General features: G+C 54.8%; 17 protein-coding genes and 1 other RNA gene (2 of these 18 cut by a window edge). 12 read left to right on the top strand and 6 right to left on the bottom strand.

Annotated features, from left to right (window positions below; genetic code table 11):
- Positions 1 to 449, bottom strand: the start of a protein-coding gene (locus tag SH573x_RS02975) for a PSD1 and planctomycete cytochrome C domain-containing protein (RefSeq protein ID WP_479352828.1). It extends 2,500 nt beyond the left edge of the window; only the first 449 of its 2,949 coding nucleotides appear in the window; it begins with the start codon at positions 447 to 449; the stop codon falls past the left edge of the window.
- A 128-nt stretch (positions 450 to 577) separates the two neighbouring features.
- Here SH573x_RS02975 and SH573x_RS02970 point away from each other — a divergent pair, with 128 nt between their 5' ends.
- Both SH573x_RS02970 and SH573x_RS02965 read left to right on the top strand, forming a co-directional pair.
- Entirely contained in the window at positions 578 to 748 is a 171-nt protein-coding gene (locus SH573x_RS02970) for a hypothetical protein (RefSeq protein WP_479352827.1), read from the top strand.
- Positions 729 to 1,469, top strand: a complete 741-nt coding sequence (locus SH573x_RS02965) for a sulfotransferase family 2 domain-containing protein (protein ID WP_479352826.1) — start codon at positions 729 to 731, stop codon at positions 1,467 to 1,469. The genes SH573x_RS02970 and SH573x_RS02965 overlap by 20 nt, the downstream gene beginning before the upstream one ends.
- Before the next feature lie 81 nt (positions 1,470 to 1,550).
- Here the strand turns inward: SH573x_RS02965 and SH573x_RS02960 are convergent, their stop codons facing one another.
- Positions 1,551 to 2,201 carry an ureidoglycolate lyase gene (locus tag SH573x_RS02960; protein WP_479352825.1) on the bottom strand — a complete coding sequence of 217 codons (651 nt, stop codon included), beginning with the start codon at positions 2,199 to 2,201 and terminating at the stop codon, positions 1,551 to 1,553.
- Positions 2,202 to 2,488: 287 nt separating this feature from the next.
- Here SH573x_RS02960 and SH573x_RS02955 point away from each other — a divergent pair, with 287 nt between their 5' ends.
- The 3 genes from SH573x_RS02955 (at position 2,489) to SH573x_RS02945 (ending at position 43,283) form a co-directional block, all read left to right on the top strand.
- Positions 2,489 to 3,349 carry an endonuclease/exonuclease/phosphatase family protein gene (locus tag SH573x_RS02955; RefSeq protein WP_479352824.1) on the top strand — a complete coding sequence of 287 codons (861 nt, stop codon included), beginning with the start codon at positions 2,489 to 2,491 and terminating at the stop codon, positions 3,347 to 3,349.
- 872 nt (positions 3,350 to 4,221) lie between these two features.
- On the top strand, positions 4,222 to 40,551 hold the full coding sequence (locus SH573x_RS02950; protein ID WP_479352823.1) for a CARDB domain-containing protein: 36,330 nt from the start codon (positions 4,222 to 4,224) through the stop codon (positions 40,549 to 40,551).
- Between the two features lie 134 nt (positions 40,552 to 40,685).
- Positions 40,686 to 43,283 (top strand): serine/threonine protein kinase, encoded by a 2,598-nt coding sequence (locus SH573x_RS02945; protein WP_479352822.1) that lies wholly within the window; start codon positions 40,686 to 40,688, stop codon positions 43,281 to 43,283.
- A gap of 64 nt (positions 43,284 to 43,347) precedes the next feature.
- Here SH573x_RS02945 and SH573x_RS02940 read toward each other — a convergent pair whose 3' ends face one another.
- Positions 43,348 to 43,776 carry a rhodanese-like domain-containing protein gene (locus SH573x_RS02940; RefSeq protein WP_479352821.1) on the bottom strand — a complete coding sequence of 143 codons (429 nt, stop codon included), beginning with the start codon at positions 43,774 to 43,776 and terminating at the stop codon, positions 43,348 to 43,350.
- Positions 43,777 to 44,144: 368 nt separating this feature from the next.
- Here SH573x_RS02940 and SH573x_RS02935 point away from each other — a divergent pair, with 368 nt between their 5' ends.
- From SH573x_RS02935 to SH573x_RS02915, 5 genes are all read left to right on the top strand, one after another.
- Positions 44,145 to 44,735, top strand: coding sequence for an RNA polymerase sigma factor (locus SH573x_RS02935; protein ID WP_479352820.1), 591 nt, complete (start codon positions 44,145 to 44,147; stop codon positions 44,733 to 44,735).
- Positions 44,736 to 44,745: 10 nt separating this feature from the next.
- The gene (locus SH573x_RS02930) at positions 44,746 to 47,271 is read left to right on the top strand and encodes a serine/threonine protein kinase (protein WP_479352819.1); all 2,526 of its coding nucleotides are present in this window, start codon (positions 44,746 to 44,748) and stop codon (positions 47,269 to 47,271) included.
- Positions 47,272 to 47,363: 92 nt separating this feature from the next.
- Complete coding sequence (locus SH573x_RS02925; protein ID WP_479352818.1) at positions 47,364 to 48,020, top strand: helix-turn-helix domain-containing protein; 657 nt, start codon at positions 47,364 to 47,366, stop codon at positions 48,018 to 48,020.
- A gap of 499 nt (positions 48,021 to 48,519) precedes the next feature.
- Positions 48,520 to 51,396, top strand: coding sequence for an ELWxxDGT repeat protein (locus SH573x_RS02920; RefSeq protein ID WP_479352817.1), 2,877 nt, complete (start codon positions 48,520 to 48,522; stop codon positions 51,394 to 51,396).
- Between the two features lie 144 nt (positions 51,397 to 51,540).
- A complete protein-coding gene (locus SH573x_RS02915) occupies positions 51,541 to 52,782 on the top strand; it encodes an NAD(P)/FAD-dependent oxidoreductase (protein ID WP_479352816.1) in 1,242 nt (413 codons plus the stop codon).
- 252 nt (positions 52,783 to 53,034) lie between these two features.
- Here the strand turns inward: SH573x_RS02915 and SH573x_RS02910 are convergent, their stop codons facing one another.
- Positions 53,035 to 54,561, bottom strand: coding sequence for a bifunctional aminoglycoside phosphotransferase/ATP-binding protein (locus tag SH573x_RS02910; protein WP_479352814.1), 1,527 nt, complete (start codon positions 54,559 to 54,561; stop codon positions 53,035 to 53,037).
- Between the two features lie 98 nt (positions 54,562 to 54,659).
- On the opposite strand from SH573x_RS02910, the gene SH573x_RS02905 reads away from it, so the two are divergent.
- Both SH573x_RS02905 and ffs read left to right on the top strand, forming a co-directional pair.
- Positions 54,660 to 56,156: a hypothetical protein gene (locus SH573x_RS02905; RefSeq protein ID WP_479352813.1), complete on the top strand. Its 1,497-nt coding sequence runs from the start codon at positions 54,660 to 54,662 to the stop codon at positions 56,154 to 56,156.
- Between the two features lie 66 nt (positions 56,157 to 56,222).
- An RNA gene (ffs, locus tag SH573x_RS02900) (signal recognition particle sRNA small type) lies at positions 56,223 to 56,317 on the top strand.
- A 304-nt stretch (positions 56,318 to 56,621) separates the two neighbouring features.
- Here ffs and SH573x_RS02895 read toward each other — a convergent pair.
- Complete coding sequence (locus tag SH573x_RS02895; RefSeq protein WP_479352811.1) at positions 56,622 to 57,428, bottom strand: alpha/beta fold hydrolase; 807 nt, start codon at positions 57,426 to 57,428, stop codon at positions 56,622 to 56,624.
- 56 nt (positions 57,429 to 57,484) lie between these two features.
- Positions 57,485 to 57,671: the 3' portion of a DUF2752 domain-containing protein gene (locus SH573x_RS02890; protein ID WP_479352809.1), read on the bottom strand. 386 nt of this gene lie beyond the right edge of the window; 187 of the gene's 573 nt are visible here — the last part of the coding sequence; its start codon lies off the right edge, out of view; it ends in the stop codon at positions 57,485 to 57,487.

The raw sequence follows: 57,671 nt of genomic DNA, 5'->3' as shown, positions 1-57,671 counted from the left end.
AGCTGTCCTCGGTTGGCTTGCAGATACCAAGGTCCCAAACGTTCCCAATGACCCGCTCGTCCACTCTTGTAAGCGTGCACAACTTCGCGATCATTGACCGTCACATCGTAGGTCTCTGAGTTGTTGTCTTCCCAGACATACAAGAACAAGGTCAACTCGCCGGCCGGCATATTCTTGATCAATAATCGATTGCCACCCCAACGACTGGAGCGAATCATCTTGGCCCGGGCTGCATCGGTGGGCGGCATGAGCTTGACGCTCTGATTTTCGAATGCTTGATCGTTGCATTCGTAGCGCGAGCTATCCTGGCCGTCCCATTGGTTACCGTCGACCACGACAGGCGGGCCGTTGAGATTAATACCCACGACAAAATGTCGTTCCTCAGCGACGGCCAGTGTGGTCAGCCACAAGAAAAGGATAGGAGTTACGATCGGTTTCAATTTTGACACTCGCAGGCTTGAGATTTTCGAGCCTTTAATATACCTGCAAAACGTGTCATCTGGGCAATGAATTCTCCCTAATTGATTGCACCTAAGGCAGCATTGGGGTTCATGGACACAGGACCGCAGCGTTCAGCATGGAACTATTGGAACTGGTTCCTGAAAATGGCGGAGTTTTGAAAAGAAGTGCCGTAGGAATTGCCGACCGAATTGATATCGCCGCCCCACGACCTGCCACGGAGCAGACCGCCCACACAATTGCCTATTTTTCCAGCGGACACGTGCCCGATGAACATCCACCGGCTTGATCGCACATTAACGTTCATCCACATTCCGAAAACAGCCGGCACGTCTGTGACCAATTATTTTGCCAATCACTTCTCGCCCAGTGACGTTTCGACGCAGTTCTACGGCGATTATGACTCGCTGCCTCGCGACGTAAAGTTTCGCTCCGGACACTTGAGGTTTCGTGAGATTCATGCTCTCTCGCCGAGCCATTATATAACGTTCCTGCGACACCCAGTTGCGCGGACGATCTCGCAGTACAAATCGTGGCATGACCCCAGCAAGTTAGATTCAGCTTGGTTGAACGATCCGAATGTCGCGCACGTGCGTTGGGCTCAGACCGCCACGTTAGAAGAATTCGTAATGAGCGACCATCCACATATTCGAGCCAGCATCGAGAACGTACAAACATCGTTGCTCAGCCACCATCATCCGAGCGATTGGCGCTTCCTCGCCTCAAGTATGCGCAACCTGGAGCGCGAGTTCTGCTTCGTGGGCATTGTCGAGCAATTCAGTGAATCGCTCGACCTGCTGCGGTCCACCTTCGTTGGCTTAGGGGAATACGCCGTACCGAAGGAAAGCGAGAACCGAAGTGCTTACGAGGATCTGCAGCCCACGCCAGCTGCCCTAGTGCGCATCATGGAATTGAACTGGGCAGACATGGCGCTGTATCAATTCGCCCTTCGTCGCTTCCAAGAGCAGCTCGCCAATCTAAAACGCCGCGCTACGCTAGGTGCCGCCTAAATCAACGTGGCATAGGCTTCCAGCGCCTGTGTGTGGCATAGGCTTCCAGCCTGTGTAACTAGCACAGAGTTAAATACTGAGCTAACTCAAATCCGCGCGCATCAAGCACTCAAACTCGCGTACAAAATCGACCGACACGCGAGCATGCACAGCGCCTTGTTTGTCGAAGAATCGCTGCGAGCCTTCGAGTGTGAATACGCCGTCGTGCCAGATGTTGGGATGGATGTACAAGCCCGCCGAACCGTCGAACCAGAAGCACACGAAATCTTTGGGCTGGATATCATCACCTGGCAAAGCCAAGGGCACCACGAACGGTTTGCGATCGAGCGGAAAGAAGAGCTGGCCGCCATCGGGATGATAGTTGCAGTGCCATAACAGAATCTGCTCAGGCTTGGCTACGTAGTTGGCGCGCGCGTTTTCAGGTGCCGTGGCATAACCCAAAATGTAGTGGCCACCTACCGCCTCGTTCATTCCATACAGAATGTCGCCATCCCATTGGCTGCGAAAAGTGCCTTCGGTAGTGCCGCCTTCATCGCCCGAATCCAAATCGACTGGCCGCCAACCTTGAGCCGGCCAACGCACGATCTCGAGCTGAAATTTTTCGGGTTCACTGGTTACCAGTGTGCCGTAGCCCTCTAGAGTCTCTTCAGTGGCCACGACTACTGGCATATCGATGTGCTTCAGCCCAGCTGGAATCTTGGGATTGAGATAGTCGGGTACAGTAGCGGTCATGCTGATTGGCTTGTGAGTGAAGTGATTTAGGGTCCGCATCGAATTGCGGTTTAGTGTAACGACATTACCCAGCGGCGGAATCGGACATTCATCAACAATTAACTTTCAACTTCATGCCTACCAACCGGAGTAACCTCGGCCTTCGTAGTCGTACTCGTACTCCTACTCGTACTCGAATGGCTGCAAATACGACTAGGAGTAGGAGTAGGACGGATGTGACGGGTTGTTACACTAGATGGTTTCCCGAATTGCGCCCCAACTATTTACCCACAACCCTAAGTGCCCTCATGATCATCAGAACTCTATTGTTCAGCATCCTGTGCGTGGCTTGTACTCTATGGAACCATACCCAGGCTGGCGAGCCTTTGGTGGTGATCTCTTACAACATTCGCTATCAGAATAACAACGATGGTGAAGACATCTGGAAGAATCGCCAAGCCACGGTGGCTAAAACACTGCTTCAAGCGGAAGTGTTTGGCTTGCAGGAAGTGTTGCAGAGTCAACTGGCTGACCTGCGCATGCAACTAACGGACTACGAGTTTTATGGCGTGGGGCGCGATGATGGTCAAGACGCAGGCGAAATGGTGCCTATCGGTTACCGACGCGACCAGTTCGACGCGCTAGAGCGTGGCACATTCTGGCTTAGCCCCACGCCCGATGTCGCCGGATCGAAAGGTTGGGATGCCGCCCTGCCCCGCATTGCGAGTTGGTTGAAGTTGCAACGCAAAGGCACTCAAGAAACTTGGCTGATCGTCAACACGCACTTCGATCATCGCGGTCAAACTGCGCGGCTGGAGTCCGGCAAGTTGCTGCGACGCTGGATCAATGACCACGCTCAGACTCAGCCCGTGCTACTGTTGGGTGATTTTAATGCTCGTGCGAGCGCTCCACCTATGGAAGCCCTCTTGAGTAAAGATGACGCTCAGCCGACTCCGCTCCGCTTGGCGCGCCTCGAATCGACCCAGCCCGATACCGGACCTGACAGCACGTGGAATGGATTCAAAGCGATTGAAACTGGGCAACGCATTGATCACGTGCTGCTACTGGGCAAGATCACCGTCGACGCCTTTGAGACACTCGACCCACGTACCCCCAACCAGCGTTTCGCCAGCGATCATTTGCCAATCATGGTTCGCGTTCAGCAGTAACGCATGCGTCACCTCCCCCGGCGCAGCTGGGGGAGGTCGCAGACGAGGGGGCGAAAAATGGGGTCAGGTCTGAGTAAGGAATCGATTTGCCATTTTTATTGTGACCTGACCCCAATTTTTCTCGTTGTCGCCGCTATGCGCTGCGCTCGGGGCCAGGGCAGCTTTGACGAAGTCCCAGATACGCGAGTCAGCGGTGCCATCGCCGCGAGTTACTTCATATCCGGGTAGTCCACGCAAACTAATTGGCGCCCTTGCGCTAACTCCCGGCAAACTCCGCCGCTTAGTTCGATCGTGCCATTCGCCTAGTCATACCCGAATCCTTGTTCTTCTCACTAACGCGGTCGCATCGTGCCGGTACTGTTGCTGCAAGCCGCCGCGCGCCCCTCATCCCCCGTCCCCTTCTCCCCCAATGAGTACATTGAGGGAGAAGGGGAGACCCTTCGATTAGATCCACTGATTATTCATAAAATAATAAGGTCACTATATCATTGGCTGCTCAGCAGGCCCAGCCAACTGCACCACTTCGTTCCATGCACTGGCTATGCTGCGCATTGCCAGTGCCACCCGAAGACCTTGGTAATTCGATAGTCAAAAGCTGGACAATCTCCGAACCCTGGGGGAGGCGAAATTCAATTACTTTACATGTAAAGTATTTTTCTAACTACAGATGGGTGGCTCGCCCATCGCTTGCGACAATCCTAGGACCCCTATGAGGGTTGATTTTGCGATTGTTTTAAGGCCCTGATATCGCCAAGAAGCCAACTTTCCACAACGAAAACGCGTTCTCCACGCGTCACTCGCTTGCAGCCCCCTCTCCAGGGAAATACGCTGAGACAACGCCCAAAAATACTTGCCATCTAAGTTAGACAACTATGACCCAGCGGATCCCCTCCAAGCTCTTGGGCAATCGTCGCAACAAGAAGCTTGTTCGCAGATTACTGCTTGAGAATCTCGAAGCTCGTCGACTACTCGTACGACAAGTCTCTGGTGTTATCCAATCGCCCGATACATGGTCTGGCACCATTCAAGTTGTTAGCGATGTTACGATCAATAACCAGCTCACCATCGAGCCGGGCACGGTAATAAAATCGAACACTGGCCAAGCCATCACGATTGGTAGTAGTGGTAGCCTGTCGGCACTCGGCACGGCTCTGCAACCGATCATCTTCACAAGCACTCAAGACGATACGGTTGGCGAAGATCTAACCGGCGCCACAGTTGGTTCGCCGCAGCGCGGTCACTGGAAACAACTCTATATCGGCACCAGCGATGCCACGCTCGAGCATTTCGAAGTGCGATACGCGGGCAACGATTCGAATCCTGGCAACACTTTCGGTCCCTACCGGACGGCATCGATTGAAATTGCGGCGGCCGCCTCGCCCGTGCTGCGCCATGGCCAGATCGTCGAAGGTGATTGGAGCGGCATCTACATAGGCGGCAATGCGACGCTCGATACAATTCAAATCGAACGTGTAACGCAAATTGCCTTCATTCAGAAACTGAACCTCAGTCCCACGTATCGCCAGCTCTCCGCCAGCGACACTGGCGGCAATCATATTTCAATCGAAGGCGGTACGCTCACCGCCGCGCAGAATTGGGACTTCGGTGGCTTGCCAGCGCATCTCCAGTCCAGTGTAGTCATCGACGAAGCGCTCAATCTTGCGCCCGGATCGATCGTCAAGGTACCAACCGGACGATACATACAAGCCCGGTCCGGCTCGCTGGTCGCTGCAGGCACCGCAGCCTTGCCCGTTGTATTTACCAGCGTCACGGATGACTCGGCAGGCGGTGACTCCAACAGTGACGCCAATGGCAGCACACCAGTTCCCGGTTCTTGGCAATCGCTATTGATCAGTAACTCGAGCTCGACATTAAATCACGTCGAGGTGCGCTACGCAGGCAACTTCTCAAACCCGGGCAATACATACGGCCCATATAAGGTATCGAGTCTGATCGTCAGTGGGTCGCCGCTACTGACCAACGTGCGTGTTCGCGACAGCGAAAATGTCGGCCTGCAATTGGATGGTGGCTCACCGCGACTGGAAGGCATCACGGTTGAGCGCTCTGGACAATATGCGATTCACCAGGCGTTAGTGGCTACGCCACAATATGTTTCTGTATCACTCAGCGGCAATGCCCAGAATCATATTGGATTGCAGGCTGGTACGTTATCGTCGGATCGCAGCTGGAATTTTCTGGGCTTGCCGGTGCACGTGCGTGGCGGCGATCTGCGTATTCCAGCCAATGTGGCTTTATCGTTAGCAGCTGGCACGATTCTCAAATTTGAACCTGGCACTTACTTCGATGCGACTGGCACTCTGGCAGCAGGCGGCACCGCTGCCAATCCAGTTATTTTCACCAGTCAGTTTGACGATACCGCCGGTGGCGACTCGATGGGCGATGGCGCCTCGACCGCCAGTGTCGGAGGCCAATGGGAATCGCTGTACCTGGGTAGTTCGAATAGTGTGCTCGAATATGTCGAAGTGCGCTACGCAGGTAACGTTTCCGATCCGGGAAACCTCTACGAGCCCTACCGGGTTGCGGCTATCCAAGTCACCGGTTCAGCCCGACCGACGCTGCGCAACTCGCGGATCTTTATGGCCGAGAATGTTGGCTTGCATGTTCAGTCAACTTCGGCCCCGCGGTTAGAAACCCTGCGCATTGAACGTTCGGGTCGTGAAGCCATCTATCAGAACTTCCAGGCTGATCCGGTGTATGCAGGAGTTATCTTCAGCGAGAATCGGGGCAATCGCATCACTTGGGAAACAGGCACAATCAGCACTGCACGCAGCCTGGATTTCCAGGGCTTGCCCGTGCACCTGACTGGCGACCTGGTTATCGCTGTCAACGGCACGCTGGACTTGGCACCGGGCACGATTTTTAAAATGCAAACCGGCACCTATGTTAATGCGGTCGGCCGATTGTCTGCCAATGGCACAGCCGAGCGACCTGTGATCTTCACCACTGTCCACGACGACTCGGTGGGCGGTGACTCCAATGCCAATGGTACTGATACAACACCAACTCCAGGTATGTGGGAAGCCGTTTATCTGGATTCATCTACCTCTCTACTCAATCACACTCAAATTCAATACGCCGGTAATGTCGCCGGCCCTGGCAATACGTATGAGCCGTATCGATCCGCAGCGCTGTATGTGCGCAATAACTCGGGGCCCGTCATTCGTAGCACAAGCATTCGCTTTGCTGAAAATGTAGGTCTGACGCTGGAGGGCCAAACGACGCCGGTGCTGGATGGTGTAGTGATCGAAGCGTCTGGTCGCGAAGCTATCACGCAAGCTCTTTCGGCGATCCCTGTGTATGCGGGAATCGAACTGCGCAATAACGCAGCGGATCGTATTACCTTGAGCGGTGGGACGATTACGGGCGCGCGCACGTTCGACTTTAATGGCTGGCCAGCTCATTTGACAAACGATCTGGGCATCGCCGTAGATAGCAGTCTCACACTCGTCGCTGGCACAGTCCTCAAATTCCCAGTCGGCCGGTACATGTACGCTGGTGGAACACTGATCACGCAAGGTACTGCGGCTTCACCCGTAGTTTTGACCAGTCTGGAAGATGATTCGGCTGGCGGCGATTCCAATGGCGACGGCATGGCTACCAATCCCACACCCGGCAGTTGGGAAGCGTTGTATATCGATTCGAGCAGTTCGATACTGGATAACCTGCAGGTGCGATTTGCAGGTAACGTCGCCAGCCCTGGCAATACGTATGAACCCTATCGGATCCCTGCAGTTCAAATTCGTAACTCCAGCCAACCGCTGATTCGCAATATGCGAATTTCCTATAGCGAGAATATAGGCCTGGGACTGGAGAGCGGTACCGCTCCCCGACTGGAGAACTTGCGCGTCGATCATGCAGGTCGCGAATCCATCTGGCAAGCACTAACCTCTGAAGCTGTGTATACCAACCTCCATGTCAGCGACAATGCAGCCGATCGCGTGACCTTGCAAGGCGGTGCGATTGCCAAGGCGCGGACTTTTGACTTTAGCGGAGTACCGGTCTACGTCACCGGCGATTTTTCTGTGAGTTCTACCGGCGATTTGACGCTGGCGCCTGGCACCATTTTGAAGTTTGCCGAAGGCAACTACTTTCATGTCCAAGGTTCACTCACAGCCCAAGGTACAGCTGACCAACCGATCATTTTCACCAGCCTATCCGACGACGGATCGGGCGGAGACTCCAATGGCAACGGCACATTGACTCAAGCCGTACCGGGCCGTTGGGAGAGTTTCTATATCGACTCGTCATCGGTAACGCTCGAGCATGTGCAGGTGAAGTACGCCGGCAACGCCGTCAACGCAGGCAATACTTATGGCCCCTATCGCATCGCAGCCATGCATATTCGCAATGGAACTGCTCCCTCAATCGATCATCTGGCAGTGATTGCCGCCGAAAATGATGGCATATACGTAGGCGATAACTCCACGCTCACCCTGACCAATAGTCGCTTGAGCAACATCGGCGGCACCGCCATCAACGTCGACCACGGCTCGCTGAACATCTCCGGCAGCGTGCTCCAAGATGCAACTCGCGGTATTCGCATCGCTCGAGATCGAACGGCCAGCGGATCCGGCAATATCTTTGTCGGTCTCACGACGGGCGTGCAAAACGAGAATACCAACTTTACTTCAGCTAACTTTCAGTCCAACTGGTGGAATAGCGTCGGTGGCCCCCACGATCCCTCTAATGTGGACGGCCGCGTCAACGATAATCCAGCCGGCACAGCGGTAACCAACTATGTCGACTATGGCAGTTGGCTTACCACTCCACCGCCAATACAAAACGGGGCCGCGATTGCACGTTTGGAATTGTTGCCGACAATCGATGGCTTCCTCGTGCACTTTCGTGATTCAATCAACGCATCCAGCTTTACACCTGCCGACATACAGATCAGCGGGCCGACCGCAGTTCAAGCCCTGGAGATATCGGCCATCGATCGCCTGACCTACAAAGTCAGTATCGGTCAAGATCTGGGAGGCGGCAACTTTCTGCGCCGCTTTGGCAATGGCACTTATCAAGTCAGTATTGGCCCGAACATCAACGCTGCCTCTGGCCCCCTGATGGATCAAGATGCCGACGGTATCGCAGGTGAACCGAGCGAAGATGTTTACCGACAATCGCTGAGCATCGACGCCCTGGGGCCTTATGTTAGCGGTATCAATCCTCCCGCATCAGCCACGCTCAATCAGAGTTTCGCTTCGCTGGATCTAACGTTCAGCGAGCCGGTGGAACTGGGGCGCATTCCGCGCACCGCAGTCACCTTGACGCGACCAGATCAGTCCAGCGCCGATATCCTGGGTGTGATCCAAATTTCAGATACCGTTGTGCGAGTATTGTTTGAAACCCAATTTCAGAACGGCAGTTATACATTCCAGCTGACACCATCCAGTGAGATCACCGACACCGCTGGCAATCTGCAGGATCAAAATCGAGATGGTACCGCCGGCCAGAACCCTGAAGATGTTTTCACTGCCAGTTATGTATTGCAACGTCGCTCGCTGAAAATCGTTTCTCAGATACCAGCTACCAGTACCAACGATGCCATCACCAGCATCGATGTATTCTTCAGCGATCCAATTCAGAGCAATTCTTTTTCACCGACCGATGTGACCCTGGTTGGCCCCACGGGCAACATCGAAATCATCAGCGTAACTTCCATTTCCAGTACGCAGTATCGCATCGCCGTCCAGCGCTCCACGGCCGATGGCGTTTATGCACTATCTATCGGTCCAGCGATTACGGATATTGGTGGCATAGCCATGGATCAGGATGGAGATGGCTTTCCAGGTGAGCTGGATGATCGTTATCAAAGCAGTTTGCAGTTAGGCGGCGCTGGTCCACAAGTGTTGGCGATCACGCCCTCGACCAAAACCCCAGCCCCGCTACCGTACTTCGATGTGACCTTTAGTGAGCCGATTGATTTTGCGACGTTCACGCCAATCGATACGGTGCTGAGCGGTCCCGCTGGCCCGATTGTGGTTTCCGCCATTGAACGACTGAGCGCCACCGTGGCCCGAGTCCAGTTCCAACCGCAAACGCTCGAAGGCAATTACACGCTATCGCTGGGTCCCAATGTGGCCGATGCAGGCGGCACTTTGATGGACCAGGACTTGGACGGCCAGAGTGGTGAACCACTGGACGATGTCTATTCGGCTACGCTGTTTGTCGATGCGACTGGCCCGCGCGTGCTGGCCACCTTGCCCACTGGCGGCATCAACGTGGCTATGTCGACCATCGATATTTTCTTTAGCGAAGCCATAGCGGCCGCTTCGGTCACCGCGGCTAACTTTACGCTCAGCGGTCCCGCTGGCCCGATCACGCTCACCGCGATCAGCCTGGTTGAGCCCACCAAGGTTCGACTGCGCTTTGCCGAACAGACAACTCGTGGCGCTTACACGCTGACCATCTCGGCTCAAGTTCGTGATCTGGTCGGCAATGCCATGGACTCCAATCAGAATGGCAGCTTGGGCGAAGCCGATGATACGTTCGTCGCTACGATCAATATCGCCCTGCCCGACCTGCTGGTCGCGTCCGCGACGGTCCCTGCAACCACGGAGAATGGTGCGCTGGTCACGATCAGCTATACAGTGCGCAATGATCAACCGGGCACAGCCATAGCGTCTTGGACTGATCGCGTAGTGTTCAGCCCCGATCGTTTCTTCGGCAACAACGATGACGTCGTCTTGGCGACGCAAACTATCACGAGCACTCTGGCCGGTGATGGCACTTATACTCAAACCGTAACGGCCAGCATTCCCTATGGCTACACCGGTCAGGCACGAATCTTTATCGCCACCGATGTCGTCAACAACATCCTCGAAATCGACGAACAGAATAATCGACTAGAAAAGATCATTGAAGTAAATTTCCAGCGACCGCCAGCGGACCTGGTTATCGATACCATCACCGTGGCCAGAAGTGCGGGACGTGGCACTGTCTTGCCGCTTTCCTTTCGCGTGCGCAACGACGGTATTGCCACCACCGATGTCGCCACCTGGAATGACCAGGTATTCATCAGTAGCGATCAGACTCTCGACAGCAGCGATCGCAGCTTGGGAGTTATCGAGCGTTCGGGAGCTCTGGCGAGCGGGGCATCTTATACAGTGACTCCCAACCTGATCATTCCGAGCAATCTGCCGCTGGGTAACTATTACATCATCGTCAAGACCGACAGCGGCAACCTGGTTGTCGAACCCACGGCCGAAGAAAACAATGTCACAGCCAGCTCGAGTCTGACCATCACGACTGCGCCTCTGCCGGACCTGGGCATTACGACGGTTGCCCCCATTCAATCCAGTCTGCAATCGGGCGAACCGATCACGATTCAATGGGCAGGAATAAATTCTGGGAACTTGAGTGCTCAGGGGACATGGATCGATCGCATTTATTTGTCGTCAGATAGCACGCTTTCCAGCGGAGATCTGTTACTGGGCGAAGTCTCGCAAACGCGCACCTTGGCACCAGGTGGCACTTACAATGCGACGCTGGCTAGCACACTGCCCGAGGGCATCAGCGGTCAATACTTCTTGATCGCCGTCCCTGACGCGACAGGTACGATTGCCGAAGGTGATGGCGAAAGCTTGGGCACCATGCTCAGTGCGCCACTAACGATTGCCTTGTATCCCTATGCCGATTTAACGGTTACGCAAGTCACTGCTCCAGAATTACTGATTGGAGACCCCGTCGATTTGACTGTGACCTGGCAGGTCGAAAACGTGGGTGCCGGGGCAGGACGTCAGTCGAGCTGGACCGATCGCGTGGTGCTCAGTCACAATACGACGCTCGGCGATAGTGACGATCTGATCATTGGTCAATTCGCGCACGATGGGGCGATGCCCTCTGGAACCAGTTACGAGCGCACCGAGATCATTCCACTGGCGGCTCGCACCAATGGACGATTCAACCTGTTTGTGGTGACCGACGCACTGGACAATGTTTACGAAGCGACTGGCCATCAATCCAATCAAGCTAGTCCGGATCACTTCGTCGATATCACGACCATCGCCTATGCGGACCTGATTGTGGAGACCGTGACCACCAGCGGTAATCCCGTCAGCGGTCAGCCAATCGCGGTCACGTGGAGTGTCAAGAATCAAGGCATTGCGACGACCGACACCTCCGTATGGACCGACTATATTTACGTATCCAGCGACGCCAGTGGCGCTAGCGGCCTGCGTTTAATTGGTTCCAGTACCCATGGCGGCGCTTTGGGTATCGATCAGTCTTATACGCGTACGGCTGACGTTGTCCTGCCTCGAGATTTATCCGGTGTGCATTACATCTTTGTGCGCACCAGCGGACCTTACGAATTCATCTACAACGATAGTGGCAATCAAAACCGTTCCGATGCGATCGATGTTCTCTTTGTGCCGCCACCGCCGGTCGATCTGCGCGTTGACTCGATCTCGCTGGGTGGGCTGACGCAAGCCCTGGACAGCACGCAAGTGGAAGTCAGTTGGACGGTTCGCAACGATGGCCCGCAGGATACTGAAACTGGTTGGACAGATCGATTGATTTTGCAGTCGCTTGCCAATGCCAATGAGGTATACGAGATGGGGTTGTTCACAACAGCCAATCCGCTCGAGGCCGGCAAGACGCTCACCCGCACCGAACTGGTGACCCTACCCAGAACGATGGGCTTGTATCGATTCTCAGTAGTCACCGATTACCGTAGCGAAGTCGTCGAGACCAACGAGAACAACAATTCATTGACGTCGGACAATCTGCAAATCAATCTGCGACCGCGGGCTGACCTGCGCGTGACCAACGTGACTGCACCTGAATTGGTTACCGCTGGAACGATCATCGATGTCGCCTTCACCGTATCGAACGCTGGTACCGCCGATACACCCAGTGGCAGCAGTCGTTGGACAGATCGCGTGTGGCTGAGCAGCAGTGCCAGTGGCCTCAGCGGCGCAATCTTGCTCGGCCAACTTGCCAATCAATCGGCTCTCGGTTTTCCTGGCACGACCACCGGTACACCCACCGAATATCGCACGCAAACCTCCTTTACAATCCCGCGAGCCTTGTCGGGTAATTGGTTCGTCGTTGTTCAGACGGATGCTTTTAATGTCGTCGATGAGTTTCCTTCCGAGGGCAATAACCTGTCGGCATCGGCGCTAGCCATCGATGCCAACCCGGTGCCACCGCCGGACCTGGTGGCCCAGGCGATCTCCGGCCCAGGTGATGTCTTTGATAACTCGAGCGTGAAAGTACGTTATCGCGTCGCCAATCTAGGCGCTGGGCAAACCGACCCTGGATCGTGGACCGACCAGATCTGGTTGACGCTGGGCAAAGATGGTCCCAAGCCCACGCGTGGTGATATCTTCCTGGGTAGCGTGGGCCATGACGGTGTGTTGCAAGTTGGCCAGGCCTATGATGCCGAAGCCACCGTCAACATTCCCAAAGGAGTCACCGGTCAGTATTTCTTGACGGTCTATACCGATGCATCGAATCGCGTGTATGAAGCTGCCTTTGCCACGAACATCAATCCCGATGCACCTAATGATATGGAAGGCAGTAACTTTCGCAGCACGCCCATCAATGTGCTGCTGACACCGCCGGCCGACTTGCAAGTCACGCGAGTAACGGCCGATCCGACTGGCATTGGTGATCGCCAGTTCACCGTTACGTGGCAAGTGACCAATAATGGTGCAGGCACCACCGATCGCGATGTATGGGCGGATGCGATCTATGTCTCGCAGGATGACAAATTGGACGGCTCGGATCAACTGGTATTTGCGTTACCACAGCCGGGACCGCTGACTCCAGGTCAGTCCTACGAGCACTCAGCAACATTTACACTGCCACCCAGCGCCGCCGGCAGTCATATTCTGGTCAGAACCAACGTCGATCCTAGAATCGCGCTGACAGAAGAAGACAAGTTTTTGCAAGAAGTGCGCGGCGTTCTACAGCGAATCGAGTCGGCCACAGGCAAACCGATAGGCGATGTCAAAGTTAGCGACCTCAAGAATTTTTCGGTTCAAGAGCTCCGCGATATTTTGGCTGGTCCCTCCAATACGCTAGCCACCGTGTATGAAGGTCCTTACACCAATAACAATGTGGGTGTTGGTGTTACCAACATCATCTCCGCAGATGCCGACCTGCGCGTAAATCAAGTGACAGCGACGCCCACCAGCCTCTCGGGTGAATCGATCACGGTCAACTGGACCATCGAAAATATTGGCGCCTATGCTACCGCCAACGAAACGAACAGTGTTGAACAGTTGGTCTTCCTTTCCAAAGACCCCGTCTTTGATTACTCGCGAGCGGTGCTCGCCAAACGTGTAACCCACGTGTTCACTCAGCCGCTGGCGCCTGGTCAAACTTATCAGCAGTCGACCCAAGTCAGCTCGCCGCCCGGCAGTAGTGGACGATGGTATGCGCACGTCTTCGTCAATATTCCGCTGACGCGCTATGGACCATTGTTCTCTCCAATTTCGAAAGGCTCGTTCCCCGATTGGATTCAAGGATTTTCCGGTCGCGTATGGGAAAACAATACGCTGACCAATAACCAAGCCACGTCGAATGAAATACAGATTACGTATGCCGAACCCGATCTGCGCATCACCAATTTCTCGGCGGTGCCTGATAATCCCAACAGTGGCAGCGTCTTGAATGTCACGATGACTGTCACCAACGAAGGCACGCGGACGACGCGGGTCGATCACTGGAGCGACGCAGTCTATCTATCTGGCGATCAATCGCTCGACACGTACGACATCTTCTTGGGTAATAGCTCACGCACCGGCCAGTTGGATCCCGGCCAGTCGTATACCTGGACGACTCAAGTTCGCATCCCTGACAACATTGGTGGTCGGTATTACCTGGTAGGTGGCACTGACCGGGTATTAACACCCTGGTCTCCCGGTTATCATCCCCGACCATTGAACTATCCGGCCCAGTCAGGGCCAGCTCGCCTATACGGTGGTGGGGCAGGCAGCGTAGCTGAATTCGCCGACGAAGATGATAACTTGTCTTTCTTTGCGATCGACGTTCAAGCGGTCGATTCACCTGACCTGGTGGTCGACGCCGTTGTGGCCAGTGATCGAGTCGAAGTTGGCCGTCAATTTACCGTCATGTATACCAGTACCAATGACGGCGGCAGTATTCCCACTTCACAAGTGCCTTATTTCGACCGAGTCTATTTATCGCGCGATCCGATTTTGGATGTAGCCAGCGATCATTATGTCGGCGAAATCCGGCACAACGAGCCTATGGCTCAAGACGCAACGCGAACGACCCAACGAGACTTCTGGCTGCCACGTGGGCTGTCGGGCAGTTATTACGTGATCGTGGTGACCGACGTGCCGCGGTCGTCGCGACCACTGGGCGAAGTCATTGAGAGCAACGAAGAGAACAACTTCCAGCGCAGCGCACTGCCAATCCTGATCGTGACTCCGCCACCAACCGACTTGCAAGTGGTCGATGTGGGTGCAGCCGGCAATGTGCAAGTTGGCAGTACTGCCTCGGTCAGCTGGACCGTGGAGAATCGTGGCGAAGTCGCGGCCACAGGTCGCTGGGCCGATGCAGTTTATCTATCGGCCGATGCGGTGTGGGATATCGGCGATCGCTTCCTAGGTCGCATAGAGCCTCCACTTGGTCGCACGTTACAGCCTGGCCAGTCGTATAGCGCGACCTTGAACTTTGAAACACCGATCACGCTGCCGGGCAGTTACCGCGTTTTGGTGCGGACCGATGTTTTCGATGATGTGTTCGAAGGTGAAAACAATCGCAACAACACCACGGTCTCATCCTCAACACTCAGCGTTACTGTACCTGAGTTGCGACTGGATATTCCACTGGACGATCAATTGGCCAGCGGGTCAGTGCGTCTGTACCAAATCGAAACCCAGCCGGGTCAGACTTTGCGCATCGACCTGGACAGTTTGAATGACATTGGTTCGCATGAACTGTTTGCCCGCTTCGAAGCCTTGCCGACGCCCTATCTGTTTGATGCCCGCTACGAAGGTTATTTACGATCTGATCAATCCTTGATCATTCCTGAGACACTGGGTGGTCGCTACTACATCCTGGCTCGGGCTGGTGTGCGCAGTGAAGAACGCACCGATGGTACGCTTCCGGCCAGTGCCCCACTGCCTATTCTGCTAACAGCCACCCGCATTCCCTTTAGCATCACCCATGTAACACCCGATGCGGGAGGCGATGATCGATACGTAACAGTGCGCATTAGTGGCGCAGAATTTCCAGAGCAAGCCACGGTGCGCTTGGTGCGACCTGAACTGGCCGAGTTGGCGCCGGTCAGTTTCCGTCGCGTAAGTGCGGTGGAGTTAATCGCCGTCTTTGATTTGCGCAGTGCACCCCATGGTCTGTACGATGTTCAAGTCTTGCATCCAGATGGACGCCTGGCCGTTGATCCCTATCGCTTCCAGGTCGAAGAGGCAGATCCCTACGAAGTCAACGCGGGGCTGGGCGGTCCCAGTCTGATAGGACTTGGTGAAACAGGCGGCTATGGTATCGCTGTTCAAAACCTGGCCAACGTCGATACTCCTTACACGATCATTGAATATGCCATACCCAACATACGCAACACGGCCGGCATCATTCCCGGTCCCGCTATTGTTATGCAGACTGGCCTGCGCGGTGATGGATCGACCGTAGCTCCGCTGTTTGATTCGGTATCTACTTTTGATTTTTCAAGCGTGGCACCGGAGCTAAACCTTTCGGGCGCACTGACGGGTCGCGCCGTGGCCATCGATCTGCCAGCGCACACGACAACTGAACTGGGCATGGCGGTGACGGTCTATCCAGAGTTGCGCGATCTCTTGGCTGAAGATCCCGACTTTTTGGAATCGCTGCGCCCCGATGAACTGGATGCATTGTCGTTTGATTTCTATGTGGTCGCAGCTGCTACGCCCTTAACGGCCGCTCAATATCGCGACTATCAACTCCAAGAAGCTGCCCGCCTGCGGAACGCGATACTGAGCGATGCCGCTGCGCCGGCAGGTCTGCGCAGCATCGCAGCCAACTCCGACAACTTCGGAACTCTTTATCTGCGAGCCCTAAGTGATATAGGTTTGTTGCGAGCTGAAGACTCACCGCCTTACGCGGACATGGTGTCCGATAACATCAATGCCTTCTTCATCGCAGTCGGTGGGTTGCTGGGCGGTGATGCCGGTGACGGCATTATTGCTGAAGCCGCTCAGAACTTCGGGACCGCCGAAACTACGCTAGGCTCAGCGACTGAACAACTGCGCGGCTACTATGGTCATACGCCCGATGTTTATGGTGGTGGCTTCCCATCATTTGCAGATTACGATTTGCAGCAGGCCCAGGCAACCTCAATGGTCGCGTTCAACATGCGCGCCGGATTTCCGCGTGAATTCGATGGCCAGGCTGCCGATGAAGTGGTCTTCAACCTCGATGACCTCGGCCAGTTCACCACCGACACCGTCACCATTACACCACCGGTAACCACCGAGTCCAGCGGTATGGTGCCGCGCGGCGTCCCGTTACCGTTTACCATTGCCTCGACCTATGACTCGGCAGCCACCAGTCCAGCTCGCGAGATTCGAATTGTCGTACCGCTGGATGACACCCTGGATGAACGCAGTTTTCAACTTTCCGACATCGATCTGGGTGGCATCACCTTACCCATTCCAGCTGGTCGCCCTTCGTTTGTAGGTGAATTCGACTTAAGCGACACCCAAGGATACGTATTGCAAGTGACCGCTGGCGTCGATGCAATCACGCGCAATGCTACCTGGTTGTTGCGGGCAGTCGATGCTCGCGATGGCTTACCACCGCAAGATCCAACCATAGGGCTGTTGCGCGCGGGCCAACAGATCAAAGTAGGTTTCTGGGTCGAAGCAGAAACAGTGGCTGCAGCTGGTACGGGCCAGGACGTCCAAACGGGTGATGCCATCGAGCTGACTGCGCGGGTCATCGTCGATCAACTCGCACCGGTCGATTCAAGGTTGTCACGAGTGACTCTGGATGCTGTGGCACCCACCAGCACATGGAACGTCATACCGCTGGGTAGCGATCGCTATGATCTGCAATGGTCAGCCAACGATGATAGTGGTGGCTCGGGTGTGGGCAGTTATTCGTTGCTGGTCAGTACCGATGGTGGCAATCGCTATCGTACATTGTTATATCAGACTGCGCTCACGGAATACGTGGCAACGGTCGACTCCGATCAGCCGCCTCTGTTCTTGGTGCGAGCGATCGACAAGTCGGGTAACGTGGAAGCTCCGCCAGCCGGTGCACGCGTGCCTCAACTAAAAGCCCCGATCAATCTGGGTTCACCACCAATCGCTACGCAAGTCGCGGCGACTCAGCTACCGAGAGCTACCCAAACAACATCGTCAGCCTCCACACGCGTTTTCGACGAAGCCGATCTGGGTGTGCTTTCGCAACGCAGCGCTACGCGACCAAGTCAATTCACGCGCGTGCTGCGTCCCTTGGCCGCTGAAGCCTTGGTGACGATCCCCGGCAACAGTGGCGCGGCCATCGGCGCGCTGGCCATGGCAGTCAGCCCCGATAATCAGTGGTTGTTTGTGTCCGGCGGCAGCGGTCGCAACGCGCTTTACCGAGTCGCATTGGCGGCCGGTAACAACGCACTTCACAGCCTCGCCACACTCAGTTCACCCATCTATGATCTAGTGTTTGACGAAGCAGGCCAACTGTGGGCGTCCACCGGCGGTGAAGGTTTATTGCAGCTGGATCCAACCAGCGGTGCGATCCTGGCGACTTATGGCGCCGGCGTTTCGCTAGGACTAGTAGCGATTCCTGGTCAGAGTGCCCTGTATGTGGCCACCACCGGTGGCGTATTGAAATTCAATACCGCCTCACGCAGCTTCGAAGCCTTTAGTAGTGAACGCGTTGATTCACTGGCCATCGCGGCCGACGGCACGCTCTACGGTACGCAGTGGCCTGCAGGCGGGCGCGTCGTGCGACTTGACTTCCGCGGTCGCGCCACCGCAGTTGGTGATGTTACCGATGCAGAATCGATCAGCTTTGGTGCTGCAGGTTCGCTTTTGGAGGGGCTGTTGATTGTGGGCCATCAAGATGATGGACGCATCACCCTGCTGGACCCCAAGTCGCTACGCCAGCGCGATATAGCCACCAGCGCATCTGCCCGCATCGAAAACATTGTCAGCCTCAGTGATGGTCGCTTCCTGGCAACCCAAGGCACACAGATCGATCAGTTCTTCAGCGTAGCTGCGCCCAAGCTAGTGCAAACTCGCATTCTCGATGGCAACAACCTGGCATCCCTCTCCTTCGATGTCGCTCTGAAGGCCAACAGCTCTACCGATCCAGTCAGCTCGCTCAATCCATCCAATTATTCGCTGGTGAATCTCGATACCAACGAAGCGATTGCCATCGGTGCGATCAACTATGACGCCATCAATCGCACCTCGCGCCTGCTGTTTGAGCAATTGCCACCTGCGCCGTATCGACTGACCGTCGCAGCGCATGTGCAAAGCGAACAGGGAATTGCTATCGGTGGTAGCGGAGCCTCGATCGATTTCCGTGTGTTCGAAGATGTCACAGCGACATTGCCGGTACGTTTCAGCAATACGCGAATCAATCGCCTCGACGGCACGGTCTTGGTGGACGTAACCGTTACCAATAACGGGAGCTTTGACGTAGCTGGTCCCATTCAACTGGCCTTTGGTCAATTGCCTGACAACCAAGTAGTTGTCGTGGGCAATGTAGCGGATTCAACCAAGACACTTGAGATCTATAGCACCGGCAGTGTGCTAGCGACTGGTCAAACGATTACGCAAACGATTGCAATCGCCGACCCACTCCTGCTGGATCTGAATTTAACACCCAGCGTGCGCGCGGCCTTGCCGCCCAATCGCTTGCCAGATTTCAACACCACACCGGTGGTCTCCGTGGCGCTCGGTGAAGACTACAAGTATGAGGCCGTCGCGCAGGATCCCGATGGAGCCACGATATCCTATGTTTTGGCACAAGCTCCTGAAGGGGCAAGCGTTAATCCCACGACCGGCCAACTGGATTGGACACCGGGACGCTTCACCCAGCCTCAAGTCGATTTCGAGCTGCGGGCTTATGACGGTCGAGGCGCCTATCGACGACAAGTGTGGCGTGTCAACGTAGCCGGTGCCAATCGCGCTCCGATCGTATCACCTATCGACGATCAATTGATCACCGAAGGCAGCACACTCAACTTGCCCGTGAGTGCGTTTGATCCTGACGGCGACACGCTCTTCTACTTCGCTGATAACCTTCCGGCAGGTGCGATCTTTGATGCGACTTCGCGAATGCTGCGTTGGAAACCCGATGCCAATGCAGCCGGTGTGTACGAAGACATCGCCTTGTTTGCCAGCGACGGCTACGCCGATACACCGGTCTATTTCACGATCACAGTAGTTGATCGCAACACGCCCCCGACGGTTGCCCCGCTCAATAACCTCACCACGCGCGAAGGCGATGCAATTTCTTTCCGCATCAACGCCAGCGATGCTGATCGAGATGTGCTGCGCTATACGTCACCGAATTTACCGCCCGGTGCTTTCCTGGATCCCAACACCGGTATCTTCGAATGGACGCCCGGCTTCAATCAACATGGGCAGTTTGCCATACAATTTTTAGTCAGCGACGGTGTGGATACCGTTCGGCAATCCATGACCCTGGAGGTGCAAAACTTAAACGGTCCTGTTCAATTTGCCGAGTTGACTCCCTTTGAGATATTCGAAGGCCAGACGCTCAAGCTGCGCATCGCTGCCGCCGATCCAGAGTATCCAGCCGCCAGCAACAATCCACTGAATACCAGCGAAGACTTCTTTGCGGATCTTGGCTTAGCAATTCCTGGGCTGAACTACACCTTTGTCAATTTACCAGCGGGAGCCAGTTACGATACGGCTACGCAACTGTTCACCTGGACGCCAGGTTTTGTACAGTCGGGCCGATACGATATTTCGTTCGAAGCCAGCGATGATGGCGATGGTACTGGAGTTCCCAGCACCGATACGGTCACCCTGAGCATCACAGTGCGCGATGCCAATGGTCGACCAACGATTGGCAGTCTGATCAATCGCACGGTTGCCGTGGGCGCGACCTTGGATATACCCTTGTCGGCCAGCGATCCCGAAGGTGCAGCTATCGATCTGGGAGTTGTCATTGGTCAAGCCACGAACTTGCCAACTTGGGCACAACTAATCGATAACGGCAATGGTACTGGGATCTTGCGTGTGGCCCCGCAACCCGGTGATCGCGGCGACTACCGCGTCACGGTCTCGGCAACGGAAACGGGTGCCCAGGCGCTTAGCGAAAGTACACAATTCATTCTGCAAGTCACCAGCTCGAATGAACCACCCAAGTTCAATAATCTGTTCGACCGCGTGGCCCTGGTTGATCAAGCCACCCAGTTTACTATCTTGGTCAGCGACGCCGATCAAGATGCGCTGAGCTTTAGCGCTAGCAACTTGCCCGCCGGTGCCACGCTGGTTCAATCGAGCATCTATGGTCAAGCCACTTTCAGTTGGACGCCTACGGAATCGCAATTGGGTAGTCATTCGGTCACCTTCCAGGTGCAGGACAGTGGTAACGGAAATCCAAACGAGCGAATTACCACTTCGCGCACCATTGAGTTCGTCGTTCGCAACACCAACGAACGTCCGACGCTGGACTTGGTTGGTGCTCAGTCGATTGCGGAAGGGCAAACACTTTCACTGCAGATGCAGGGCCACGATGCCGATGGTGACGCGCTTGTCTACCAGGCGGTGCAACTATCGGGCAGCAGTTTGATCAACCTGCCCAGTGGCGTTGAATTTAATGCAGCCACAGGTCTATTGGTTTGGCGTCCCGAATATACGCAAGCGGGCATCTATGTTCTGCGCCTATCGGTGTCCGATGGCGCGGCGACGCGCAGTGAAGATGTCCTGGTGGAAGTGCGCGATACCAACCAGACACCGCTGTTCAGCACCTTGCCCAAGCTCTACGGTCGCGAAGGTGACCCGCTGTTCTTTGTGGTCAATGCCAGTGATGCTGATGGTCAATCGCTCAGTTATGAGCTCGTGAGCGTCGGCGGCGATTGGCAAAGCACTGCATTGCCACCCGGTATGCGATTTGATGCAGCCGCACGAGCTCTGCAATGGCAAGCTAGTTATGAATCAGCGGGCAGTTACACCTTAACGTTTCGCGCGACCGATCCCAGCGCAGCCAGTGACGAGTTGACGGTCGAGGTGCAGATACTGCCCACCAATCGTGCCCCGACTTTGCTCGCCCCGACGCGCCGCACGGCTGCCATCGGTGAAGAGATTGCCATTGCCGTGGCCGCCTCGGATCCTGACGGTGATGCGATTACATTAGCAGCTACCGATCTCCCACTGGGGGCAGTCCTAGGTGCCGATGGCGTGCTGCGCTGGACTCCTCAAGGTTTCCAAGCTGGCCAACATACGATCCGCTTGATCGCCAACGATGGCCAGGCGCAAACGCGACGCAATCTAACATTGACCGCTACCTTTGAGCCAGCTTCACCCAACTTGTCTTTGGTGGTCACGCCCAGTTTCCCGGCCATACCTGGTCAGAATATTCTTATCCAACCCATCGCTCAGAGCGACGTTGGCGTGGGCCCTGCCTCCGTAAAGATCAATAGCACATCGTATAGTCTGGATGAACTTGGCCGAGTCAACTTCGTAGCCTCCGCGCCTGGACTGTATGAAGTTATCGCCGAAGTTACCGATAGCGAAGGTCGAACCACGCAGGTCACGCAAAATATCTTCGTGCGTGATCCACTCGATCGCCAGGCGCCGTTGGTCGAGATCTTGGAGATTACTCCACCGATTATCACCGAGCCGCGGTTGCTGAGCATCAACATCGGCGATGCAACGCTGGCTGATTATGTCATTGAATTGATTCGGCGCGATGATGGTCGAATCTTCCAAATCGGTGCCGGCGTGTTAAACGTTTGCCACCAGGTTACGCTCGATCCAGCCAATTTTGTCAATGGTTTCTATACGCTGCGGGTCACAGCTCGCGATCTAGGTGGACTGGTTGCGGCCGATACTACCGAGATCGAAATCAATTCGACGCTCAAGACCGGTTCGCTCGAACTGAGTACCAGCGACCTGTCGGTTACACTCGATGGCATCTCGGTCGATTTCGTTCGGCAGTTCAGTTCACTGGCGATTGGCTCATCGACGCCTTCGACCAACACGCTTGATATTCAGGGCACTTCGTTTGGCGCGGCTTGGACTCTGCCGCTGATCAACCCCCAAGTCGCGCTCACTCCACATAGCACCGACGAGTCCAGTGGTTTTGCGCAGCCGCTCGTATTGGGCGATCGTTTGATTATCACCTTGCCCGATGGTCGCCGTGTAGGCTTTACCTTCAGCCCGCTGGAGAGCGAGCAAGATGGCGTGGTGGTTTATCATCCCAACTGGGTCGCCGACAGCGGCACGGATTGGACGCTGAAGTCTTTCCAGCGCATCTTGCAGAAGCCCGGCTCCGGTAATGCATTCTATGTAGTCGGCACGGGATTGCCCTACAATTTGTCTCTCGATACTAACTCGCATGCTCCCAACTCTACCCTGACACTGGTAGCGCCCAGTGGTCTGCAGTATGGCTACACGATTGCTGGCGATACAGAGTTCGGTCCACGATTTGAACTGGAGCGGATAGTTTCGGCCGATGGCAATCGCTTGCTGCGATGGACCGACGGCGGCCTGGTAGCAGATGATGGTTCGCGCATCAGCCTGGTGCGCGATGCCGCCGGACGCATCGCTGAACTAGTTGGCCCCAACGGCCAACATTTAATGTATCGGTATGACAACGCCAGCCAATTGACGGCGGCGATTGATGTTCGGAGTGGTACTCGAACCTTTTATAGCTACGATGCGGCAGGGCGAGTGGAAGTCGTAGCCCCATCCGCTGCAAGCGGCGCGATTTATCACTACTCCGACACTACCGGACAGTGGCTCAGTCAGACGGTGCTCGACCAAAACTTGGGCGGCAGTCGCACGTTCTTAAGCGCACCATTGTCGGGCAATTTGATTGCGCAGAGTTCAAAGAGCTTTGCGTTGACCCTGACCGATGGCGAACTGCTCAGTAGCGCAACAGGCCTGGTTACCCTGGGCATCGAAGTAACCAGTGGCAGTTTTGACCCGGCGGCCGTGACAGTGGGTGGAGTGCCCGCAGGATACGTTCATTCTTCGGCCGGTCGCAGTGTGGCCATGTTCACCTTTGCTCGAGGAGGTACTTATGCGCTGACGATTGCCACCGCGGATGGTCAAAGTGCAACTGGTGACTTTGTCGCCAACATTTATCTGGCGGGCGATGTCAACGCTGATCGCATCATCGATGCTCAAGATCAAAACGCACTCGATGCAGCGCTGGGAACTTCATCAGGCGATGCGAATTACAACCTGGCCGCGGACAATAACCGCGATGGACAGGTCGATGGCACCGATCGTGGCGCCCTGCTCTCTTCGTTTGGATTTGTGGCCAATCGCGCTCCAGCCGCCACCAGCCTAACGCCGCTTTCGGGCTTCGTCGGCCAACCGATCATTGTCAATGCGGGCGATTTTGTTTCCGACCCTGAGGCTGATACGATCTTTGTTCAACTTACCAGCGGTGATGCAGTTGTTACTGATTTGGGGGGCGGCTTTGTGGCGATTACGCCCAGTCGCGTAGGAGCGGTGGAACTGAGCCTGGTGGCTGACGACGGTGTGCTTGCGAGTCAACCGCTGGTCTGGAGTCTGGAATCAAAGTCAACGGAATTCCAATCGATCTCTTTCGAGCACGCTGGCGATATCCAGATGGATAGCAGCAGTTTAAAACTGCTCGAAGTTGTCGGTGTTTATAACGATGGATCCTCGCAGAGCGTACCGAGTGAATTGCTGCAGTTCACTTCATCCGATCCGAACATTGTGGCTGTCACCGGCGCGGGCCTGCTATTGCCGCGCGCTAGCTCTGGCTTTGCCAAAATCACCGCCAGCTTGGGCAATCTCAAGACTACTTTCGTCGTTACCATCGGCGTGCAGAGCGAGCGTTTGCTGGAAGTGTATCCGGGAAGTTATGCATTACGTCCCGGTGATACGCGGCAGTTTGTGGTTCGCGAGCGCATTGATGATCACATCATGTCCTTGGCCGATACCGGTTCGGGCACCGAATATGTTATTGGCAATCCAGATATCGCCACCATCGATTCGGAAGGTTTGTTGCGTACGCTCAGCGCTGGCACCACTGATGTTTACGTGATCGTTGGTGACCGCAGCTTTAAAGTGTCAGTACAAGTCGTGGACGCCATGTCCAACGGCAGTGTGGTCGATAACGATGGCGGAGTCATCGTGGGCGATAACATCTACGTCGGCGTGCCTGCGGGTGCTTTTGACCAAGCTACGCAACTATCGGTCTCTGCCAAGCCAGAGTCGTTCCTGCCTTATTCGCTGCCCGATCAGTGGAATTTCGATGGTGCAGTCCAACTGCAGTGGTCAGGCGAGTTGGGCAACTATCCGCTCAGTTTGGACTTCCCTGCCCCATCGGGTCGCAATCCCGGTGACTTGGTTTACTTGTTCCAACCTGTCGATGTCGTGCACGACGATGGCGTGGTCGAGCGCTCGTGGGAAGTGGTTGATTCGATGATGGTCAGCGACGATGGTCGCATGCGGACCACATCGCCACCCAACTTGGGAGTAATGGCTCGGCAACGCAGCGACTTTACCGCCTTGGTGCGCCCCAGTGTGTTCGGAGCGATGGCGTTCGGGTTTCCAACCGTTGGTACCACCATGGTGGCCATCGCCGACTTGCGCTTTCGACAATCGCAACCGCCACTGGTCAGCATCGACCGCGTAACCAATGCGCGCGATGACGGCTCGCGATACTATTCGAGCGCTGGCTTCTTCGGTGATTTTATCGTACCAGCGGTCGCCGACTTCCGGATTGCGTTGAACGTCCACGCGGCTTCACCCTCGGGGCTCAGCCTGGTTGAAACCACCAACGTCGAATTGCGACCGGGCGAGCATCCCGAGTTTGCAGTTCCACTGAAGGCTAGGATTATTACCTCCAAGCCGACACCGCAAGTCTCGGGTGCCCGGATGGGTATTCTGAGAATTCTGGACCAAGATATGCCTGCCATCGAATTGGCTGGTAATTTCTTGCTCGATGACGACAGTGTGCAGATTCCAAATTCCACCGTCGGCACAACCGTCAATGATCTGTACGTCACGATTGAGATCGGCGGTCGCGACGGATTTGTGGTCAATGGCCAAGAACAAATCGCGGGAGGTCGCGACACCAAAATCACAACTGGCCTGCAAATCGTTGAAGGCAAGTTGATTGCCCCGATACCAGCTCACGCCATGGTAGCCGGTAGCACGATCACGGTTACTCGTCGTCAAGAGGTGGCCGCTGACGGACGTATTGTCGTGCAAGAAGTTACTAGCAACCCAGTTCAGCCACTCGTCTTGGGCAGATACACGTTTGTGCCCAATGGCGGCGAAGGCACAGTGGCTATCTACGACATGACGACGCGGCAAACGATTAGTGTCCCTGCCCCTAACGATGCGACCGCCAATGTCGAGAAGTCCGCGCCTCAAGAGATTGCACGTGTACGCCTGGCGAGCAACTTCACCACGACTCAAGTGGCTCCGCGCAAATCGGTCGCCTCGATCGATGGTGGACTGCTGTATGTCACGCTGGAAAACCTGGGAGCGGTCTCCGTTATCGATGCTATCGCCCTACACGAGATCGATAACGATCTGACGGATACGGGTGTAACGCCCATCATGCTGCCCGCGGGAGCTCGGCCGTTTGATATTGCGACCTCGCCGGATGGTCGCATGCTGTATGTGACGGACTACAATCTGGGCAGTTTGTATGGTATCGATATCGATCCGACTAGCGACACTTTTCATACCGTAATTGCGACACTGAATATCAGTCGCGATTCGGCCGGCAATCGACTGGCGCCGATCGGGTTCCGCGGCTTGGTTGTTTCAGGTGATAGCCGCTCGGTTTATGTGGCCGCTCCAGGGCGAGATCTGTTCGGTCGCTTTGGCGCCAATACCGGACACGTATTGGTGGTCGATGTGGTTCCGGTGAAACGCGAGATCCTTGATACAGATGACTCAACTGAGCCCGTTGATACTCCACCATACATGCTGGAGTTCAACCAGTCGCCAAGCACTTTGATCGAAGTCGGTCCTGCCCCTTACGACATTACCCGTACAGCTGATCCATCGACGTATCTGTTGGTTGACCGCCTGGCCGACAACGAAGGTTATGGAACGATTCGGCGCATCAAGACCGATGACAATCGAATCGAGCTGGACTATCGCGCGCTGAACGTGGCGCCTTTCGGCATGCTGCCGTTTGTTGACGAAGGTCGTGGCACTCAAGTATTTGGTGTCAGCAATCTGCAAGATGTGTTGTACATTCCGGCTGATACCTTTAAAGCTCAAATTGGACCGCACCCGGATTACGCCATTGTTACGGCCTTCAATGCCGCCACTACAGATTCTGATCCCAAGAAGTCGCCGGCCCTGGCGCCTTTTATCGTCTACCACCCCGACTACAAAGTAACAGTTCAGTACCAGGTTACACCACCGCCGGGTTCGCCGAATCCTGAAACGCGAACCATTACTGAGCGGGTGTATATCGAAACCTTCTTGGGAGCCGGCGGTAACATCGGTCTGATACGCAATGCCACGGGTTCGTGGGATGAGCCGCTAGAGCAACCACGGTTGGTTGCGGCCACCCGGCCCATCATGTTGGGTTTCCCCGATGGAGCAGCCTATAACTCGTTGACTGGTTTGGTGACCGTGGCCATGCAGTCGCAGAACAGTCAGTTTGTGTACGATGTGGGCGCAATGATTCGCCGCATTGAACTGGAAGCCCTGAAACCACCTCGAGGTCCGCTGGATCCGAATTTCAATCTTTCATCGCTATTGGGTACGATTGATTCGAGGCTAGGTACATCGTTTTTCTCATCAGACATTCCCACCGAACTCAGCGGGTTGTTGCGTGGCTTGCTCTCTACCATTCCTATCGATGTGATCGAACCAGCCACACTGGTTAATGCGGATTTTGGATTCACACCTTCGACGACTGAAGCGGGGGCTATAGCACTGGGAGTGCCGGCCATTGGTCCATTTGGTGAAGTCCCTAATGCGTTTGGACCAATCGCTGCCGGACGATTACCGCGCGGACCTTCTTCGCAAACAGAAGCCGAACCCAAGACGCTGTCGCTGGTCGATACGCCTTACAACCTGGCGACCAGCATGCTGTCATTCCCTTCGGACCCACTGTCAGTCGAAGCCGGTATGTCGGCCGAGGTTGAAGTGCATTCGGGCGCCTTGCAAGAGACCCATGATTTAGTGGCTTATCAATCGCAAGGCGCGCGGCGTTCGATCACCTTGCACTACGATTCCGCTCGAGCGGAACCCAGGCCCCAGGTGTACTTCGGGTTGGTGGGCATCAACGAACAACCCACCATAACCGATACGCGGCTGGTCGTGAGCATGACGGCGCGCTTGGGCGATACTGCGATTCGTTCGCTCGGTTACGCAGAACCGACCGAGTTGGAACGCGTAAGTGGCTTCGAAGGTGGCGAGAACTTTTTCGAGATACCGGCTGCCCCAGGTACCGATGCCTTGGGTGGTTCAGTCTTGATGGACTTTGCGGATGCTGAAACGGGCATCTATGAAAATGATATTCGCTACGGTCTGTTCGATCCCAAGGCAGGCCAGTATGTGCGCGGCAAGTTCTTGAAGGACACAGAACTGTTACCCGTCGTCAATCTGAAAGACAGCCCGTTCGGTGCCGGTTGGGGTGTCGCAGGCCTGTATCAGATCTTCTCCAGTTCGCTGGGAGTCTTGATGGTTGATGGCAATGGTAACGAACAAATTTACCTGGCACCATCGGCACCTGATCAACCGTATACCGCCCTCTCACAAGATTACTCGACGCTGATTCGCCGGACCGATGGCACCTTTGTGCGTTCGATGCTGGATGGCACTGACTACGAATTCGATACCGATGGCATGATGGTCAAAGAGACCGATCGCCATGGGAACGCGACCAGGTATGAGTATTTTGACAAGAAGATCCACAAAATCACCGATCCCGTGGGCTTGGTGACTGAGTTTAAATACGAAGGCGATCGCGTTTCCGAGATTCATGATCCGGCCGGTCGAATCACCAAGTTTGAATACGATCGTGGCAATCTAACACAGATCACCGATCCCGATGGCTCGATTCGCAAATTCCAGTACGATGCCATGACTGGACCTCGCAAAGATCTCGATCCCTGGTCGCATTTGCTGACCGGTGAAGTTCATAAGCGAGGCAATACCAGCGACCCTCTACCTGCAAGCCAGTTCCGTGAATCTTGGAGTTACGACAGTTCCGGCCGAATTATCAGCGGTACGCGTCTGGGTGGAGATACGTTTGTACTATCCAGCGGTCAAACCTCGCTTGCCGGTGATCCTAACAAGAGTTCCAGTGCAGAAGATGCCCAGGAACTGCGAGATCTAATAACGGAGACTCAAGCCGAAGCCGCTCGTCAAAAGGCGGCACGCAATGCCTGTATGGTCGTGCTGGGCGACAGCGATGACGAAGAACAAGACGATACCTTCCAGGCCGAGGCGACCTACACTGACTTCGACGGACACGAAGTTCGGTTCCGCATGAATGGCTTTGGCCAGTACATCTCTTCCGATGACGGCGATCACAAACCTCAATCGTCCTACTTGCGAACCGTCAACGGCGGCATGGTCACGGCCATGGTCGATCCGATGAACAACGTAACCTGCTACCAATACGACCTGTTTGGGAATGTTATCACGCAAGTCGATTTCCCGGACAAGAACAATCCCACGCAGTACGTCAAACAGAGCTTTGAATACGAACCGACAAAAGCCAACCAGATCAAGAAGATCGTTGATGGCGTAGGCCGTACGACCACGCGTGAGCTGAATGCCAAGGGCGACGTCGAGCGGGAGACAATTACCAGTTTCGTACCAGCACCTTTGGGCAGTCCCAGCAGCACATCCACCAAGTACTCTTACTATCCCACTGGCCTGGTGCATACGATGGAAGATGCACGCGGTAATGTGACCACGTACAAATACGATATCTATGATCGACTGGAGACAATTACTTACGCAGATGGTGCCGTCGAAAAGCGCGAGTATCTCGATCTCACTGGCAACGTCACCAAATTCACCGATCCAGATGGCTTCGTCACTGAATACACCTATGACCGTATGAATCGCATGAAGACCACACAGGTCACGATCACTGTCGACAACGTTACGTACAAGGAGAAGTTTGAGTATGACGCGGCCGGAAACCAAATCGAGCATACCGATCGCAATGAAGTTCGCAGCACGACAACCTATGACAATCGCAGCCGTCCACTCAAGGTAACCAGCGCCGCCGATTCACTCAAAGCGACATCGCAATATGCGTACGAATACGGTGATATGACTACATCGTACGCGGTGTTTGCTGATCCGCGTTACGAATACTTCTACGAGAAAGATGCCTTGGGCTACGTCAGCGTTCGAGTATTCGATCAGTACCAGAACTTGCGATTTACCTATGACACATTAGGCCGAGTTACGGAAAACATCTACAACGACGCCAATCAGTTGACCACGACCAAACTGCCTAACGGCGCTTCGATCGTGCGAACCTTGGACGGTCGCGGACGCGTCATCGAACGTACCGGCCCAACTGTAGAGAAGGTGCAATACACCTACGATGCCGCCAACCGCATCAAAACGCAGAAGATGATCAACCCGGACACGGGCGATCAACTGATCGAGTACGAATACAATATCTTTGATGTTGCTGGCAAGGTAACAGATGCCGAAGGAATCGTAACCCGCTACTACTTTGATGCCGCTGGTAATAACATCAAGTTAATCGAAGCCGACGGCACATCCCAATCGCGGGTCACTGACTACGATTTTGACAATCGCAATCGCTCATTCCGCACAACTGTAGCCAATCTGGCCGTTACGACTACCGTCTATTATCCCAGCGGCCGTGTCCACGAAGTCATCCTGCCGGGTACCGATGCACCGAAGACCATCTATACCTATGACGAGATTGGTCGCACGATCAAAGTCGAAGATGCTGAAGGCTTTGTTACTCACAACATCTACGATGGAGTCGGCAACCTGGTGGGAATCGTCGATGCACGCGGTAGTGGTCGCGAAGACGAACAATATCTACAGACGCTTGAGTATAACGATCTCAACCAACTGATCGCTTCCTCCGATCAACTGAAGAACACGACCAGGTACGTGTACGACCTCAACGGCAATCAAAAGAAGATTATCGATCCGCGCCCGACAGTCAATGGAGTAGCGCATCCTGAAACGCTGTACGATTACGATGCCGCAGGGCGAGTGATCACAGTCACCAGTCCCACTGGGCGGACTACAAAATACGAATACAATTTGCTTGATCAAATCGAAGTCACTCGCGCGCAGCGCTTGACCGCTGGTGGCAGCATTGTGACCGATGTATCCACTACCCACTATGACAAGAGCGGGCGTTTGGAGTACGCCATTGATGCCAATGGCTATCGTACCGAATACAAATACGACCCTGCGGGTAACTTGATCAAGGTAGTCGATGAACGCGGCGATGCGTATCGCACCGAATACAAACACGATCGCAAGAATCGCGTGGTCAAGTCCACAATTGGCGCGGGCGCAACTGCGCCGTCGATTACCACAACCAAGTATCATCCTCTGGGTATGATCGAACAGGTCATCGACCCGATCGGCCAGGTGACAGCCTTCAACTTCAACAGTCTCGGCTTTATCGAACAATCGATTCTCGCCGATGGCTCGGCCAGCCCCGCCATCACCAAGACCAAATACGACTTGCGCGGCAACATGCTCGAGCAATCCAGCCCGCGAGGCGATTTCTACACCACCACATACGCCTATGATCGTTTAGATCGCATGAAGTCGCAGTCGGGTCCCTCAGGCACTCCGGAAGATCCCAAGCCTTTTACGATTGAGTACACCTACGATGCCATCGGTAACACCACCGAAATTACCGACCCACGCGGCCATGATTGGAAGACTACGTACACCTATGATTTGGCTGGCCGCCGCGAGTCTGCTACCGATCAGGCCGACAATGAAACTCGGTACGAATACGATGCCGCCAACAACCTGATCAAGCAGACCAGTCCAGCCGTCAGCGATGCCGGGCCGCAAGTTCTGTTAATGACGTACGATGTGCTTGGCCATCAGTCCAGCGTCACCGATGCGCTCGGACAAGTTACCTGCACTCAAATGGATGATCGCGGACAGGTGATCGCGCTGGTTAGTCCCAGAGCAGAGCTAACTAGCTGCACCAGTGCCATCAATGCGACCAACTATGTCACGCGAACTTTCTACGATGGCGAAGGCCAGAAGATTGCGGAAGTCGATGCTGAAGGCCATCGCACCGAGTGGGAATATGACCCGGTCGGTAACATTAAACGCCTCGTCGATCCACGCACGTTTAGTGCTGCTTCGCCGGGCGTCTTTGAAACAGTGTATGAATACGACCAATTGGGGCACGTCCGAACGATAACTGAGTCGATTGGTCTCAGCGGTAATGATCAGGCAGCCGTTCATCGCTACCAGTACGATGCGGTAGGTCTGCTGCGCACGTACACAGATCCGCGCGGTTCGGGATATACCACCAAGTTTGAATACGACGCGCTTCAGCGGCTTGAAACCACGCGACAAACTTTCCCCGGTGACTCGGGCTCCACTACGCTCACCACACGCACCGTTTACGACGCGATGGGGAACTTAATCTCCAAGACCGACCCGCGCGGCGACTTCTACACGACAACCTATACCTATGATGCGCTCAATCGCCGTATCGATACGATCGAGCCCACTGGTTCGCCTGCGGACCCAGGACCGCTAGCCAAATGGACGACGGTGCGCGATGAAGTTGGAAACGTCATCGAAATGCGCGATCCTCGAGGCGATTTCTATACCACCACTTGGGAATTCGACGCGCTCAGCCGAGTCAAAAACATTACGGTGCCCACCGGCTCAGTCGATAATCCCGGCCAGCCGGCGGTAACCGATTACGACTACTATCCTGGTGGCACGGTGAGCATGGTGACCCTGCCCACAGTCGGTCAGAGTGGCCAACGTCCCACCTTGATTAACACCTACAATGTTTTAGGCTTGACCACTTCGACCGTGGATCAAATCGGGGCTACAACTCAATACAGCTACGATAAAGCTGGCAACGTCGTGACGATCACCGAATTGCCGCTGAGCGGTGAACAGCAGCGAACGACCCTGCTGGAATACGACCAACTCGATCGCTTGATTACACAAACGGATGCCGAGAACTTTGTGACGCGCACGCATTACGATGCGGTGGGCAACAAAGTGCGCGTCGAAGGTCCCTTCTTCAATGATGACGGAATTCAGACTACAAGTTGGACCTACGATGGGCGATCCAACGTGCGCAGTATCACTGATGCCGAAGGTCATACCACGCATATGCAGTATGACGCGGCTGGCAATCGTATCAAACTGCAAGATCCTCGTGGCACCTGGGCCGATATCACCTATGCCTATGATGGGGCTAACCGCCTGACACGTATCGATCAACCTACCGGAACAGAAGCGAATGCCGGCTCGATAGCCACCACGCGGATGGAGTACGATGGCGCGGGCTTCTTAGTTAAACAAATCGATGCTCGCGGCGACGCCTTTGCGACCACCATCGAACGCAATTTCCGAGGCCAAGAAGTCGCACGCCATGTGGCTGGTGGCACACCCACCAACATCGAAATGCTCACATGGAGCACGCGTTACGATGCAGTCGGCTACGTTATCGAAGAGATCGATGGCCGCGGGCCACAATACAAAACCCAATACGAACGCGATTCGGCCGGACGCCCTCTGTCAATCACGCGTCCTGTTCTCAGCTCTACGGCTGATACGCTCACCGAAACGTATCGCTATGACGCATCCGGAAATCTGTTGCGATCCGTAGGCATCGGCGGGAATGATTACGTAACCACCTTCGACTATGATGCTCGCGGTCGGATGACACGCCGCACAGACCCGATCAATGACTCGCAGACGATGACGTACGATCGCTTTGATAATGTGCTGGAGAAGACCGATTATTTGGGAACCAGCAAGTTTGAATACGACCGCCTCAATCGCTTGCGAAAAACAACCGATGCCCTCAACAACGAGATTCGCTATGTATACGCGCCGGGCGGACTCAGTCTGCAAACGACCTCCAGTCGCGAGCACACCACGACGACGAATATGGATCGCTTGGGACGCACGGTCGAAACGATCGATCCTCTGGGCCAGAAAGAGTTAACCGCCTTCGATTCAGCCGGCAACGCGGTCCGCTTTACGGACAAAGCCGGCACGGTCAGCACGGTGACCTACGATGCTCGTAATTTAGTTGTCGAGGAGATCGCCGCAGTAGGCACACCTGTCCAAACGCGAATGCTGCATCGGTATGACGAACTGGGTCGCGAAATCGCCACGGTTGATCCTCGGGGCGATTTCTATACGACTACTTTCGAGTATGACAACCTCGGGCGCATTATTCAGCAGCGCACACCGGCTGGCAGTGAGACCATTCCTGGCATCGGTACGCCTGGTCAAGGGCAATGGCTGGTGGAGAGTTGGACGTATGATGCGCTCGGCAACGCCCTCTCGCACACGCCAGCTCGAGGTGATTTCTATCGCACCGAATACACGGTCGACGGTCTTGGTCACATTTTGACCGCATCAAAACAAGTCGGCACACCCGACAACCCCGAGCGGGTCACGATAACTCATCGCTACGACGACGCCGGCAACAAGATCTACACTCGCGATGAATTGGGATTTGAAACCGAGCGCACCTTCGACAAAGTAGGTCGCCTCAAGTCCGAAACGGTTCTGGGCACCGGTGCGGGCACTGGTACGGTCTCTTGGAACTATGTTGATACGCCCACGGGTTTCCGAGTCGAGAGTTTCAACCGCGACAACCAACTGGAACAGGCTGTCGACCACGATGCGCTGGGCCGAGTTGTCTTCATCGATAGCCTTACCGGCAACGACATCACCAAAGAATACGAAAAGAATCTACTCTCCAAGGTCACCGAGGGCACCAAGTCGGTCAGCTACACCTACGATGAATTGGATCGAGTCAAGACGCAAATCGACGAGCAGGCCCATACCGTTGGATATACCTATGACGCCGTGGGCAATTTGAAGACTGTGCGCGATAAGGATAACTTCACGACCAGCTATGAGTACGATCAACTGAACCGTCAACGCGTGGTCCAAGATCCACTCAACGGGCGCACCCAAACCGATTATGATGCCGCGGGCAATGTCATCAAGATCACTTCGCCTGGCGGCACAGATACCAGTCTGCAAGTCGACGCCCGAGGATTGACTCTCACCGAAACCACAGTCAATGGTACTCGTACTTTCCAATACGATCCCAACGGCAACCTGGTGCAGTCGATCGATCGCAACGGACGCGAGATTCGGCGCAGCTACGATGGTAACAATCTGCAGACCGCTGAGACCTGGCTGGACGGCGATCAAACTGTACATACCATCACAATGGACTATGACGCTGGCGGACGAAAACGCACCAGCACCGATGGCCAGATCACCAATTCGTGGGACTACTTTGATAACGCAGCCTATTGGCTTGAAAGTACCGGTGTTGCCTTCAGTTCCGTATCGAACGCGACACTCGATTACCAACGTCGTTCTTCCGGCGAAAAAGCTGTCATGTCAGTGGCCTTGGCCGGATCGCCTAACGTCTTGGTCAACACGTACAGCTACAACTCCGCTAATCTGCGTTTGGAATCGATTCAGCAAAGCGGTTCTTTTGCCAGTGCCAAGTCGGTTAACCTGGCGTATCAACCCAACATGCTGGCCTTGCAATCGGTCGTCCGACGCGATGGAACGCAGGTTGTCAGCACGACGAGTTATGAACTCGATGCACGCAGCCAGGTCAATGTCATCAGACACCAAGGCGGCAATCAAGTCGTTAACGAGTACACCCTAACCTACAACAACAACGGCCTGATCGATTCAGTCGCTGATCGATATGATCGTGCCGTCTATGCGTACGATCAGCTCAAGCAGCTGGCGGCAGTCGCTCACAGTGATACCGACCTGGTCAATGAAGTCTACGCCTGGGACTTGGATGGAAATCGTATTCAGTCGACACAACATGGCACCTCGATTGAAACCGACACGGGCAATCGCGTGATGTCCGACGGCATCTACGATTACGACTACGACGAAGAAGGCAACCGCATTCTGGCGACTGAAAAGTCTACGGGCAATCAGGCGCGTTACACCTGGGATCATCGCAATCGCCTGACCGAAGTCAGTTTTCGCACTTCAACGGGCGTCGAATATGGCTATGTCCGGTATCAATACGATGCGGAAAACCGCCGCGTGGCCCGCATCTCCGATGGCGACCTGACCGATAACGTGCCGGCAACTCTGACTCGCTACATCTTCGAAGCGGATGATGTAGTATTGCAGTTAGTCGATACCAACGCTCTGGATGCCATCGACGATGCACGACCAGCGACTGCGTATTTGATGGGCACTGGCATCGATCAGGTCTTTGCGCAGGACTTCGGCCAAGGTAATTTCCAGTGGTTGCTGGCGGATGCTGGCGGATCAATTACCGACATCATCGACCGCGACGGCGATTTGCTCGATCATATCCAGTACGATGCTTTTGGTCGCATTCTGAAACGCATCGATCCACAAGTTGCCGTGGCATATATGTTCCAAAGCCGGCCGATGGATCCGCTGACGGGTACTTACTATTTCCGTGCCCGCGAATATGACCCGGCCTTGGGATTGTTCTTGTCGCTCGATCCGCTCAACTATGGTGGTGGCGATACGAACCAGTATCGCTTGTCGGTTGGCAACCCGGTAAACTTCCGCGATCCGACCGGCATGAGTATCTTCAGCAATCCGTTCCAGCGTGGCTTGGCTGCAATGGGCGAGTCGCTGGCCCAAGGTGACCAAGCTGCCCGCAATGCATTTGCATCGACATTCATCTTAGGGACATTCGACAGTTCGATACAAACGGCCACAGCGCTCGCTAGTGGTGCACCTCAATTTTTGTTGACCAAGATCCCATACGTCGGTCAGTTCATCGGTCTCGGCATGGCCTTCGCCAACGCTTATACAGAAGCGGCCAAGGGCGAATATTGGAATGCCGTTAAAGGTTTCATTCCCATGTTCTTGGGTATGCGCGGTTTTGGTGCCCAGGTCGCCTCCAGTTATGCAGTCAACACAATTGATGCTGGAATCGCCATTCGCACCGGTGACCCCAATCTAATAGCCGGCGCTCTGCAAGGTTTTGCGTTTGATGTTCTGGATGCGAGAAGCAAGAAGCTGACCTTCCGAGATACCTACTCCAAATATGGTGGCGATGCCGCCGGTGGCATCAGCGCCATGGCCCAGAATCTTTCCACTGGGCTGAACTTTGCCAAAAACGAATTTGCTGGACTAAAGTCGGATATCAAGCAGGCCATTGGATACGCGCGTTATGCGAAGCGACAGCAGCAGGACCTGGCTGCGGGCCGAGTGCCGCTGTTCGATTTAAACTTCGCCAGTTTCCCTAAGTATCAATCGGCCTCTTTTAATGCCGGTACCCGCGTGCGCGCGGCAGCCCTCAACATCGTGGCCAAGGCACAAGGACGTGAGCACACGATTGCGACCACCGCGGATTTGAGAGCCAATGTGCGACACGCCATCGCCCTGATGTATCCGCTGAGTGAACGACACCGAGCGCGCAACGAAACGGCCAAACGTGGCAAGAAAGGTCCCAGTCACCTCACCGAAGAGATCATTCGCACTCAGCAAGACCTGCTCTTTGGTGGGTCGATGTTTTATGACAGCGCTCCCCGACTACCAGGCGGCCAGGCGCGGGCGGCAGGTATCGAGTACATCAGCATGTCGCAGGCCCGCGCAGAGCGACTTCAGGATGTCGCCCGCTTGAAGCACAACGCAAATACCAATCCCAATTACCGGAGGGGTGTTGAGCAAATCGTCGATCGTTTGATCGCCAACGAAAATATGACTTTCTCCAGTCGTGGTCGCGCCGCCCTGGTCGAGAGTTTTGCCGTCATGAACCAAGGCGTGCTGATTCCCGATCCAACTGGTCGGGCTTCGACGATTTGGAAATCGATTCATGCCGGGAAGATTGATGAACAAATGCTGGACGTGGCCAAGCGGGTGGAAGCATTCGAATACGGGCAGCAATACAATACATTTGCGGCTACCAAGGAAGCCCTGATCAACACGCATAACGAACTCAAGGCCAAGGGTGTCAACTCCGCTTCCTCAATGAAGGAACTGGAGCATCGTTACGACGTATTGCTATCGCACGCCAAGAGCTTCGTCTCGCGAACGCAAGCCGAAGTGGTACTGAGTAAATTCAGTCCACATTTGGAGAAGCTCGTCCGCCAAAGAAATCCGCACATATCCAGTGCCGAAATGGGATATATGCACGAGCAACTAGCGGCGCTGAATAACCTGGTCAACAAACATCAGTACTCGATGCCCGGACCATGGGATCACTTGACCAAACGCCTGGGCGAAGTGCGCACCAGCCAAGATCCGGCTGCTGAGTTCTTGTCGATCTTGGATACTCCATTCGTCAATAAACAAACGCTTACCGACCTGGCTTCGATTCTACAAGGCAACCACAACGGTCAGATACCACTGAGCACCATTGGTCGCGGGCAAATGTCGGCCATCCTGCTGCGCGGAACAGCGGGCGCTACGCTCTCGCAAATCAACACGCGCGCGGAGTTCGTGCACGCTGCCTTCAGTGGTGACGTAGTCCAAATGCGCCAACAACTCAGCCGCCCCGACCATGCCTGGCGAACGCTGTCCGACATCTACAAGAGTCCGATGCAGGATCTATCGGACTTTGACTTGAACATTGTAGTGCGCGGGGGCAAGCAATCCCTAGTGCGCGCTCATAGCAAGAATCTGGTCAAGTTCTACGAAGGGCATAAGGGCAAGGAGATCCCAGGTGGTGAGTTTATTCAGTCGGTGATCAGTAATGCCCCGGAAGGCAGTGAACTAAAGGCAACCGCCAATAACAGAGCCATCGACGATCCCTTTGAGATCTACATCCAAGATCGCATGGAGTTCATGAACTACGTCGGTACCAACAGCCTAATGAACTCGCGGGTACTCAAAGGCGCGGTCGGTGTGGCCATGATGCCCGATGGCACTATCCGAACCATCGTCAGCCCGTCGGTACTATTCGATTCGTCACCCATCAATTCGATCGTCTTTGGGCCGATGAACGTGCCCACGCTCAATAGAAAAACCGGCTCTGCCCTCCATACCGATCGAGCACCACTCGATCCGAACTCAATGCCTGCCCTGCAACTTGCAGATGCGCGCACCATACTCAATGCCGTTCGTGGTAACTGGATGAAGTCGCTGTCGATAACCTGGCTGCCCGATGTCGATCTCGTGATCGAAGACTTGCCCAATAACCAGCTGGCCGAAGCCGTGTGGACGGAGATGGATGCCAGCGGCAGGCCTACGCGTGGCCAGATCATTCTGGATGACAACGCCGCCGGTTGGGGATGGTTTGTCGATCCGACGCCTCACGCAGCAGAAGAGTTTCAAGAGGACAATCGAGCCTTTACATCGTCAGTAGCCAGTGGTCACTACGATGTGCTGACGGTACTTGGCCATGAATATGGTCACCTGCTTGGCTTTACTCAGAGCGATCCGAACTTCGCTGCCCTGACCCAGTGGGATCATGTCGGCAATCGCTTTGTGACCATCGATGGCCAGTCCTTCCGACTGGATGGCACCGGGGACGAACTGAATCCGCAGGTTTATCCACAAGCCTTGATGTCGGCTACGCTGCCCGTGGGCGTGCGCAAACTGCCAACGGCGATCGATACGTTGATCTTAGGTAAGGTTCTGGCGGGCCTAAGCGATGATCCGATTCTGCTGCAGCCGCTGGGGAATCTGGATGGACAAATACTCAGCAAGTTCCAGCCGCTGGCCGAAAACGTCGCCGCTGATTTGCGCGAGCCACTGCGTAGTGGACTAACCAATACTAACTTCAGCCTCACCGATCCCCAGTCCAGCTTGTTCGGTTGGCACACGGTAGGCGCTGTCGGTTTCGAGAGCGGCGCGGCCACCATCAGCGAAACGGTCGGCATGCTGAGCGATCTATCGCAGACATTCGTCGTGCCCAGTGGCATGCGACGCTTGTCATTTACCCTGACCGGCATATCGCTAGAGTTTGATGCTAGTGGCCAGGCGCCCAACGATGCCATCGAAGTATCGTTGCTGAAGGCCCAAACTACCCAGCAACTGGTCGGGGCCATATCCAACTTGACCGGCAGCGATGCGCTGTTGAATATCCAAGCCGACGGCACAGTTTATTTTGCACCCGAAGTTACTGTCGGCGGTATCCAATCAGGTGATCGACTCGATCTGACTCAGCCAATCGACGTGTCGATTATGATTCCAGAGTCGGCCGTTGATTTGGCCGCTACTTTATACTTCGACTTGATTGGCTTTGGCACAGACACCAGTCGCTTCACCATTGAAGAGTTACAAGTCGAAGGTGAAGCCGCCGTAAGCTGGCACAATCAAACGTTGGCCGAAGACTCCAATGGCGATGGCCTGGTAACACCTATCGATGCTTTGCTGATCATCAACGAATTGAACTTACATGAAGTGGGCAGCAACCTGGGCGAGCTGCCGCCAATAACCGATGCCGTTGGACCGCCGCCCTACTTCGACGTGCGCGAAGATGGTTTCGTGACACCGATCGACGCTCTCCTGGTGATCAACTACATCAACACCCATAGCGCAGGCGGCGGTGGCGGTGGCGAATCCGAGTTATCTTGGTTCAACGCAGACCGCCCAACCGATGCGAATGATGACGGTAGCGTCAGCGGCATCGATGCGCTGCTGTTGATCAATGAGATCAATAGTCGTCAAATCAGCGATCCCATCAGTGGCCGCCTACCAGCGATCACCGGTACGGTCCATCCGGCGCCGTACTTCGATGTTAACGGAGATAACTTGCTCACACCGATGGACGCCTTGCAGATCATCAACGACATCAACCAATCCAGCTCGACCTCCGGCGAAGGCGAAGAGGCTGAATCGCTCTTGGATTTGCTAAGTCGCGATCAAAGAGCGCATTGATATCCAGAACGAACGGTATCGCAGGTTGACGCATAGGCAATCGTTACATCAAAGCTGTGCCACAGGCACAGCACTCCAAGGCGAAAAATCTGGCATAATTGGTGCTTCAACCAAACTCTTAAAGAGATCGCTACATGCCCGGGCCGAACGAAGAGACTCTGGATTTAGGTAACACTCAGCCCACATCCCACAGCGTTTTAGCGCCTAAGCAGGCTAGCTTTGGTGATTATGAGATCGTGGCCGAACTGGCCCGAGGTGGCATGGGTGTCGTTTACAAGGCGCGGCAAGTCAGTCTCAATCGCACCGTTGCCCTCAAGATGATTCTCAGTGGCAAGCTAGCGGGCGAAGAGGACATCAAACGATTCTATGTTGAAGCAGAAGCAGCTGCGGGTTTGGAACATCCGAACATTGTGCCGATTTATGAAATTGGACAAGTGGACGGCCAGCACTTCTTTTCGATGGGCTTTGTCGATGGCGGCAGTCTTGATCAACTGCTTGCTGACAACACTTTGCCGCCCAAACAAGCTGCTCAGTTGATGGTTCGCGTGGCAGATGCCATTCAGTATGCACATGATCGTGGCATCATTCATCGCGACTTGAAACCTGCCAATATCTTGTTGGCTCAAGCACAAACGAGCCCGCGGTCCGGCTCAAGTGCCCAGTCGCAAGTAGCCTCGGATCATTCCACGGCCCGCGGTCCCAGCGGCTTGATTGTCGCGGCTGGCGGCGAGTGGATTCCCAAAGTCTCGGACTTCGGCCTGGCCAAACAGTTGGGTTCGAGTTCGGAACTGACTGGCACAGGTCAGATTCTGGGTACTCCCAGTTACATGCCTCCGGAACAAGCCAGCGGGAGCAGCGGTACGATCGGTGCTTCAGCTGACATCTATTCGTTAGGTGCCATTCTCTATCGCACGTTGACTGGCAGACCGCCATTTCAATCGTCTTCTCCGATGGAGACGATCCTGCAGGTGATTCACCAAGATCCTGTTCCAGTACGGCAGTTGAATCCTAGCGTGCCTGCCGACCTGGAGACCATTTGCAGTAAGTGTTTACAGAAAGATCCCAACAAGCGATATGCGACCTCCAGTGAGTTTGCAGCTGACCTGGAACGTTGGCTGCGTGGTGACCCAATCCTGGCACGACCCACGGCACTGGGCGAACGTGTTTGGCGCTGGATTCGTAAGCACCCGGCTATCAGCACCTCAGCCGTCGTAGTCGCGTTGGCGATAGCGTCGATTGTTAGCATTCTGATTACCAGTAATAGCTACTTAAAAGAGCAACGCGATCTGGCACTCGCCGCCCAAGTTGATGCCGATACTCAGCGCAAGCTGGCCCAGTCGCGACTCGCTCGGGCAGTTGAGGCCATCGATAAAGTTATGGCCCGAGTGGCCAGTCAAAGTTGGGCCATGAACCCAGCGTTGCAGGTCGAGCGTCAGCAGATCATGGATGACGCCATCGCGTTTTATAACGGGCTGATCGCCGATTCGAGCGATTCGCCAATCGTGCGCTGGGAAGCGGCTAAAGCTCACGAACAGGTGGCTGGAGCCATGTTCATCTTGAATGATTTGACGAGAGCCAAAGACGCATGCAATAAGGCTATTGAACTGTGCGAGGGCTTGAGCCAAGAAGAGCCGGACAACCTTAAATACGTGGCGTGCAAGGCCGCAGTCCTATCGTTACAAGGAACCATCCAAGCATTCAGTGGCAAAACGGCTGATGGCTTTCAGCAGATTGGCAAGTCAGTTGAGTTATGCCGCCAGGTAAGCGATCAAGCGCCCGACAATCGCGACTTTAAAATCTTGACCGTCGAAGGCCTGAGCAATTACGCCTACTTCTTACTCTCCGGTCCACCTCAAATTAAAGCGACCGGTCAGCAGTTGATACCAGAGATAATGCAGCGAGCTCGACAACTGAACACGCATCCCGAAGCGCCTATGGTCGAGCGCCTGGTGCTGGCCTTTGCCCTCAATGTAAATGCCGCCTACGCCTTGAACAATTCCCAAGTGGCCGCAGCAACTGAGAACTACACAGAAGCCGTCGCGTTGCTGGACCAAATCAAAGATCAAACCGCTCCGGATGCACGACGTGCCTACCACTATTTGCATGTACGCGCCATCAGTCTGATCAATCTGGGACTTTGCCACGTGTTACAAGGCCAGGCATCAGCCACTAAAGGCATTGAGTTAATCGATCAAGGGATCGCTGAACTAAATGTGCTGATCACCTTGCATCCGAGTGCATATGTCTACAAGATGCAGTTGCTGCAAGCGCTGCGTGCCAAGACAACCGGATATACGGCCCTGGGTGATGAAGAGGCCGTCAAGCAGAACGACCGCCTGTCCGCAGTCGAGTTGGACAAATTACTGAAAGAGCATCCCGAACAGGGTTGGTTACAATCGCTGCAATTCGGCCAGCGCAGCCTGGCCTTGGTGCAGCGCGTTCGCGAAGGCAAACTCGACGGCTTCGAGCAAGAGGCAGAGGCCATGATCAAGCTGTCGCCGGAGACAAATCGCTCCAGCGATATAATCTATAACGCCGCCTGTGCCTACAGTCAGGCCACCCTCTACGCGCCCGCTGAGAAGGAACGCTTTACCCAGCGAGCTATCGACATCTTAACTCAGTTAGGTGAACAAGGTTATTTCAAGTCGCCCTCGCAACAAGCTCACGCACGCAGCGACTCCGATCTAAAGCCTATCGCGAGTTCCATCAACTGGGAAACCATTTTCCAGTGAGCAGATGACAGTCGCAGCGGAAGTCGTCACGAGTTTCGAAATGCTTGACGCACTCCGCTACGATTTATTTGCCACTGGGTTCTGCTTCGCGTTTGACCTCTGTTTCGAAGCCGGCCTTGGCTATCGCTTCAAAGCCGGGCTTTAGCGGGCGGACATCGTAACCCAATTCCTTGAGGATCTTGCCGGCTTTCAGCGATCGCCCACCGACGGCACAGTAGGTGTAGACGATCTTGTCTTTCGGCATTTTGGTTTTCAGTTTCTCTTGGTCGACCTGGCCTTGAAGATCAGCGATCGGAAAGTGAATAGCGCCTTTGACGTGGCCCTCTTTCCATTCATCTTCACTGCGAACATCGACGATGACGGCCTTCTTCTCAGCGACCTTGGCTTTAACCGTATCGAGGTCATCCTTGGTATGGGTGATATCCACTGCACTGGCTATCGAACTAAATACGAGCATGCCAACAGCCAAGCTTACCAGGCTTAAACGTAACATCAGATTCTCCGTGAGGTAGGCGAAGTATGGACCTCAATCTTGTGTTGATCGAGGCAACCGGACCTTCGATTATATACCGTTCGGAGACTCGTCGCTGTTGCGATCCGTCAATTCATCAGCCGAACTACCTATCAACGGTGGCCCCAGCCAAGTTCGATTGGCGGCAGCAACAGAGAGAAGTAGGGATTGCAGCGGTTGCGAGTGCCATGGGAAAAACTGCGGCCGGAGTGCCAAATTTTTGTAAAATTCCAAACGGCTAATTACATGCATGAATAGATTCAAAAATATTGCGACCAGCACCCAAGAGGCGGTATCATAGAAATCCACAAGACAGTGATTGGCGGATTCACCTGACTGCGCGGCTGGAAATGAACGAACTGTTTGCGAGCGACATATTTCGCAAGTATGCCGCGCGACTTCAGCGAGTTGCTGAAGTGCGACTGGCCGCAGATTTGCGTTCCAAGGTTTCGCCCGAAGATGTCGTACAATCCGCCTTCAAAAGCTTTTTCCGCCGTTTGCACGAATATCGATTCGACGACGCTGACGCTGATGGCGTTTGGGCTCTCTTATTGATTATCGCCATTCGCAAATGCAATAAATGGGATGACCTTTTTCGAGCTGACAAGCGAAATGTGGGACGTGAGACGCAGGGCAACCTGCAAAATGGTCAGCTTCGCTCCCATGAATTTGTAGAAAGCGAACCTGGACCTGAAGAAGTCATTGCGGTCACCGACTTGATCGAGACGTTGATGAGCCGCTTTCCCAGCCGGCAGCAAGAAATGCTCTTGCTCCGCATTCAGGGCTTTGAGTTGCTGGATATTGCCCAGAAGTGTCGAAGCAGTCGTCGTACCGTGGCTCGAGTCATCGCCGATGCCAAGGATGTTTTGCAGTCGATACTCGCGGAATGCGAATATGATTCTAAGGAATCAAGGGTTTTCATGCCTCAACGTGCTTATTAAGTGATAGCCTATGCCAGACGTTCAATCGCGATTCTCCGTTTCCCGGCAGCAACTATCCAACTTGTCTGCCGAGCAGCGTTCAGTCTTCGAACAGTGCGTCACCCAGTTCGAAATCGCCTGGCATCAGTCCCCGCCTCCTGAGCTTCAGGCTTACATTCCTGATGTTGACGATACGCTCAAGCTGCTCATAGCCAATGAGCTTGACGCCATCGATCAGGAATTTCGCCAGGCCTCCACGCCTACCGTTGGTGTGTCAGCGATGGCACGTGGCGAGGCAATCAGCGAACTTGATTTGAATTTGGAGGTCACAGCCCGCTATGCGAACCTGCGTCGCTTAACACAAGGCGGGCTGGGCGATATCTTCGTCGCTGATGATCGACCACTGGGCCGATGCGTCGTTATCAAGCGACTGAATCGACGCTGGCAGCATGACGCACGCGCATTGCGTTGGTTCTTGCAAGAAGCTGAAATTATCAGTTGCCTGGAGCACCCAGGCATTATCCCTATTCATGCCCGAGGTAGTGCCTCCGATGGATTGCCTTGGTACAGCATGCGTCTGATCGAGGGAGCGACGCTGAAGCAACAGATCCAGAGTCTTCATAGTCATGAAAGAACACCGGACCAATATCATGCCGAATTGCGCCGGTTGCTGGGCTGTTTTATCACCGCTAGCCGCACGATCGCTTATGCGCATTCGCGAGGAGTCATTCATCGGGATCTAAAACCTGAAAATATCATGCTGGGGCCTTTTGGCGAAACGATAGTTCTGGACTGGGGCATGGCCAAGCGCGATGGCGCTCATCATGCAGACGAAACGGCCCTGGCGACTTCCACGCTCCCTAACGGCGACGCGCTCGAAGAGTATCCCCTGCATACTGTCACAGGTGACATGCTGGGTACTCCGGCTTACATGAGCCCCGAGCAGGCCAATGGTCTGACTCATGAACTTGGACCGGCCACCGACATCTTTGGCCTGGGAGCCGTGCTATACGCCATCTTATGTGGCCATGGCCCCTTCTATGCTCCCACGACGGCAGAAGCGACTGCACTGGCCCGGAGCTGTGCCTACCCGCGGTTGGGAAAGATGGATCCACGTATGCCTAAAGAACTGGTGGCCATCTGCCACTTAGCCCTGTCACTCAGGCCTGAGGATCGCTACAGCACCGCGCTTGAACTGGTGGCCGATGTTGAAAACTACTTGGCTGATCAACCAATCAGGGCCATGCGTTCTGCGTGGTCCGATCGACTGAGACGGAAGTTCCGTCAACATCAAAGGTTGGTGGCAGCCACGACAGCGATCGCGGTGGTATTGCCTGTGGTGGTCAGCCTGGCCTCTTGGCAGTTATCGAAATTACAATCTCAAAAGCGCGCCGCCGAAGCAATTGCTCAAGCTCGTGACGATGCATCCCATAAAGTGGCCGACTATTTAGCCAAGACCTTTCAATCCGCCGATCCGATCGCCTATGACGCGCCCGGCTTTCAAACTGCCGGACCACGCTTGGCCGGCATCACCTTGCGGCGGATGCTCGACAACGGCCACCAACTGATCCAGACTCACTTGCTCGATAATCCCGAACTGCGAGTGCAGTTGCTGGCTTCGATCGGCAACTCCTATCGAGGCTTGGCTGAGTATGAAAAGTCAAGACTCACACTGGATGAGTGCTGGTCGGTGACCTATGAACATTTCCCACGTGAGTCGACGCAAGCTTGTGAGGTGGCTTTCCATATGGCTCGCTTGGAACATGACTTGGGCAACTACGCCCAGGCCGAAAAGCTCTACCGACACGTAATCTCCGTTCGTGAACGACTCACACCGATTAATGCTCTGGCGATATCCGAAGCCCAATATCATCTTGCCTGGTTACTGTTCCATCAGCCAATGGGTATCGATTTACCACAGTATGATTCCAAGATCGTAGAAGAAGCGACCGCGTTATTCCAGCGCGTGCTGAAAACGAGGCGGGAGCTCCTGCCCAAGAATGATAGAGGTATCGGATTAGCGCTGGTTGGCCTGGCCGCTGTTCAGGCTGCGGGCTACAACGAACACTTCGACGAGACGGCTGCCAATGAAGCTGCCGAGATCTTCAACCACACGACCTCAGAGAATATGGTCGGTAAAGTCCATATGGACTATCTGAAAGCTGAACTGCTGCGCAAAGCTAAGAAGTATGAAGAGGCGGATGCACTGTACACCCAGATTTATGAATTAATGCAGTCCCATCTCGGACCTTCGCAGCCTATCTTTATTTTGCACATGTGGAACATGGCCAGCCTCTATGGTGAAATGCAAGCCGCCGACAAGAGTGAAGCCATGATTTCCAAAATCCGCGAGCTAGCGCGCTCCAACCGCGCCCTGCGAAGCTGCCCGGCTCATGTCGACGGGCTCATACAGTATGGAAACTTGTGGGAACCTCTCGATGCTGCCAAGGCTCGAGAAGTGTACAACGAAGCCCTGATGTATGCTCGCCAGCGCCCCGAACAAAATGCCAAGCTGATTATGGATCTCGAAAGACGTCTGTCAGCCAGTGGCCAGTGACAAACCGCATACTGCAATTTTGGCTTTCGATAGTTGGGCCTCTCAGGTTATGATGAATCAAGTTAACGCGATACGTCCGCACGAGTTAAACGATGCCCACTAGTCGATCGATTCCTATCAATTCAGTGCTTTTGAAACAGTTGCGCACTCAGCGTGGTTGGACTCAAGCGGAACTGGCCAGGCGTTCGGGGTACTCGGTACGTTTGATTCGCAAAGCTGAAAGCGGCAACAATCTGGATCTGGAAACGATCAACGCGCTGGCCGAGGCTTTATCGCAAGCCGAAAGTATTGTCTCGCCCAAACAATTGATGCTAGATCACAAAGCCATCGTCGAGAAGTTTCTTTACGCATTCGATACGTACGGGGCTGACATGATCGACCACGTTCGAGAGTACTTAGCTGACGATTTTGTTTTCGTATGTCCCGGTGATCCAAGCGTGGCGCCCTTCATCGGCACCTGGCATGGCGTCGAGGGTCTACAGCAGTTCTTTGCAATTTACTGTAGTGTCTTCCGCCGCCTGCCGTCTACCGACGTGACCTATGCTGTCGCCGAAGAAGCTGTGATTCTGCGGTACCTGGAATCGGGCTACATGGGCGATCAACTGTGTGGTCCAGTGCGCATTAACATGCATTTCAGGTTTCGCGATGGGTTGATTGTGCACATCGACGATGACTATGACACGCAAGGCGCCGCTGAGAGCAAACGCAAAGCGGAAGAGAACTTGGCCAAGCGATCCTCTTCGGCTTAACTGACTTGCTCGCTTAACCAGCGGACTAACCAACCGCTAACAGTGGGGTTCATGGCAATCGTGCCGCTAACGTGCCGCCGCAAAACCTTGCCAGAATTGAGCCGAGTGTCTAGAAATGATGGAAGCGAACCGCCCGAGATTCTTGGGAGCCCAAGATTTCATATCGTCAGTGCAGCTGGAGGCGACGGTGAGTACCCCTCACCCATCGTATGCTTTCAGCCCGCACGCTTCTGTATCCAAAACTTCGCTGCCATTGGTCCGGTGACAGGGCCCGCCCCACTTCGTTCCATGCACTGGCTATGCTGCGCATTGCCAGTGCCACCTGAAGTCCTTTTGCCTTCGATACTTAAAAGCGCCGAATGCATTAGCCGGCTTTTGCCCCGCCCTTTAGGCGGGTGGGATAGTTGACCCAGGGGTGTGCTTGATTTAGAAATAGCTCTAGCGGATCTCACTGAACGACTCAATTCATCGATGACGCTGCTACTGTGTGGAGTTCGCAATGCTGAAAGTCCGTTGCCCGAGCGGTCGTGTGCGCCAGGCTGCGCACATTTCTCGAAAACGCTGGTTCGCTCAGCTTGATACTCTTGCTCGACGCACTGTGCAGCTCGAGCAACTCGAGTCTCGGCACCTGCTGGCCATCGACTTCAACCCGGTTACAGACATCAACACCCAAACAGCCTCGTTCTATCTGAGCAGCGAAGCCACGGTGGGTGCGGTGACGTATTTCAGTGGTGGTACTGAAAATCGATTTGGGCTCTGGAAAACCGATGGCACCAATGCTGGCACTGTGCTGGTGCGAGACTTCTCAGCCTCAGCCTATGGAGAACCCCATTCGCTCACCTTGGTTAATAGTACCTTGTTTTTCGCAGTTCAAGGTCCCGCCGGTAGCGAGCTCTGGAAGAGCGATGGCACGACTACCGGCACGGTGATGGTCAAGGACATCGAACCTGGTCGGCAGAGCTCCTATCCATTCAACTTAGTCAATGTTGCTGGAACTTTATATTTCTCGGCTTACCGATCGAGCCTGGGGTTTGAGCTGTGGAAGAGCGACGGCACCTCCGCGGGCACTATAGCTGTGAAAGACCTGTGGCCGGGGCCTGGGTCGGCGTACCCACAGGCTCTGACTGCGGTCGGTAATACGTTGTACTTCTCGGCAGAGACCAGTGCAGGCCGCGAGCTTTTCAAAAGCAATGGCACCTCGGCAACCACTGTGTTGGTGCGTGACATCATTGTAGGGGCTGCTTCATCCAATCCGCGTAAGCTGACCAACGTCAATGGCACGCTGTACTTTGCTGCAATCTCCAATGGCAAAGGCGAAGAATTGTGGAAGTCCAACGGTACCAGTGCGACGACATCTTTCGTAAAAGATATTGCGCCGGGCATTAATGGGTCGAGCATCGACAACATGTTTGCCTTAGGTAACACGCTGTACTTCTCGGCTACCAATGGCGCGGAGGGCGTCGAACTGTGGAAGAGCAATGGCACTGCCGCCAATACTGTCATGGTGCGCGACATCAATCCAGGCACGCTGAGCTCTAACCCTCGCAGCCTGGTTGCCACCGGAGGACTGCTCTACTTTTCTGCGACCGGGACAACGGGTCGAGAGCTGTGGCGCAGCAATGGCACGGCAGCGGGCACCATACTCATTAAGGACATTCGCCCAGGCAGCAGTGGCAGTTACGTGGATGAACTGAAAGTCATCGGTAGTAGTGTTTATTTTCGGGCCAACGACGGCACACACGGCAATGAACTCTGGAGGAGCTCGGGCAGTGCGGCGGGAACAGTTCTCGTACGAGACATTATTCCCGGCAGTGAAGGCTCAAACGTCAACTCCTATAACTTTGGTCCCCTTGCCAGCGTTAATGGCAAACTGCTGTTTGTGGCTCGCGAAAATGCGCCTGGCAATCCGAGTCGCTTGTGGTTGAGCACTGGTACCTCGGCAGGTACCACCATCGTCACGACTGCGGGTGTGGAGACAGACAATGGCGTCGCCGATCAGAGCGACTCGGCGCTGGTCAATATAAACGGGACTTTTTATTTTGTTGCCAAGGGATCCGGGAATTCGAACATCGAACTTTGGAAGTCCGACGGCGGTTCGGGTGGAACGACACTGGTGAAAGCCTTTGTGAGCTCCGAGTTTAACCCCGGGATTACGAATCTGACCAACGTCAACGGAACACTTTATTTCACCGCTGACGACGGCAATAGCGGTACGGAACTGTGGAAGAGCGATGGCACGCTGGCCGGTACGGTCTTGGTCAAAGACATCGCGATGGGCTCGTCGTCATCCAATCCACAGCATCTCACACCGATTGGCAGCGTGATTTACTTCTCCGCCCGCACCGACAGTGGTGGTACTGAGCTTTGGAAAACGGATGGCACCAGCAGTGGAACGCTTGTGGTCAAGAATATTCGTGCGGGCAGCTTGGGTTCGTATCCCAATCATTTATTCGCGGTAGGTTCGACGCTGTATTTCGCTGCGAACAATGGGACCCATGGAACAGAACTTTGGAAAAGCAACGGTACCTCCGCCACTACGGTGATGGTTCGAGATATTCAAGCTGGTTCGGGTTCATCGTACCCCAGTGAATTTACCAAAGTTGGCTCGCGGATCTTCTTTGCAGCCAGCGATGCAGTAAACGGTCGGGAGTTGTGGACATCAACCGGCCTGGCCAGCAACACAGTGATGGTCGCCAATATCGAGCCAGGACCTTATGGCTCATACCCGCTTGAATTGACCGCTTTAGGCAATACGGTTTACTTCTCTGCCGCGACGAGTACCAGCGGCGTTGAGCTGTGGAAATCGACGGGCACGGCCAACTCCACCGTTTTAGTGAAGGACATTAATTCCGGCTCGAGCAGCTCCCATCCGTACCAGTTCACTAATGTCAGTGGCAAGTTGTTCTTTACCGCCACGACAGAATCCCAAGGCACCGAACTATGGAGAACCGATGGCACGCCGGCCGGAACGACTTTGGTGAGAGATATTTTCCCTGGCATCGGCAGCAGCTATCCCACGGCTCTTACCAACATCGGCGGACGATTGTATTTCTCAGCTAATAATGGAGTCGTTGGCGATGAGCTGTGGAGTAGCAATGGCACGTTCAGCGGTACGGTACTAGAAGCCGACATCAATGTAGGGCCAGGCAGTTCAGCCCCCCGCTCGATTGTCTCCCAGTTTGGACGCATCCTGCTAACGGCTGTAAGTGGTGCGATTGGCCGCGAAATTTTCGCTCAGATGCCTCCTGCGTTTCAGTCCAACTCGTTGCTAGGAGAAAGCGAGTCCGCCATTGATGTGAACTTCAAGTCCGTTGAACTGCAGGCTGCAGCCACCGATCTGGTTCTAAGCACGTGGACACATCCAATTCGGGATTAGGGCACAAACAGGAATCGAGGATAGTGGTTGGCACAAACAAACGCAAACGCTAAGCACATCGGCGATTCGGAATGGCCTATGCTCTCATGGGTATTCGGGACATAATGGCGAGACGCCTATGCTACCCGATGGAGAGCTCAAGTCTTGGATCGCCAGATTGACGTCATAATTGTGGGAGCCGGACTGGCCGGATTGGCTTGTGCACGACATTTGCATCAGCGTAATGTGACGTTCAAGATATTTGAAGCTTCCGATGGTATCGGAGGCCGGGTGCGCACGGATGTAGTGCAAGGATTCCGGTTGGATCGCGGCTTCCAGATTCTGCTTTCCAGTTATCCGGAAGTCAATTCGGTATTGAATCTTCAGCAGTTGCAGTTGCGTTCATTCACCAGTGGCGCACTGGTTCGCTTCGGCGGCCAGTTTTATGAACTGGCCGATCCATGGCGTCGTCCGCTGGCCGCGCTGAAAGCTATTGCCAGTCCTATTGGCTCGCTGAATGACAAGATTCGCGTGGCTCAATTGCGTTCACGTTCGCTGGCCGGCACCTATCAGCAGCGCATGTTAGACCCTGAAGTTACGACTTTGGAGTTGCTAACAAAGATGGGTTTCTCGGAACGTATGATTGATCGATTCTTCAAGCCTTTCCTAGGCGGGGTGTTTCTGGACCCGGAGTTATCGACTTCCAGTCGCATGCTGAACTTTGTCTTTCGGATGTTTTCGATGGGTTTAGGTGGCTTGCCTGCCGAAGGCATGCAGGCCATACCTCAGCAATTGGCTGCAGGCGTGCCGCCGCTTTCGATTGAACTGAACAGCCCCGTTACGCAGGTAACGCCGACTGAAGTTACGCTGGCCAGCGGCCAGCGGTTCGGAGCCAAACAAGTTGTGGTGGCAGTCGACGGTGCCGCAGCCGATCAGCTAGTCCCCTCGGTGAACTGCCGACCGGGGCGCGGAGTAAGTTGCTTGTATTTTGCAGCTGACTCGCCACCGGTGGATGGCCCAATCTTAGTACTCAATGGAGAAGGTAAAGCACCAATCAATAATTTGTGTGTTCCGACCAACGTGACGACGTCCTATGGACCTGCCGGTCGCAGCCTGGTCTCTGTTACTGTGCTGGGTGTGAACCATGATCCTCAAGAGCTGCGAGAACAAGTTGTGCAACAACTGAGTGAGTGGTTCGGCGAGGTCGCTGGTTCATGGCAACATCTGAAGACCTATTTGATTCCTTACGCCTTGCCAGATCAGAGTCCGCCAGCCCTAGCGCTGCCAGAACGACCAGTGATGCTCGAGGATGGTTTGATCGTCTGCGGTGATCATCGCGACAACGCTTCCATCGAAGGCGCACTTGTTTCCGGGCGTCGAGCGGCCGAAGCCTATTTGGCTCTGTAGCCGAAGTCGCCAGACTTTAGACGCACCACGTTTACATCATCCAATCTCTGGCGAGATCGGCTACATCCAGTCGCAGGCCGTAGCCGAAGTCGCCAGACTTTGGACGCACTACGTTTACATCATCCAATCTCTGGCGAGATCGGCTACATCCAGTCACAGGCCGTAGCCGAAGTCGCCAGACTTTGGACGCACTACGTTTACATCATCCAATCTCTGGCGAGATCGGCTACATCCAAGTCACAGGCTGGAAGCCTATGCCACAACGACTAAGGTGCGTTCGTACTCATCGAGCGGTTCTAGGTTTTCAAGTTGCCACTTAAGTACATCCAAGTTGGCATCTGAGGCATCGGTTTGGTTGGCCAGGCGATCGCGAATGCGGGCCTCTAGAACTTGCGGATCTGCGTTCAGTGACAGGATCTTGCAGGGTACATGCAAGCGCTCGGCCAACTCGATGAATTTTCTGCGCTGCCACCGCATGAGGCAAGTTGCATCGACCACAACGCCCCACGAAGCTTTCAAGCACTCGCCTGCTAAATCTGCCAGGCGGTCATACGTGGCCTGGGTGGCGGCCGCCGCATAAAGCGACTCTTTAGGCGATCCGGCATACATTCGCTTGCGTTCCACATCGGCGCGGAGCCGAATCAGATTGTGCTGTTGGAGCAATTGCTCCGAGACCGTGGTCTTGCCACTACCACTAACGCCATGAGTTATCCACAAACAAGAGAACTCTGGTTGGATGCGCGCATAACGCGTGGCAAGATCTAATAGTGATTCGGCTGAGTGCTCTGCGGAACGATGGTCGGTAGTGTTGGCAGAAGTTTGCACCGATCGCAAGGCAGCCACCTTAGCGCGCACCAGGCAGCGATAGATCAAATACCATCGCAGCACTTGAACCGCTGAGTAGTCGCCGCTGTACTCCAGATACGCATTGATGAAACTACTTCCCAACCTGCTATGCCCCAAGGCTTGTGGGTTCTGAGCTCCAAAATCCATGGTGGTAAACGCAACATCGCTAATCGTATCGATCCAGTGAAAGCTTTCGCAAAACTCAATTCCATCAAATGGCATCAGCCTACCATTCCAGTGCACTATATTTCCCAGGTGCAGATCGCCGTGGCACTCACGAATGTGGCCGTGTACTTTTCGACTTTGAAACGTCTCGCGATGCTCTTCAAAGAAGCTGGTGGTCCAGGCGTGCAGTTCGCTCAGCACTGCTTTATCGACATGAGTGTCGAGCTGATGAATAGTCTCGAAGTTGTCGAGAGCTTCTTGCAGTACGCGCTGTGGCGAACCGAAGGGCGTATCCAGCCCTGCCCTTGTGGCTCGCTGATGAAAGTCCACGATGGTAGCGGCGAGCTGACGAACTTGCGCGGTATCAATCTGGCCATTGGCTAAGCGCTCGACCAACACCGCATCGGCAGGAAAGCGCCGCATACGAACGGCATATTCGATAGGTTCGGCCGATGGTTGGTCGGACTGGTGGCTAGAAATTTTTGCGACCGGTTGGCCGTTAATTAAGACGATGGGCACCACGTCGATGTACAGGTCTTGGCTGAAACGCTGATTCAAGCGCAGTTCTTGTTCGCAGAAAAACTGGCGGCGCTGGAGCGTCGAGTAATCCAGAAAGCTATTGCGGACTGGTTTCTTGATTTTGTAAGCATAGGGCCCGGCCAGTAGCACCCACGATATGTGAGTTTCGATCAGCGAGACACCCTGGCCGACCTCGTGCTCAAACGCAGCGGCTCGCTGTAGAGCCGCGATCTGAAATTTCTCATTCATCCCTGCACCACCCATACAAATAACGCGCAGTCTATTCTGAGACTCCGTTTGGGGGTATACTCAGTGTCTAAACCGATAAAAAACAGGAAAATCTAGGAATGGCTGGTATGGGCGATCATTGGAAATCGTTAGCAAACAAATTGGGTGCCCCAGGAATTGATGCACCGTCAAGCGACCGGACTCCGGCCCCTGAACCGCCAAAACCAATTGGCCAAGCAAGTGATGAACCACTACCGACGCTTCCGGCCACTGTCCCCCAACCTGTGGCTTATGTACCAGAGCCAGAAGATGTGGCGCCCCCACCCGAGCCCGAGGTGAATTTGAGCGATCGGAAAGACAAGACCAAGCGTAAGTCTTCGTGGGATACGCTAACTAGCTTCTTCGGCATTTCGTCACCCGAGCCGGTTGCCGAAATCTCCAGTGCAGCACCTGGCGAAACGGACTCGTTGGCTGCACCAGCACCAACACCCACCAGTAATCCGGTGCGTTTCGAGAAACGCGAACCGCGGGAAACACGCCCTGTGCGTGAGCCTCGCCCGCCACGTGAGCCTCGCGAATCAAGCTCTTTTAAGACACCGCCTGCGCCGGCCAAGCCCACAGCGCTGGACGAACTATTTGGCAACGCTCCGCGACAAGAGCTTTCCTGGGATAAGCCCGCGCCGCGACGCATGGTCGACGACGTATCGGGCTGGGCCGATGACGACGATCAGCCGATTGCTGAGTCGCCCACGCTCGACGATCAGTCTGACACCTTCACGCCAGCTCCCGAGAGTGCTGATAGTGAAGAGAGCAGCGAAGCCGGCACGCGCCGTCGCCGACGCCGTCGGCGAGGCGGTTCTAGACGCGATCGCGAGCCCAATGCTGAAGGAGAAGCCCGCGCGCGAGTTCCGCGCAGTGAAGACCCGATCGACGATGCGGATCCCTGGGTCGAAGATTTAATGCAGTCGGAAGCCGAAAGCGACGACTGGACGGAACCTACCAGTTTTGCTCCCGAGTTAGAGACTCGCGACCTTGCAGATCCTGATGCCGATGCACCCCTACCGGAACGCCGATCAAGTCGTCGACGACGCCGAGGTCGAGGTCGCAGCGATCGTCAGCCTGAAGGATCGCTGCCGGCTGGCGACAATGAATCGATGGAGGCTCGACCCGTTCGAGAGCCACGCGAACCCCGTCCACCGCGCGAACCACGCGAAGGCCGACCAGCTCGGGCTATTCGAGAACCTCGCCCCGGCGATGATGTGGATCTGGAACTGGAACATCCACGCCGCGAACCACGCAGCTCGCGCGAACGCGAAGGTCGACCACCACGCGAACGCACACCACGCGAACGCCCACCACGTGCTCCCGGTGACACCCCACGCCGCGAAGCTTCGGTGACCAATGAACTGGACGACCAGGTCGATAGCAGCCTGGCCATTGAACTAGAGGGCGAACCAGGCACTGGCAATCGCCATCCCAAGATACCAACATGGGCTGATTCGCTCGAAGCGATCATCAGCGCCAACATGGAAAATCATCGTCGATCGGAGCATCGTGGCGGACCACCTCGTGGTAACCGTCCACGCGGTAACGGCTCGGGCCCCAACCGGCGTTAAACGAGCAACTCGCTATCCAAGAAGTGGTCGCTGTGTTATTCTCTAAGTAATTCAAACGTGCTGCCTGTCAGTGGCTCTCGCGAGGGGGAGCCGTGAACCTGGTCAGGACTTAAGTGTAGCAGCCATAAGCGGGGTACTCTTGTGCGAGGGCCTCTAACAGGCAGCGCGATCTTGAATCTAGTAGAGCAGCTGTCCTCAGCTGCTCTGAACCCTCTAACCGCAGTCTCTTCCGTCCAACGTTGTAGAGCAGCTGTCCTCAGCTGCTCAGCACCCTCTAACCGCAGTCTCTTCCGACCAAATTCCAGCCAATAGACGAAGCGTTACAGGTGAGCGTAGAGCAGCTGTCCTCAGCTGCTCAGCACCCTCTAACCGCAGTCTCGTCCGACCAATAGACGAAGTGTTACAGGTGAGCGACTTGCCGGGTGCGGAGCGGCTGGGACAGCCGCTCTACAACGTGAAGTTTCTCTAGCTCAGAAACTTAACCAGCACCTGGTTGAACTCAGCGGGTGCTTCTAGAGGCGGCAAGTGAGCGGCGTTTTCAATGATGGCCAGGCGACCGTTTGGTAGTTTGGCAGACCACAGACGGTTGTCCTCGGGTGGTGAAATCGGATCGAGCTCACCAGTGATGACCAAAGTGGGAATTGCTATTTGGCTGAGTCGCTGCGTGAAGTCGGCTCGCTCCGCCATGGCTTTCTGTATGGTCGCGACGGTCGTGGGCGGCACACGCGTCATCATGTCCTTCACTAGTTGAGTGACGACTCCATCGTTTTGCCGCACGTGTTGGCTTAACAACTTTTCGAGCATCGGCGATACCGCAGCCCAGGTGGAATCGGCTAGGGCTTTCTCGGCCATTTCCATGCGCCCCTGTTTAGCTGCGTCGGTGTCTCCGCCGGGTTTCGTATTGGACAAGATCAGCTTGCTCAAGTTCGCACCGAACTTCTGCCAATACTCGAGAGCGACGTAGCCGCCCAGCGACAAACCTGCCAGAACAATTGGTTCTTGGCCCACGAGCACTCTGCGCACATGCTCGATGTCGACCGCCAAGTCAGCGATGGAAAGCGGCTGCTTAACTGTACCCGATTTGCCAAAGCCCCTCAGATCTGGGCACAGCACTTGATATCCGTGATCAACAAGTGGCTCGATGCAGTTTTCCCAAAGCGTAGCATCAAGCGGAAAGCCATGCAGCAGAATGATAGGTTTGCCCTCGCCGCAAGCATGCACAGTAATTGTGTGTTCATCGGGCAGAACCAGTTCGACATGATGTTCGTTCATCGATTTTTACCTTGCAACTTGTCGGTCAAGCATTGGCATCATCAGGCATGCACTACCTAGACTACCAGCTTGACACCCCATTGCACCAGCAGTGCAAGCAGCAGGCCAGCCACGCACCAGTCGCAGACGAATCCCCAATTTTCGATCCAGCGCCCACGTTGGCGGAAGGCAACTTGTGCGATTCCCATCGGCACGTGCATGCACGCGAACAAAAAAATGAGCACACCGATGGGATTGGTGCCA

It is taken from the genome of Rania fehmarnensis (genome assembly GCF_056494185.1).
Note: the sequence above shows the minus strand (reverse complement) of the source record. Positions and strands in the feature narration are given on the sequence as shown.

Bases quoted from the DNA above. Each gene is read 5' to 3' on its own strand.
- SH573x_RS02970 (WP_479352827.1), top strand. From the start codon at position 578: ATGGAACTATTGGAACTGGTTCCTGAAAATGGCGGAGTTTTGAAAAGA.
- SH573x_RS02965 (WP_479352826.1), top strand. From the start codon at position 729: ATGAACATCCACCGGCTTGATCGCACATTAACGTTCATCCACATTCCG.
- SH573x_RS02960 (WP_479352825.1), bottom strand. From the start codon at position 2,201: ATGACCGCTACTGTACCCGACTATCTCAATCCCAAGATTCCAGCTGGG.
- SH573x_RS02955 (WP_479352824.1), top strand. From the start codon at position 2,489: ATGATCATCAGAACTCTATTGTTCAGCATCCTGTGCGTGGCTTGTACT.
- SH573x_RS02950 (WP_479352823.1), top strand. From the start codon at position 4,222: ATGACCCAGCGGATCCCCTCCAAGCTCTTGGGCAATCGTCGCAACAAG.
- SH573x_RS02945 (WP_479352822.1), top strand. From the start codon at position 40,686: ATGCCCGGGCCGAACGAAGAGACTCTGGATTTAGGTAACACTCAGCCC.
- SH573x_RS02940 (WP_479352821.1), bottom strand. From the start codon at position 43,776: ATGTTACGTTTAAGCCTGGTAAGCTTGGCTGTTGGCATGCTCGTATTT.
- SH573x_RS02935 (WP_479352820.1), top strand. From the start codon at position 44,145: ATGAACGAACTGTTTGCGAGCGACATATTTCGCAAGTATGCCGCGCGA.
- SH573x_RS02930 (WP_479352819.1), top strand. From the start codon at position 44,746: ATGCCAGACGTTCAATCGCGATTCTCCGTTTCCCGGCAGCAACTATCC.
- SH573x_RS02925 (WP_479352818.1), top strand. From the start codon at position 47,364: ATGCCCACTAGTCGATCGATTCCTATCAATTCAGTGCTTTTGAAACAG.
- SH573x_RS02920 (WP_479352817.1), top strand. From the start codon at position 48,520: ATGCTGAAAGTCCGTTGCCCGAGCGGTCGTGTGCGCCAGGCTGCGCAC.
- SH573x_RS02910 (WP_479352814.1), bottom strand. From the start codon at position 54,561: ATGAATGAGAAATTTCAGATCGCGGCTCTACAGCGAGCCGCTGCGTTT.
- SH573x_RS02905 (WP_479352813.1), top strand. From the start codon at position 54,660: ATGGCTGGTATGGGCGATCATTGGAAATCGTTAGCAAACAAATTGGGT.
- SH573x_RS02895 (WP_479352811.1), bottom strand. From the start codon at position 57,428: ATGAACGAACATCATGTCGAACTGGTTCTGCCCGATGAACACACAATT.